The sequence below is a fragment of the Desmonostoc vinosum genome, from assembly GCF_059505385.1.
Genome location: NZ_JCACKM010000044.1, coordinates 1 through 48,917 on the forward strand (window position 1 = coordinate 1; position 48,917 = coordinate 48,917).

The window sequence follows — 48,917 nt, forward strand, 5'->3', positions numbered from 1 at the left end:
GCAATGCTGAGTTTACTGTGTTGCAACAGATATTTTGCTTTATCGATTCGACATTACAAAATGTATCTGTTTTTACTATAATAACTTCGCAACAACATACCCTACACTCACCCCTTCAAATGTAGTGTATGATACTGTTGGCGAATTCATGACTGCGTGTGCATTCTAGCCGCATAAGCTGCATTTCTTTCTTGCTCCTGGTGCCGTTTCCGTTCCCTGTGTTCTTACTGTTGTTGGCGATATTCCAAACTAAAAAACTAGAAAAAACCGGAATGATTCTTAATATCTAATTGAGTGTGGTAATCATCATTTTATTCGGTGAAGAAAACCGAATCAAGAGTCATTACTTTCCAAAATATTATGAATACATAAGTACAAGCTCCCAACCGCATTTCACTTAGGGCGCATTAGTAGCCAGTATAATCCCTCTAGTTTTCGCCTTGTTGGGCGATTGAACCAACGATGAACCAACCGATTGAATTATCTTTAGAACAAGAATTTAGCCTGAGAATCTTTGCTGACCAAGTGCAACAGCTGTCTGGCGAACAAGCTAAAGAGTTTTTGCTCATGCTCTACCAGCAGACGATGATGAGAGAAAAGACTTACCAGGAATTGCTAAAGCAGGAGTGGAAACGTAATTCTGATGCTGTATCCGGGTAGAGCAAGTATGTAAATCCAGCACGTTTTGTAGATACGTGCAAAGCCCTAGAGGAATGGCACACGATTTATTGGCAAATCCACTATTCATAAGGTTTTTGGGTGTGGGGTGTAATTAGTCGGGAGAGGACATGACCTACACCCCTACTAACCAATTACACACCACAGACTTGCACCCGTTCTCGAAGTTAACTAAAACTTGCCACTGCCTCAAGTAGGAGTTCCAAAACGGCTCGCCATCAGCCACGCCAACAGCCTCGCCCAATGAAGAAACGAGGAGAGTATAGAAACGACTAGCACCTTCTAACCCTTGCCGCAGATTCAATTTCAATCCCTTCCAGCCTCCAACCGCTTCATCTAATATTTGGGGAATATCGTGTGGTTTAATATCTTTCATTTTATTGATAGCGTTAGCGAAGCGGCTCCCTTCGGAGCTTCGCCTACACTTGTGCCACCATCTCTGGACAACAAATTAAACGTAAAGGTGTCCAAAAATATGTTGGTCGTGTTAAAGAATCTGGACGTACAGCTAGGCGGCATAGCAGTTTTTATATTGGCTTATATGGTCAAACTTGGGTCAATTTTGTAGAACCATGTCAAGATTTATTCACGGATTTAATGAGATTAAGTCGCAATAGTGGCGCAGGGGTTCCCAAGCTTTTACTACCCAGCGCGATGGGCAAGAGAGTATCCGCTTCCGCATTTATCAAGGTGAACGACCGATTGCCGGGGACAATGAATTTATCGGTGAGGTAGTTCTCAACCTAGCTACTGCCCGTCTGGCTGGGGAAGTTAGGGTTAATTGTAAGTTTACAGTTGACCACGATGGCATTCTTCATGTGTTAGCAGAAGATATTACCACCGATGGGCAACCTGTTGAGAAAACATTTGACCGATTCTACCGCTTAACTCAGCAAGAGGTAAACAAGAAACTTGAAGAAGCGAAAGTGCATGAAAATGAAGATGCTGTGACTAATCGGATTTTTCAATTAGAAGAAGAAATAATCCGACTGCAACGTGTGATTAATCAAGACAAGACATCTGATAATCTCCTACTGAAAAATTTAGGAAACTTGCAAGCAGCTATTAATAAACGCGATGTCAACCAAGCAGAGGAACTACTTGCCGAACTCAAAAGCAAAATAATCAACTAACAGTTTGTGTAATTTTCGGTAATCGCAGCAATAGATTTGTATAAAAAGAAGAAACCTTAAACGCAGAATGATTCAACATGACCCACAATAATCGTTGCTGGACTATGATGGTCTACATGGCTGGAGACAACGGTAAGGTTTTCGAGCAACTGCAAGGTAAACGCCTGATGGCCCCAATGGAAGCACAAGGCTATCAAGATATTGCAGAAATGGAAGCAGTTGGCTCTACACCAGAGGTAGCTGTGCTAGTGCAGTTGGATACTCTTTCTGATAGAGAACACACATACCGCATATATATTCGCCCTTCAGCAGAACCCAGGCAAATTGAAAATATCCCAGAGCAGAATACAGGCGATCCTCGCACATTGCGAGATTTTATTGTTTGGGGAATTGAGAATTATCCAGCAGAAAACTACGCAGTAATCCTGTGGAATCATGGTACTGGCTGGAAGGAAGACGATATCTATGCTTTTGCGCGATCGCGTGGTGTTGAAATTAAGGCAAGTGAAGATGAAGTGCGTTCCCTTACCCGAAATCATCGGCGGTTGTCCCGTGCTTTTTTCCTTTCCTCAATTACGGAAGTGCTGCAACTAGATGATGAAGAGTCACGAGCGATCTGTTTTGATGATTCTTCTTTGGACTTTCTTGACAATGCTAAACTCCAACAGGTTTTTCTGGAAGTGGAGGAACTGACGGGGCAGAAGGTGAACCTAATTGGCATGGATGCGTGTCTCATGAGCATGATAGAAGTAGCATACCAACTGCGGGCCAATGGAGATTACATGGTGAGTTCGCAAGAAGTAGAACCGATGTATGGTTGGCCTTACACGTCTATTTTGCAGCATTTAACAAGCCATCCAGAGATAACTGCTGAAACTCTGGCAAAGTTAATCGTACAGGAGTATGGGCGCTACTATGAGGAAGAGTTATGGCAGACGAGAGGATCTGCGCGTCAAGTAACTCAATCTGCGACCAATCTTAAAGCGGTCGAACGACTGGCAGAAGCTATCGGTCGTTTTGCTTCAGTTTTGAGTCAATTGCTGATTGAAACAGCAATCAACGGTGCGGCTAATACCCACAATGGACTGCATATAAGAGTAGTCTATTATCAATAAACTCTTAAATAATCGCATTAAGTATAGCTTATTGACTTATTACTAAGTCTCGATTATTACTATTTTTTACTTAGATGAGAAAGAAGCGATCGCTATAAATTCGATTCTTGGATTGGAATCATGAGTTTAGTTTTTTATCAATATATTTTTGTAAAATTTAGATGCGTTCACCCTGAGTATAATAGCGATCGCAGTTTCACATGCTAATATCAATTCTCTCAAATTCGATCAGCGTTTTTGTGCCATTCATCAATGGAAGCGATCGCTACTTTATTGCTAAATTACAAGTGCGATCGCATTTTAGTAGAATAGCGTTACAAATTGGTATAAACTACTCTCGATGGTGTTAACTCCAAATGCGACCTCGACGGAAGGGTTTGCGTTCTTTGTCTGAAGTTGCTTGTGCTTTGAGCATTTCTTGCCACCAAAAACCGTAGTCTTCTAAACCAGTTGCCAACAGGTGAGATTCAACTTTTTTGGAAATTGCTTCTGACTGTTTTGTTGGAGTTGATTCTGAGTTTTCTGGGGTTTGCTTCTTAGCCATGATTGTGATTCTCCTGATTTAATTTTTTAGATTGTTTGGACAAATTAGGTTTTTATTTATAATTAAATATATTATTTCATAAAATAATATAATTTTACTTTTTCAATTGCAGGAGCATAAAAGTCTTTTTCTGGAACGCCAACTAACAGATGTCTGACAGGTTGATGTCGGTAATAAGCATGAACTTTTTTAGCCATCTCATTGCCAAGATTATCAATAAAGCTATTGGGATCTAAAACATCGCTAAAATAAAGAATATTACTTTCATTGGCTGCACTAATGCCCACTTGCAACATTTCACATTGATCGAGTAGTGGCAAAGCACAGGGGGGTAAAAGAGAGATTATTCGACTGCGGATATCAACTCTTTGTAACTCATCTCGCGTGATGGTCGGATAAAGCTCAATTTCGCTGCGACCATCTAAAAATAAGTCAAAACCTACTAACAGTATATCGTTGACTAAAAATGCTCGCATTTTTGTTTGCTCGCCACACAAAGCAATGGCTGTTTCCACCTTTTCGGGGGAATTTTTTAGCCAAATAAACAACTTGAGGCGCGAGTCACCAATATTTGTTTGTGCATCTACACCAACCCCGATACCAAAAATACCCCGAAAGTCAGAATGAGTACTAAAAAACTTTTGAATTAGATGATAACCAAGCTTTACTTCTGCTCGACTTTCTACTTGACGAAAGAAGTTAAAGGCTACCTGAAGGTGTTGTTGGGGATTATAAAGTAGTTGAAGTTCTTCTTGCAAAGGAAACATCAAGGCAAAGCGAGCTGGAGACAAACTATCTCGATCTACATTACAGGCGCAACGAAACAGACCTCCTTGCTTGCCCTGCACTTGTACAAAATCTTCAAAAAGTTTTAGGGGATAGAGATCTTCGTAAATATCAAAAGCACGTTTATGTTTACCAATATATTCTAAATACCGCTCGCTATTATTTTGGATTGTGTTAAAAGTCACCATAGTTTATTTTATTAACCTGCAATATTTGGGAATTTTTAGTGGGCATTAAATACACTAAAAAATATTTTTTTAGAGTCATGTTTAAGATATGACTTTAGAGACTTTCAACAAGTCAATTGGGTAGCCCGCCTTACACTCGAAGTGCAAGGCAATAACTCAAGTTCGCTCAAGTGGACTAAATAATTGTTATTAGATTCTCCAGCCACCACAGCCATAGGGAGATTGAGAACAAGCACTGTAATTAAAAGCTGGAGGATCGTTATAGTTAGCTCCGTGTAATAAATCCATGCGAATGCCAACTAAATCTTCAACTGTGCCATTAATTACGTCTACACAACGGTGGGGATAAATGATATCCGGTCTTTTCACAGGAGGAGCAAGCTTTGGTAATCTCATAGTTCTCCTAAAGTTAATATCTGATAAATAATCACCTTAACTCGGTACAGTCCAAGACCGCACCTCGCCCAAGGTTACGGGCATTATATCGCGCACATCAATGGTGAAACGGAAAACTTTTCTAGCCCGACGGTTATTTTCTGGATCGAAAAACTTTAACTTTACATCCCAACAGTTGCTATCGTAGCGACAGTAAGCACTTTTGTAGACTTCGATGCTGTCGAGTTCCATCCCTGCCGCCACTGCTTCGCCGAAGGTAGAAGCTGCTTGAAAAACATTGGTTGCTGTAAAATTCAGCGCCCGGTCTCTATCAGTTTGCCCCCAGTTTCGTAGGTCGTAGTAAATGCGGTTGAGGAAGCTACTCAAAGTCCGTTGCACTCTTTGTTCGTCTACTGTTTCGACTTCGGACTGCAACGTTTCTAAGGCAGCACTAACAAGTCGATTTACTTTCCAACCATACATTCCCCTGATGTTTTCTGGCTCGATGACTGGGACAATTTGCCCAGAAAACAGCTTAACTGTTCTATCTGTTAGCCTTGCTGGAATGCTTGCCCGTTCGATGTAATTCTCGCTGTCTTCCGGTTCTATTTGTCCGGCTAACAGCAGTTGTAAGGTTTCATAAACATCACTGGCAAAAGCTTCAACGGGTTCAATGGCGTAAATCGGCGTTAATTCTAGATTCAGCGTCCAAATTAAGGATTTAGCTTCTGAAGGATTGTCTACTAGATAATCCACCATCTGACGGGCATCGTAGGGATTAGCTGGAACTACTGTGTTATCAATCGCAATCCCAGGCATCAGTTGCTTGAAAGAATCTCGCCGCGCTTCACTTCCAAAGTCATAGCCTAATGTACCCAGGGCATACACTAAACGACTGGTTTGACTTTGGATGGGAACTTCCAGGCTATGGCTGGGACTGACATAAGAAACTGAAACGGGTTTACGAGCCTTAATTTCTCCAGCAATCAGTGGCAGATTTTGAAACTTTTGATTTTTCGCTATGAAGGCGAGAAATCTATCAAAATTAACAGTTTCACTGATATCTTTCGCCTGAATTGCCTCAAAACCAGCTAAACGCACTTCCTCGGAAGCCTGACTCAGCCGAGGAGTGTTGTATAAGTGACGGGCTTGGAACTGGGGTAATTCCTGCTCTTCTATGGGAGATAACAACCCTTCTTTGCAGAAAAGATCCTTAATATAAAGAGATCCCCCTGGACGCAAGACCCGATAAGCTTCCAATAGAGCCTGTTGTCTTGTTTTAGAGTAACCGAGACTCTCAAGCATCAACACCACATCAAAAACACCATCGGAGAAGGGTATATTGTGTAAGTCAGCTTCTGTAACCCGAATTTGATCGCTCAGTCCGGCTTTAGCAACTTGTACTCTAGCTTGCTGAACCTGCTCTGAGGATAGGTTAATAGCTTCAATTTTGACATGGGGAATGGTGCTAGCAATATCAATTGCTGGCCCCCCAATGCCACAACCGACATCTAGGACATAATCTCCTGACTTAATTCCAGCTTGTTGAGCGTAGTAGAGATTGTGAGATTTAGCGGTGTCTCTATCGCCGTAATCTGCCCAAGTTGTACTTTGAAGAGTAGCCCGATCGCAGGGAACAGGACTAGCATCGTATAAGGTTTTTACGATCTGTAAATGGGGGTCAGGCGGTGCATTTGTCTGAATACTGTTATTTAAATATTGCATTGCCAAACCTTAATATGCACTCGACCAAGTGCGGACTTCGCCCAAGGTAACAGGAATTATGTCACTGACATCAATAGTAAAGCGGAATATCTTTTTGGCGCGACGGTTGTTTTCTGGGTCGAAGAACTTCAATTTCACATCCCAACAATCGCTATCCAATCGACAGAAGGGACTCTTCTCAACGGTAATTGTATCGAGTTCCATGCCTTCTGCCACTGCTTGAGCAAAGGTTGTCGCCGCTTGGAAAGCATTAGTTGTGGCAAAATTCAAGGCACGGTCTTGAGAAGTCGTTCCTAAATTGCGGAAATCATAATAGATGCGGTTGAGGAATCCGCCCAAGGTTCTGCGGACATTGCTTTCTTCTGTTCCTCCCACCTGAGTACCAATTGTATCTAAGGCAGCACCAATTAAGGTGTTGACCTTCCAACCATATAACCCCCGTGTATTCTGCGGCTCAATCACCGGCACATATTGCCCAGAAAATAATTTAACGGTACGTCCAGTTATAATTCCGGGGATGCTAACGCGCTCTACATAATCTTCGTTGTCTTCTGGTTGAATTTGTCCAGAGAGTAGTTCTTGCAAAACCCCGTAGACATCTCTAGCAAAAGCTCCTTTGGGTTCGATGGCATAAATTGGAGTTAGCTCTAGGTTCAGCGTCCAAATTAAAGATTTACCTTCAGAGGGGTTGTCTGCCAAATAATCGACCATCTGGCGAGCATCGTAGGGATTAGCTGGCACTACTGTATTATCAATGGTAACTCCAGGCATCAATTGTTTAAACGAGTCTCGTCTGGCATCAGTGCCAAAGTCATAGCCTAATGTACCGAGAGCATAGACTAAGGTTTCTTGATTGATATCGCTGGGAGCTTGACTAGCTGTAACTGAGGAAGCAACAGGATAAGACATAGGTGGATTTTGTGTTGTTATGTAGGATTGAAGAAGGTTTTGAAAAGCTGCAAGATCGGTAGTATTGGGCAAAGAAGGGTTAGAAGCAACGTTCGGATTAGACATTGCTACTTCAGAGGGAATTGCATTTGAGGCCGCACTACCAACAGAGGCTGTAGCTGGTGTTGCTGTATTTGCAGATTCCATTACACTGGCATCAGAACTGGTGAGTTGTGAAGGCAATGTTTCGCCATCTGCTGCTGACTCTTTAATGTATAAAGAATCGCCTTTGTTAAAACTCTCGCATCCACAACCCGATGCGCTCAAGGCTTCTTTTTCTTGTGACATGTTTCCTCCTCTGAGTTTTTCTATTGCACCAAGAATATTTAATTTGCCAACTAAACAGCGGGGGCGATCGCTTTCCTCTTTTAGTTCGCAAGGCACGGCACTTTGTAAAATAGCCTCTCTAACTTTTTGGGGGTCGGGTTTTTCTCCTTGTTGTTGTTGCCAGCTCAACAGCAGGGCGGCGACTCCCGTGACAATGGGAGTCGCAAAGCTTGTCCCAGTCAATTGGATAGTTCCCCCACCTGGTTTAGCCCCCAAAATTTTCTCACCTGGGGCAAGAATGCCTTGAGTTTGATAGGCATCGCCCCAGTTACTAAAATCAATCGGTTGGCCGCGATCGTCCATCGCTCCCACTGCCAACACCGCAGGCAGAGCCGCAGGAACGTGCAAACATTCACAACTATTATTTCCGGCTGCTGCCACAATTAAAATATTCTTCTGTTGGCACAAAGCGACGGCTTTTTGTAACCAGCCATCTGCCTCGCCATAGTCAGCAAGTTGCCCGCCACTAATATTAATAATGTCTGCCCCTAACTGGACTGCCTGTTCAATTGCTCGTGCTAAATCGAGTTGGGAGAGTTTACGCTTTTTGTCGCAAAAAACTGGAATAATCAAACCCTTACACTTCGGTGCTATTCCCTCAACGGATGAGCCATGCTGTCCAAAAATCACACTGGCGATATGAGTACCGTGTTGGTACATCAGCCCATCTGCAATCGGTGTCGGGTTTACTAAGGTGGGAAGTTGGGTGAAATCGGCTCCTTCAAAGCAAGGATGAGAGCGATCGACTAACCCATCCAGCACTGCTATGCAGATTTCCGAGTTGCCCAGTGTTTGCTCCCACAGATGTGTTAGTCCAGTAATTATCTTGACTTTAGACATGAGGCAGTCGCAAATTTTAGAGTCTAGAGAATTTAGTTTTAGAGTCTAGAGAATTTTAAACAATATTAGTTTGAGCATTTTTTTATTACTTAGAAGTCATCATTTTTTTATTACTTAGAAGTCATTTTAAAGATAAAATTCCACAATTCATGATTGATTACAAGCAAAAATTACGCTCAAGCTATTTCCCTAGACTGAAAAATTATATAAAACTTTTGTCACCACAATGCAATAGCAAAATTGTTACAAAATCAAATAAATACTTTTTATTAATAATCATTAAGACAGTTAAGACAGTTAAGACAGTTAAAAAACTTAAGCAAAGACAGTTAAGACAGTTAAGCAATTTATCCTCAACAATAATTAACAATAGATGATTCTTTCTTAAAAACCATCTATTGTTAAGCATGACGCGATCGTGATATAAGAAATTTCAAGTTTCTCTGAAGATTAATTTTAAAGAAAAATTTATTGAGGAGAAGCTTTTTAGTCGATTTACTTCATAGGAGAAATCTCTGATGAGACCAGAAAATCACGACGAAAACCAAAAACAAACTCGTTTGCAGCCCAAACTTTCTGAGCCTGCAATACGTTCTCACGCTGGTATGCCTGTTGATTTGTCAGAAGAAGAGTTGACGGCTGAAGGTGTCAATGGCGGTGTATTCGCTTCAGCCTATGGTGGTTCTGAGGGAGGCGTAGCCCCATCTATGACAATAACATGGTAGTGTGGCGTGGGGTTTGTGGCATTCGCACAGCCTAATCATACCACTTGCCCCCAAAAAAGCTCAAAAGCTTTTTTTGTCCTCATTCTGCGCTCTATTAGCCTCGATAAATTGACGAACAACCTGTGCTACTAATTCGTTTTCTGATACCTGGCACAGGTGGGTGGGAGGTCGGCAACTCGATTGCTGCTTCTTTCTACTGAGTGTGTTAAGTGAAGTCGAGCTATCTTTTGAGAGAAAACCCCCAAATAGTTTGCTTCCCCAATGGCAGCGGTTTGGGGTTTTCTGTTTTAGTTTGTACTTCTGGCAAAATCCTCTATACCTCTTAGCGCATTCTTCTAAACTCTTTCCTAGGCGTTTTCTTGGCATTTATTTTTATATCTAATAGAGTGCTGGGTTTAGATAATAGTAGGTTGGGTTGAGCAACGCAAAACCCAACAAAGCCGTGTAAATGTTGAGTTTAGGATGCTGTTAGCGAATTATTTCTTAACATTAAAATATGCGATAAACCCTTGATATTAAGAAATATTGGGTTTCGTGAATCAACCCAACCTACCAATTGTTTGGCTTGTACCAGTTTAATAACAGTCAATTCATAAAAATATGAAAACACTTCAAATTAAACCCCATTTTCGCGTTGAAATTGTCGAACCCAAGCACGTCTATCTATTAAGCGAAACTTCCACCCATGCCCTCAACGGAGAACTTTATTGCCAACTTATCCCTCTCCTTGATGGCAACCATACCCTCGATGAAATTATTCATAAACTGCAAGTAGACCCCAGCCATATAGACTATGCCTTAGAACGCTTGCAAGCTAAAGGCTACCTCACCGAAACTTTCGCGCAACTGCCAAAAGAAGCTGCTGTTTTCTGGGGCTTACTCAAAGTAGAACCCCAAGTTGCTTATCAGTGTTTGCAGCAAACCCAAGTTTATGTCTCTTGTATTAGTAATCTTGCCACCCAACCGTTAATCACTGCCCTAGAAGCAGTGGGGATAAAAACTAGCAAATGGGATGGAGAATTGCAGGAATTTCCACCTCATTCTCTGCTAGTAGTCTTAACCGACGACTATCTCCAACCCGAACTCAGTAAAATCAACCAAATTGTCTTAAAAACCAATCAACCTTGGCTGCTGATTAAACCCGTTGGTACTATCTTTTGGTTAGGGCCAATCTTTCATCCTGAAAAAACAGGTTGTTGGGAATGCCTAGCCCACCGTCTTAGAGGCAATCGAGAAGTTGAAGCCTCTGTATTACGGCAAAAAAATCACCAAAACTCCTCTAACCTCCAAGAATGTCTCCCTCCTCCAGCAGCAGCAATTCCCTCTACCCTGCAAACCGCCCTCAACTTAGCAACTACAGAAATCGCCAAATGGATAATTAAACAAGGTGCAGGAGAAACAACACCCTTTCCCACTTTAGAAGGGAAAGCACTCACCTTTGACCAAACAAAACTAGAACTGCAAACCCATATCCTGAGTCTGCGTCCCCAATGTCCTAGCTGCGGCGACTCCAACTTAGTCAGCAAACAGGTTTCTCAACCCATAACTCTCAGCAGTCGCAAAAAGCACTTCACCAGCGATGGCGGACATCGTGCCGTCTCCCCCGACCAAACAGTTAACCGCTACAAACATCTTATCAGTCCCATTACCGGAGTAGTTACAGCCTTAGTCCGAGCATCTGACCCCAACGATAGCTTAATCCATACCTACAATGCTGTTCACAGCATGACGACTGCTGGCGATTTAGAAAAGTTGCGTCGCACCCTGATTCACAAAAGTGCAGGCAAAGGGAAAACTGACCGTCAATCAAAAGCCAGTGGATTTTGTGAAGCCATCGAACGCTATTCAGGTATCTACCAAGGCGACGAACCCCGCATCAGTGCCACTTTCGCCGAATTAGCAGCAAAAGCCATTCATCCAGGGCAATGTCTACATTTTAGTCTTCATCAATATCAAAATCGGGAGGAATTAAACCAGAAAAACGCATCCCACAATTGGATTTACCAACCTTTTGACGAAACGAAAGTTATTGAATGGACTCCTGTTTGGTCTTTAACCGAACAAACCCAGAAATATTTTCCCACTGCTTTATGTTACTACGGCTATTCTCTCCCCGAAGACCATAATTTCGGTCGCGCCGACTCCAATGGCAATGCAGCCGGAAATACCCTCGAAGAAGCTGTTTTTCAAGGATTTTTTGAATTGGTCGAACGGGATGGTGTGGGGATTTGGTGGTACAACCGTCTGAAGTGTCCAGGTGTGGATTTGGCTTCTTTTAACGAACCCTACTTGTTGGAATTGCAAGAGTTATATCGAACTAAAAACCGGGATTTGTGGGTGTTAGATATTACCACCGATTTAAACATTCCTGTTTTTGTTGCTCTCTCTCGTCGCACTGATGGCAAAGACGAGAAAATTATTATGGGTTTTGGCGCACATTTAGACCCCAAAATTGGAATTTTGCGAGCAGTTACCGAAATGAATCAACTGGGGTTAGGTTTCGATTTTGATGTAAATATTCAAATGTGGAAAATGAAGGAGTGGATGAGCCAAGCAACTCTTGAAAACCAACCTTACCTGGCTCCTGATTCTCAAATGCCCCCATTAAGATATGACGACTATCAACTACGTTGGAGTGATGACATTTATCAAGATGTCATCACTTGTGTAGAAATTGCTAAAAATGCTGGATTAGAAACTTTGTTACTCGATCAAACTCGTCCAGATATCGGCTTAAATGTTGTCAAAGTAATTGTACCAGGATTACGACATTTTTGGTGGAGACTTGCGCCAGGAAGACTTTATGATGTGCCTGTAAAAATAGGTAAGTTTCCCGCACCATTAACGGAAGAACAGCTAAATCCGATTCCCATGCCATTTGTGTAAATTAAAACAGCGAATAGTTATCAGTGAACAGCGAACAGTGAATATAAATTCCTGGGCGAATAGAATTCGCTACTACACAAACAAAGTCCACCTCCGTGGACTTCATAAAATAATCCGCGCAGGCAGTTTTTGTCTATATAGCCGCGATTTATAATCGCCCAGAATGAATAAAATTTCACTTTTAGTTTTGATGTTAAGTCTACGTACTTTATCACAATTCAATTTTGATTGCTATAGGAGACTTAAACTTAAAAACAAACATCACTCTTTACTGATAACTGATAATTGTTAACTGTTAACTGTTAACTGTTTTTGACATTTTTACCAGTACCATGAATTCATTTTTTACGCTTTCTTTAGGAAAAGGAATTGACCTAATTTCAGAAGATGAGCGAATCATCCTGAAATCTAATTTTTATAACTTGACCTTTTCTCATCCTAAGCTGGGATTACAAACTGCCTTAAATCATCTTAAGCATTCTCCGATTACTCTTTCTCAACTCGGACAGATAATTGTAGAAACTGATGGCATTGAGGAAAGAGAAAAATTTGATACCTACTTGCAAAAATTTACTTATTTTGGCTGGATTTGCTCTTCAGTCTTACCCCTTGTTACTGCTATTCCTATGACAGGAGATTATCAATTTAACTGTCTGGAAATAGAGGATTGGCAACAACAATCATTTACTCTATCTCGCTTTGCTTATTTACATCAAGTGGGCAAAGAAATGATTTTAGAGTTTCCCCAATCTCAAGCTAAAATAATTGCATTAGATTGGCGAGCAGCCGCTCTCATTGCTAAGTTATCTCAACCTCAAACTAGCGCCACGTTAGTAGAGGGAATTTCAGACATCACAGAAGAACTAGGACAACAATTTATTAGTCTACTCTTTGCCACAAAAATGTTATCCCCAGAGGCAGAAAATTCTCATATTATGAAATGGGAATTTCACGATCTTCTATTCCACAGTCGCAGTCGTAAAGGAAGACACAGTAATCCCGTAGGAGCAACATACCGCTTTTTGGACAAAATTGAACCTCTACCTGTAGTCAAACCGCCCATAAGTGACAAGGTAATTCAATTATATAAACCTGACCTAGAAGATTTAGCCAGAACTGATATTTCATTAACTCAAGCCTTAGAATCAAGGCGGTCAATTCGAGAGTACGGTGAAAACCCAATTACGATAGAACAATTAGGAGAGTTACTTTATCGTTGTGCAAGAGTAAAAGAAATAATTGACAAAGAAAAATTGGGACAACTGAGCTGTCGTCCCTATCCAGGGGGTGGTGCTATTTATGAATTAGAGATTTATCCGGCGATTAACTATTGTGAAGGACTAGAAGCCGCAATATATCATTATCAACCAGATATCCATCAACTAGAGTTTGTTTCTAATTGGAATCCAGAAATTGAAGTTTTATTTACAGATGCTTATCACGCTTGTGCCAAGCAAGTAATACCCCAAATTATGCTTATTATTACTGCTAGATTTGGGCGATTTTTTTGGAAGTATCAATCAATGGCTTATGCAGCAATTCTCAAACACGTTGGTGTTTTATATCAAACTTTTTATTTAGTGGCAACGGCAATGAACTTAGCTCCCTGTGCTTTGGGTACAGGTAATTCAGATTTATTTGCGAAAGCAACAGGAATTGATTACTACGAAGAATCTTCCGTCGGAGAGTTTATGCTAGGTACAGTCAAACATTAAGAGAGAACGGGGAACAGTTAGATTGCTTGTGTGTAAAACGAACAAAAGAGCGATCGCGCCAGTAATTTTTTAGTAAATTTAATTGATAAAAACCGAGTACATCATGGTGTAAAATATTCAAGTATAAAGCTAACCATCTTTTTATAAATTTATCTCCAGTTTTAGTATGACGGAGCAAACAAAATCTTTGCATTCAGTCCTTGTGTTTGATGGACAAGATGACTCGATCAACTTAGGCAAAAAACCTGAATTTAAAATTGAGAAAGAAATTGCTCTAGAAGCTTGGGTTTATTGTCAGACTCAACGGAGACGGACTGGTATCATTTCTAATGTTTTTGACACTACCACTAAAGAAAGTGGATATGGTCTGCTTCTCGATGGCAAGAGTGGTGTATTTTTTGCCTTGAAAACTGGATCTCAAGGAATTCATTATCTGAGCAGTAAGGTAGATAGTTTAAAGCTGAATCAATGGCATCATCTAGCAGGAACCTACGACGGTCAGCAGATAAAGGTGTATATTGACGGTGTAGAAAAAGCCACTAAAGCAACTTCAAATTCTCCAATTAATTACGAACCCGAAAATGATTTATTCATCGGAACGTACAAAGATAATAATGAAACCTATCCCTTTCAAGGAAAAATTGCCGAAGTTCGCATTTGGAAAGTAGCTCGTACTCAACAAGAAATTCAAAAGCATATCTACCAACGTCTGGGAGGAAAGGAGTCAGGATTAGTTGGTTATTGGCCTTTAAATGAAGGCAGTAATAATATAGCGCGCGATCGCACCACCAATGCCAATCATGGCACTATTACTGGCGCTACCTGGGAACAGTCATCAGTGCCATTTACTATTCCTCAATCTCAGGAATTAGCAGTTGCCAAAACCACAGCTAAAGAAAAAGAAACTACCTCAGAGTCAAACAAAACAGAACAGCAAACTCCTGAAAACGCAAAGAAAGTAGAAGAAATTGACAAACATCTCTTGGCGACTGGACTTGAAGACTATGGATTTTGGTGGCAAGAAATGCTCAAAGCCCAAGCTAACAAAACTGAGCTAGATAAACCTTTTCGTCGCGGTCGGATTTGGTCTTAGAAAGGAAATGGAAATGCGAAAGTATTTAGTGTTCAAGCAAAAACCGCAGCCTCATCTCCCCAATCGCCACCGCCTCGCCCAAGGAGCGTATACATCATTTCGCCAACATTACAAGGGGTAAAAGTAGCGAAGGGGGAGAGCTAATGTGCTGATAGTGTTGTAGCTGTGCAGGGATATTTGCGGGGTTTGATAGCGGTGTGAGTTTACTTGTCGCTTGTGTCGCTATAGGAATTTGGTTTGAGTGATGTGGATACAGGGCTACGTTGGCTAATGATAACAAGCAGTCGAGCGATCGCCTAACCCAAAATCCCAAAAACCTAAAATCAGGTTAAAAACATCATTTATTTTATAGTACAAATATTCACCTTGAAAGGGCTAATTTTAAGATTTACGCACTGTGCAAATAGATTATTATGTACATTGATGAAAACATGTTGTTTCAGGCTTTTATTAACTATATAAAGAATAAAGGTTTCAGGCGATGTTATTAGAGCTTTCCATCACGACCATAAGCAATCGCGCTAACGTGTCCATCCAGAATAAAACGTTGTGTGGCTTTTTCGGAAGCATCTTAATGATTTCTTCTACATATCGAGTACCTCGGAAAGTTCAAAGGGCAAATCTAACAATTGCTCACAGTCCACAGATTCAGCAGTGGGTGAAGCGTCCACCATTGATAATGAGCGCACTGCATCTTTAAATTGAGGGCGATCGCATCCAAGGTGGGTGTGTGGTCAAATCCAACATTTAGAAAAGCCGTGGGAATACCGTAGGCGCTACCGCCAGGGTTAATATAAAACAAACGCCACGTTTACTTGTCCCCTATGCACAGATTTGTCAAAGCTTTGCTGCTACCACTGCTGTTGATATCGAGTAATGGTGTCTTAGGCTGGCTGATTAATCAATTACCTAGCAAACAGGATTTACACATTCCAGATTCAACAATATTTTGGTTGACAGGCGGATGTATAGTAGCGCTTTTAATTGTGACTTTACTATCTAGTGACCCTCAGCAGAATTCAGCGACAACAAATCAAAACTGGATTGGTGGCTTTTTGCCCTTGGTAGGAGGCATGATACTAGTAATAGCGCTTTATCTCAAGCTAGTGCCAACAGAATTTTCTACAGTATTTTCTTATGCATCAATAGGAATGTTTGGCTTAGGAGTAATACTACCGCCTGTACTGATTTTACCTAAATCGTGGCGAAAGTTTCTGTTATGGCTGATTCCAAGTGCGACACTGTTTCTAACGGTTCATTTTATTCGTAAACAGCAATCAACAGCAGCAATTCTGTCTTTAATTTTCACAGTAATTATTACAGTTATACTTGCTAGCCAAGATTTTTGGAAGAAATTGATAGCTGAACTTTCAGTAATTTGGCAGGAATGGCAAAGACAAGGTGCAGCTAGTGTTGCAGCTTGGATTAAGAGCAAGCTTGAAGACTGGTGGATAGAATTAACCTCACCATTTCAGAAAGATTATTACGAGACTTTAATATACAAATGCCGGAGACTTGAGACACAAGGATTAGATGGGGATGGAAAACTAGATTTGGAAAAGGTATTTGTACAACTCAAAATCTCCGTCCAAGATGTTGATAATATTAGTCAGCGAATGATTGACCAGCACCCGAATCAAGTAAATAACCAGAAAGAATTTCCAATTTGGAAGTTTTTAGCACCAAAGCATGTCGCAGGGAATATCAGTTTTCCGCACATGGTTATTCTGGGTGCGCCTGGATCGGGGAAAACTACACTCCTCAGACATATAACCCTGATTTACGCCACCAAACAAGAAAGTAAAATCAATCCTCCAGCACCAAAATTAATTCCGGTGTTATTGTATCTGCGAGAAGTGCGTCAGGAAATAGTTAGCAATAATCCGTCTCTAGCAAATTTAATCACTCAGCAGGTAGCACAACAAAGATTAAAAGATAAACCGCCGAATCCACCACCCGGTTGGTTTGCTGACAAATTATACAAGAAGAAATGTTTAGTCATGTTGGATGGATTGGATGAAGTAGCCGATCAAAGCCAACGTCAATATATTAGTCGTTGGGTAAGTGAACAAATGCAGAACTATCCTGACACAGCTTTTATCTTAACTTCTCGACCCAATGGTTACAAAACAGCCAGATTACAGGGTGTAGAAGAGTTAGAAGTACAACCCTTCAATGAAAAGCAAAGAGAAGATTTTCTGCATCACTGGTATTTGCAAAAAACAGCCAATGATAACCATTGGGTAATCGATGAAGGAGTCAAACAAGATGCACAAACAGAAGCTAATGATTTAATTAAAAGAATTCAGAAGAATCGTCCTTTAAGGGCTATGGGGATAAATCCTTTATTACTCACAATGATTGCGACAGTTCACCGTCGTCGTAATGTTTTACCAGGAAAAAGAGTCAAACTTTACAAAGAAATTTGTGAGATTTTACTAGAAAAACGACAAACAGCTAAGAAGATATCCGATGTGACGACAAATCCCGAAGCTAAACAATCGGTTTTGCAAGTGTTAGCACTGCAACTGATGCAAAAAAAGACTCGTGAGTTTATTATCTCTGAAGTAACATCTTTGATTCCAGTAGATATGTTACAAACCTTTCCTCAAAATTTAGCTAATCCAGAAGATTTTATCAAGCATATTCGCGATGACTGTGGGTTGTTAGTAGAAAAAGAACTGGGGATTTATGAATTTGCTCACTTGAGTTTTCAAGAATATTTAGCAGCCGTTCAGATAGAAAAATCTCATCAAGAAAGTTTGTTAATTGCAAATATCAATGATACTTGGTGGGCTGAAACCATCCGTCTTTATGCGGCTCAGATTACGAATGCGCGCAATGTAGTACGTGCAGTTATAGATATGCCTACTCCATCTGTTAATGCTTTCTTACTTGTCTCTGATTACGAAGAAGAAGGTTGGAGTATTGATGCACAACTCAAGCAACAACTTATAGATAAACTTGATGCTGGGTTAGAGTCCAGCGATCCAGAAATTTTTAAATTAGCAGCACAGGTGAAATTAGCACGGCGATTGAACAACTTGCAACCAATTGATGAAAATTTAGAAATAGATACTGGCTACATCACTTGCGCTGAATATCAACTTTTTCTGGATTCTTCTCAACTAAGTCAACCTAGATTTACGCCTGGGAATGCAAAAAAATCCATTACTGGAATTAGTTGGGAAAATGCCCTTGGTTTTTGTAACTGGCTTAATCTCTATACTCTCTCCCAAAGTGGAAATAGTAATGAAAATAATCCTGTGTACTATTACAGACTGCCGACATTAGCAGAAGCTCAAAATTATTTAGCTCAAGCAAAATGCTGGACTATAAATGGAAGCAACACAGGAGAGAAGCGTATTTACTTCGTTAAAAACCGAGTTTCGCAAGAGTACATTAAACTTGCTAATTACCTCGCAGCTAGAGACTGGGAAAAAGCCGCTCAGTCAACGGTAAAAGTTATGCTGAAGGTAGCTAACTTCCAAAGCGAGGGTGAGTTTGATGTCGCGTCGATAAAAAAACTTCCCTACTCCTTTTTTAGTACTATCGATTTGCTTTGGATGCAATACTCCATCGGACGTTTTGGTTGGGGCGTGCGAGAAAGTACTCTTATCTCTCCAGCTCCAAGTAACCCAAGTTGTGGCTGGTGGTTAAACGCTGACAGAAACATCAAAGAAATTTTTGAAGCTCTTGTCCAAAAACATATTGCTTGTGGAATAGACCGCTTACCACCAGTGTTTGCATTCGATGTTGTCACCGTCAACGTCCAAGGACAGGAAATTCAATGGGAGTGCCAGCAATCCCAATACTTTACCGAAAACCTTGGTAACGGTGTCACCCTGGACATGGTTGCTATTAGAGACGGTACGTTCACGATGGGTTCACCGTCAACTGAACAGGGACATCATGAAACTGAAGAACCCCAACATGAAGTAACTGTACCACGCTTTTTCATGAGTAAGTACCCCGTTACCCAAGCGCAGTGGCGTGTGGTAGCAACACTTCCACAAATCAACCGCCAACTCAATTCTAGTCCATCTCACTTTAAAGGAGATGATTTACCAGTCGAGTCAATATCGTGGTATGATGCAGTAGAATTCTGTGATAGACTATCAAAACATGCTAGAAACCACTACCGACTTCCTAGTGAAGCTGAGTGGGAGTATGCTTGCCGGGGAGGCACGACAACAGAGTTTTACTTTGGTAAGACCATTACGCCTAAGTTAGCAAACTATAGCAATCAAAAAACTACGCCCGTAGGTAGCTTTAAAGTAGCTAATGCCTTTGGGTTGTACGATATGCATGGGAATGTTTGGGAATGGTGCGCTGACAAGTGGCACGAAAATTATAAAGGCGCTCCTAAAGATGGCAGCGCTTGGGGAGATCGTAGTGAGAATGATAATCAACGTCGGCTGCTGCGCGGTGGTTCTTGGGACTACAATCTGAGGTATTGCCGCTGTGCGGTTCGTTACTACTACGGGCCGGGCAATCGGTACTCCTACATCGGTTTTCGGGTTGTGGTTTCGGCTGCGAGGACTTAATTCTTTACACTTTTGCTCTTTAGCCCTCTGCGCTTTCTTTTCCCCTCCGCCGAAGGCGGTCAATATTTTTTTAGACATGCACGACTATGAACAGTATCCAAGAAATGGTAGATTTTGTCAAGAGAATTGTGCAAACTGAAAATTTGTTGAGCGAATGCAAGATTTACCAATCATCCAAAAAACCTATGACCTGATTAAATGGTACGTGCCGATAATCAATCGTCTACCCAGAAGACATAAATTTGGTTTGGGAGACAGGATGATAACGATACTTTACGACCTGTTAGAAGGTCTGATATTAGCACGATACGCACAAGAAAAACTAACTCAGTTAGAAATATTAAATGCTAAATTAGACATCCTACGGCATCAAACCAGACTCCTATTTGATTTTCAGGAATTTGATGAGCGACGCTATGAATATGCAGGTCAACTAATCAATGGAATTGGTAATGAATTGGGTGGTTGGATGAAACAGCAACGCCAAAAAGGTAATTATAAATGAAACGGTATGGTAATCTCTATCTACAAATTACAGACTTTGGTAATTTAGTGCTGGCTGCACGTCAAGCACAAAAAGGAAAGCGGTTTCGTGAAAATGTTTTGCAATTCAACTATAACTTGGAATCTGAACTAGCCAAAATCAAGTATGAATTAGAGTCAAAAACTTACCAACCAGGACGCTACAAAACTTTTGAAATTTGTGAACCCAAACGCCGTTTAATATCTGCTGCCCCTTACAGAGACAGAGTAGTACATCATGCTTTGTGCAATATTATAGTTCCAATTTTTGAGAAAACTTTTATCAGTGATTCCTATGCTAATCGGTTAGGCTTTGGGACTCACCGAGCCTTATACCGCTTTACTAATTTTGCGCGTTCCAACAGCTACATTTTGCAGTGCGATATTAAGAAATATTTCCCTAGTATTAATCACGAAATTCTGAAATTTCTACTGCGTCGCAAACTAAAATGTCAAGATACTCTGTGGTTACTAGACACAATTATTGATAGCAGCAATCCCCAAGAGTCTGTAATTGACTATTTTCCTGGTGATGATTTACTTTCCCCATTACAACCCAACAAAGGCTTACCTATTGGCAACCTTACCAGTCAATTTTTCGCTAATGTCTATCTCAACAGTTTAGACCATTTTGTGAAAGAGGAACTTCTAGCACTATCAAATATTAAGCGCGAAGATTTTAACGCTAAGATGATGCTATGAAATAGCGCATGGGAGAAATTTTCGTGTCACGAGTTGCAGAACTGCGTAAGCAGAAAGATTTGACTCAGCGCCAGCTTGCTGATTTAGTTGGTGTTGACCCTTCGACAATCCGTAATTGGGAGCGAGATAGAGGAGGTACAGAAACTTTTGTAAAGCTTGCCAAGCTTTGCGAAGTGCTTGGTTGTCAACCTGCCGATCTATTTAAGATTGAAAAGATTGGCGAAGATGACTAGAGTTTGTATTTATCGTGGTTATAGCAATCGACTACTCCTAGATCACTTGATTCCAAAATTAATTACAATCAAGCGATCGCTGTTACCTACTAAATCGTGTATCTACTTTTTGACACTCCCCGACCTGAAGGTGGGGGGATTCTTGAATCTAAGACATAACTTGCTCATGCAGGTTTTCACCAACAAAAGTAGAGGTTTCATCTCCCCAAGCGTTGCTTGCATCTAGTGCAAAGGTTCCGGTATGCCCTACCGTACCCAATCCTCGACTAAGGATATTTCTAGCAGCGTTTTCATCTCTATCCATGACACAACCACATTTACAAACGTGGGTGCGAGTGGATAGTGTTTTTTTAACAACTTCACCGCATCTAGAGCAATCTTGGCTCGTATATTGCGGATTAACCGCAACCGTAACTCGTTTAAATACCTTTCCAAAGTATTCAAGCCAAACACGGAACTGATACCAAGATGCGTCATTGACGGACTTAGCTAAACAATGATTTTTCGCCATGTTTTTAATCCTCAAATCTGTGCGCTAAGAGCGCCCCGCTTCGCTAACGTAGGCTATCAAGTCGTTAGACTGAACTACGCACCGTGCTAATTTCACAGCATGGTCTTGACGTTGCCTACTTATTTTGGGACGGGGCTTTAGACCCATTTTTTCGGTAATTTTTGATGGAATAACTTTACATGGGCAAATTAAGTACAGAGGGAATATCCGGGAAAATTCGAGATGAAATCCTTTGAACCAGGATTTATTGAATATCAGCAGATTACTCAAAATTTACTACGTACTATCCGCCTGATTGGTGAGTATAAAGGCAAACAGGAATTATTCAAAGAACAGTCACCCCAGGTATTGGAAACCTTGCGGCAAGCTGCGATTATTCAAAGTACCGAATCTTCTAACCGGATAGAAGGCATTACCGCTCCACTAGAACGCATTAAGGAACTGGTAGCCGAAAAAACCACTCCGCGCGATCGCTCCGAACAAGAAATTGCTGGTTATCGAGATGTGCTGACGACTATTCACACTAGCTACGCCTACATCCCTTTCACACCAAATGTAGTATTACAACTGCACCGTGACCTTTATCAGTTTGCTGTTGTTGAAGGTGGGCGCTGGAAGTCAGTAGACAACGAAATTAGTAAAACTCATCCAGATGGCACGAAAATAGTCAGATTTCGCCCAGTTCCAGCTTATGCTACACCAGCAGCAATGGAAAGCTTGCACGAACGGTTCAACACCCTTTGGCAATCCGATGAAATTGAGCCACTACTACTAATCCCGACCTATGTTCTGGATTTTTTATGCATTCACCCTTTTACTGATGGCAATGGACGCATGGCTCGTCTGCTGACGCTACTATTGCTATACAAAGCAGGTTACGAGGTAGGACGGTTTATTAGCTTAGAGCGGATTGTAGAACTAACTAAGGAAAGTTACTACGATACGCTTTACCAGTCATCGCAGAACTGGCATATTAGCCAACATAGCTTATTGTCCTGGTGGGAGTATTTTTTAGGAGTGATTGTGCTGTCGGCGTACCGGGACTTTGAGGAGCGGGTTGGGTCAGTTACCAAGTCCAAGGGTGCTAAAACTGCTATGGTGCTTGATGCAATTCGTAATATGCCCTTTGATTTCTCTATCAAAGATTTACAATCACAATGTCCTATAGTAGGGATTGATCTAATTCGCCGCATTTTACGCCAAGAACGTACTGAGGGACGGCTTGAATGTTTAGGGCGTGGCCCAGATGCACGCTGGCAAAAGAAATAGGTACTATACCCAATAAATAGGTACTGTTCAGGTATTGAGTACCTATTTATTAGTCAATTCTATTTTAACTCTCTCCTGGTAAGCTTTCATGATTCGCGGATGAGTCTATGTAAAATTTTTGTACGAGAGTGTAATTACATTCTCAAAGCTTGCAGTTAGGACAATTTTTGTAACTCTATTTTTAATTCTTTCCTTAATCCCAGCAGTGCTTGAACATTTTATACTTCAGTTCTCGCCTTATTTAGTGTTTTTGTCTGAATTAAAACTAAGTATTAAAGTTTAACTATTATCAAATTAACTGTTACCAATCTTTTTGAAATAACTCATCAAGATTAATTCTCGTGTTCTTCAGTATATTTAATGTTCATAAAATCACCTTCTGCTTAAATCTATGTTTTAGCGATCGCTTGTTTTTGTTCCGATCTCAGAAAATCGCGTTGCTCCCATCGTAGTTTTTGGGTTGTCGTTTGGGAAGACAATAACTCTACTACGACAGCCCTACCTCTTCATACTCTTTTTTTGGCAACGGTATTGAGAAGTCAATAAATTAAGTAATGGCACTTCTCACGTCACACGCCCCTGACGACAGTTTCCGTAACAGTCTCAGTAGCTAGCACATCCTTTTAAAGCTTTCTTTATGATTTTTATCAAGCTGATAAAAATCATATTACACAAAAAATATTTATTTAATTAAAGACTCAAAACGCTAATTTTATTGATTTTTTAAGATTTATATGCCAGACATATTTAACGCGATGTGCGACTTAATATTTCGCAAAATACTAAACCCTAGTCATAGTAACTATTCTGTCGATAAGTGTTTTGTCTTTATCTAAATAGCTTATCTACAGAATGCTTCTTAAATAAGAGTTTTCTAAAAGTTGCATACAACATTATTTATTGAGTTTGTGTAAATTAACTCTCTATATATATTATTGGGAAACTTGATTTTTAAGTTTTGGTAAAAAAATCGTTAAATCGCTTCAAATTACTATTTCAGGATAATTACGCTTATTTTTTTTGAGAGAGACAGTCAAGATATATGCATCTAGGAATCAGATTTTATTTCCGAAACTACTTGCCTAGGTAGGTAGTAAGGAAATTTTAACAGGGAGCAACTAAGAAGGAAATAAATAGATACTCGTCAATTCAGCTTTAACAATACTTTAACTAGTACGTGATATATAAAGCAGTTATGTCTTCCACTTTTGCGTCAAATTCTTCCTCCACAGGGGGGTAACCAGTAGCGACAAGGCGTGGGGTTTAAGTTCTGCTTCTTCAAGCAATCTTCCAATATGACGAACAGATATGCTTTCAACAATCCCTTGTTTGATGATTTCGTTCGCTTAGACGGATAGATTTTCTGTATAAATGGCGATTTATCCCATCTCTCTAACCGTCAAAATAAGTTTGACAGACTACTAGTTATATAAAAGAACAAGTAAATGCATATATTTACTTAAGTTTAATCGTGAGATTTTCAAGACGAGTGTCGAACCAACTAACATAAATGCCCAGAGGAAAACTTATGGCAGATAACAATCTCTCAATCTTCAACTCAATATTACCAACTACAGCAACAGAAATCATCACTGATTACGACACATCAACAACTACAGCATCTCTTTTACCCAGTTACATAAATGTCACCATCACTAATGGCGGACAACTGAATGGAGTCTATGACGCTTGGTGTGTTAATAGTACCGTTGCAGTTAGTAGAGGTACTTATAATCAAGCTAGTGTATATTCCAGCTACGGCAACATACCCGCTGGTATCCTTTATGCAGGTTCACAAACAACCAATTTGCCTGCTGAACAATACCTGAATCAACTTAAGCAAATCAACTGGTTGATAAATAACGTTACAGAAGCAACCAACCTAGTCAACGACAAATACCGCTACAATAACGTTGACTACACTTGGGGTGATGTACAGCTAGCTATCTGGAAACTGCTGGGAGAAACACCTGTATTAAATAACGCAGACTACGACTCATTGGAAGTTTATAGTCAGCAGAAAGCAGATGCGTTAGTGAGTTTTGCTGTAACCAATGGCACTAACTTTGTACCAGTAGCAGGGCAAGATTTTGGAGTAATTGTTAAAAGTGCCAACCTGCAACCGATTTTGATGGAAGTCAAGACAGCAGGTATTGGAGATTTCGTTTGGCATGACTTAAATGCCAATGGGGTTCAAGAGGCTAATGAAGAAGGAATAGATGGTGCAACAGTTACGTTACTTGATGGCAAGGGTAATGTTCTTGGCACCACTCTTACTGGAGACAATCCCCACACAACACAAATTGAGAAGGGCTGGTATCAGTTTGGACCGCTACTGCCCAGTACCTATCAGGTGAGATTTAGCTTACCAGCAGGCTTTAATACAGTCAGTCCTTACCTGCAAGGCAACACATCTCTAGATTCCAATGCTGACTTCCGCAATAATTTGACCTCCGCACCTATTACCTTAATTGGTGGAGAGGTTAACAGAACTATTGATGCAGGGTTCTACAAAACAGCATCCTTGGGAGACTTTGTATTCAATGATGGCAACAATAACGGCATTCAAGATGTAGGTGAAGTAGGGGTAGCAGGGGTAACAGTAGAATTAATCAGCCCCCTTGATGGTAGTGTCATCGCTACAACTAGCACAAATGCAAATGGTGGTTACAGCTTTAGCGGCTTAACCCCTGGAAATTATCAAGTTAAATTTACATCGCCAACAGGTTACAGCTTCAGCACAGCCAATGTGGGGGATGATAGCAAAGACAGCGATGCTAATTCCACAACTGGTTTAACCCAAACAGTCACCCTGACATCAGGCGAATTTAACGGCACATTAGATGCTGGGTTAGTACAACTAGCCAGCTTAGGGAACTTTGTCTTTGAAGACAAAAATGCCAACGGGATTCAAGATGCAGGGGAAGCAGGTATAGCCAATACCACAGTCAACCTGTTGGATACAGCAGGTAATATCATTACCACCACAACCACAGATGGTAATGGACTCTACTCCTTTACCAACCTGCAACCAGGAGATTACAAAGTTCAATTTGTACAACCCAATGGCTTTAATGGTGTTAGTCCCGTCAATATCGGTAGCAATGATGCGATTGACAGTAATGGACTGATTACCGATGTAGTTAACCTCTCTGCTGGGGAGAATGATACCACAATCGATTCCGGGTTCTACAAAACAGCATCCTTGGGAGACTTTGTATTCAATGATGGCAACAACAACGGCATTCAAGATGTAGGTGAAGCAGGGGTAGCAGGGGTAACAGTAGAATTAATTAACCCTGTCACTGGTAGTGTCATCGCTACAACCACCACAAATGCAAATGGTGGTTACAGCTTTAGCGGCTTAACCCCTGGAAATTATCAAGTTAAATTTACATCGCCAACAGGTTACAGCTTCAGCACAGCCAATGTGGGGGATGATAGCAAAGACAGCGATGCTAATTCCACAACTGGTTTAACCCAAACAGTCACCCTGACATCAGGCGAATTTAACGGCACATTAGATGCTGGGTTAGTACAACTAGCCAGCTTAGGGAACTTTGTCTTTGAAGACAAAAATGCCAACGGGATTCAAGATGCAGGGGAAGCAGGTATAGCCAATACCACAGTCAACCTGTTGGATACAGCAGGTAATATCATTACCACCACAACCACAGATGGTAATGGACTCTACTCCTTTACCAACCTGCAACCAGGAGATTACAAAGTTCAATTTGTACAACCTAATGGCTTTAATGGTGTTAGTCCCGTCAATATCGGTAGTAATGATGCGATTGACAGTAATGGACTGATTAGCGATGTAGTTAACCTCTCTGCTGGGGAGAATGATACCACAATCGATTCCGGGTTTTACAAAACAGCATCCTTGGGAGATTTTGTATTCAATGATGGCAACAACAACGGCATTCAAGATGTAGGTGAAACGGGAGTAAGTGGTGTAACTGTTACCCTAACTAGCGGCGGATCAGATGGCATCATCAACGGCATTGGCGATACCACCATCACCACAACTACCAATGCTAATGGCAACTACAACTTCGCTGGACTAACACCAGGTCAACAATATCAAGTCGGATTCTCTAATTTGCCTGGGGGATATCAATTTACTCAAGCTAACATAGGTGCTAATGATGCTGTAGATTCTGATGCTAATGCCAGTACTGGCAAAACTCAAATTGTTACCCTGGCTTCTGGGGAAAACAACCTGACTTTAGATGCAGGAATTTATCAAAATGCCGGCGACCTATCAATTACCAAAACCGATGGTTTGACAACTGTTACCCCCGGACAGCAGATTACCTACACCATCGTGGCTAAAAATAATGGTCTGATTACTGCTACCAATGCCTTGGTGAGCGATATCATGCCCAGCAATTTGACCAATATCGCTTGGACTAGCGTAGCTACCGGTGGTGCAACGGACAATCAAACCAGTGGAACAGGCAACATCAACGATTACGTCACCTTAGCAGCCGGTAGCAGCATCACCTATACGGTGAATGCAACTGTAGCCGCTAACCCGCTTCCTTCCTACACCATTCCCACCACCATTAGCTTGACAAGTAGCGGTTCGAGCAATGGTACTGTGGGTAACATTCGCACCTTCTCTGCTAATGGTGTTTCTGTCAACGCCAGTGCTTTCAGTAGCACCAGCACGGGAACCTGGAATACCGCTGCTCTGGGTATCTACGGCAGTTGGGGCTTAGGTGTAATTGATGGCACTGAAGATGGTAATAGTGGAAGCCATCGCATCGATAATTCCGGTCTTAACAACTACGTTTTGCTAGAATTCTCTGAGTCGGTGGTTATTAACAAAGCTGCATTAGCTTACGTTGACGGTGGGGATAGTGACATCTCTATCTGGGTTGGTAATTTCAACAATCCTTACACCAATCACCTTACCTTAAATAATTCGGTTCTCAATAGCTTCGGCTTTACCGAATTCAACAACGGTGGTAGCACTGACCGCACGGCAGATATCAATGCGAATAACATTGTAGGTAACGCTGTGGTAATTGCCGCTAAAATCGGCGATACCAACGATAGCTTTAAGCTCAAATCTCTTGATATCCTCAAAGCAACGACTCAAATCGGTGGCTCTGTCAACAACACTGCTACAATTACAGGCCCCACTGGGTTCACTGATACCAACACCAGCAACAACAGCGCCACCGACACAGACACGATTGTTGCTGCTTCTACTGTTAAGATAGGCGATCGCGTTTGGTACGATGTTGATGGAGATGGTGTTCAAGATGCAGGTGAATCAGGAGTTTCTGGTGTAGCTGTTAAGCTCTTTAACCAAGCAGGTACTCAAATTGGGACAACGACCACCGATACCAATGGTCTTTACCAATTCAACGTCAACGCCAACAGCAGCTACAGCGTTCAATTCGTTCAACCCACTGGCTTCGATGGATTTACCACCGCCAAAATGGGAAGCGATGCGGTTGATAGTGATGTTGTTAATGTCAACGGCACAACGGCTCAATTCTCTGTCGGTACAACTGATAACCTGACGATTGATGCAGGACTAATTAAAAACATCGGCGACCTGTCAATTACCAAAACCGATGGTTTGACAACTGTTACCCCCGGACAGAAGATTACCTACACCATTGTCGCTAAAAATAATGGTCTGATGACTGCTACCAATGCCTTGGTGAGCGATATCATGCCAACGAATCTTACCGATGTGACTTGGACTAGTGTCGCTACCGCAGGAGCTAAAGACAATCAAATCAGTGGAACAGGCAGCATCAACGATTACGTGACCTTGACAGCAGGTAGTAGTATCACTTATACGGTAAACGGTACGGTAGCTAATAACCCCGTCTCTACAGGTTCTACAGGTAGTCTGACCACATTTGACCTCGCTACCAATCCTGGTAGTGCGCTGGATGGAACGGATGGAAATACTCGGACGTTTACAAAGGATGGTATTACTGTTACAGCCCGTGCCTTTAGCCGCGTTGATGGGACAAATGGAGCTTGGAGTAATGCTTATCTGGGTAGCTATTCTGGCGGTGGTTTAGGTGTTACCGATAGCAGTGAAGGAAATGGAAACGGAACTCATCGCGTTGATAACGTTGGAGGGCGAGATAACTACGTCCTATTCCAATTCTCCGAATCTGTTATTTTAGACCGCGCCTATCTGCAATACGTCATCAATGACAGTGATATCTCAGTATGGATTGGTAACTTTAACAATAACAATACCCTCACGACTTTAAACGACTCAATTCTTAACGGCTTTGGATTCAACGAAGTTAACGAAACCAATCTCACAAGCGATCGCTGGGCAGATGTGAATGCAGGTAAATATGCGGGTAACACTATCATCATCGCAGCTTCGGCGGTAGACACAACTCCCGAAGATGAGTTCAAGATTCGCTATCTGGATATTCTCAAACCTACTCCCGCTTCTTTAGTCAACACTGCTACGATCGCAGGCCCAACTGGTTTCACTGACACCAATACCAGCAACAACAGTGCCACCGACACTGACACTATTCTCGCTGCTCCCATCCCATCAGCCCCTGGTGTACGTACTCCCGGCTTCTGGCAGAACACAACCTGGCAAACCTTCTGGGACGGTATTCAAGGCAACGAACCATCACAAAAAACAGAGTTCAATTTCGCTGACGGCGATCTTCTGTTCGCACCTTACACCAATTCTGCACAACCTGGAAAAGTTCTCGATCCAGTGACCGGGCAATATGAAACAGGTGTACTAATCGGCGACTACAACCGGAATGGTAAAAGTGATGCAGGTGAAGATACTCTCTTCTATTCTCGTAAACAGGCACTCCAGATTGTTGATGCTTCCCAACACCCGAACGGAGATAAGCGTTACGATCTTGGCCGCTCTTTGGTTGCTGGTTGGTTGAATTACCTCGCTGGCAACCCCATTGACACCGCCAATACAACTGATAAAGATGCTCGATACTACATTAACGAAGGCATCAATTGGTTGCAAGCTATAACTCCAGACGAAAATGGTGACAAGAAGGGCGATGGCGCATTAAACAGTATGACTGGTAGCAGTGTTAATAGTCCCCTTGCTGATACTTACTGGAATCAAGGCATTTCGAGTGCCTCCAGCTTGCCAAATCCCTACAGTTCCAACACCAATGTTCTCTATGGATTAGAGGCTGGTAGTGTAATTAATTCCAACCTGGATAAGTATAACAACGGTTTGGGTCTTGCGGATCATGTTTACTACGGAGGAAATGCATAACTCGCTAAAAATAACAATTTTATAACGGTGGTTCAGGATGCCCCGGAGTAGAGACGTTACATGTAACGTCTCTACAATGGTTTCAGGCAGATTAATTTCCTTAATTGAATGGCAGTTTTTGACCCCTATTTCTTCAAGCTTTGTGAGAAATCTGGGTTAGGCGGTTAGCATAATTTGTGACCACTCACAACTTTTCAAACATCCTCTAAGCTCGACTTTATCCATTTTTACGAAACCCAAAACCTGACGCCGAAACCATTGTGGGACAGTAGTTTTACTTTTTGGACTTAAGCGAAAATCAGTGAGATGGAAAAAGTATTTGCCAAAAAGCCAGGGTTTTTGCCAGATAAAGAAAACCAAGTTCTTAATTTTGGATAAAGTCGAGCTAAGGCTAACCTTAGTAATCTGGAACAACATGAAGTAACTATTGAAACATGACTTTTGTCCTATTTATAAACATGACTTTTGTCTCATTTATTTTTTTGAGATATAGCATAAATTGAGCTTACCCAAATTACAAAACTGTAATTTAGAAAATATCTAATCTGTAATTTTGAAATGGGTTAATCAAAATGCGAGTAACATTAATCATCGAGATTGATAGTCATGAATATTTCTGAAATAACAGTAGCACCACTACCTCCATTTCAAATAGCTTCTAATGAAATTAAAGCCAAATATAACCAATTAGGAGGAGAAACTGGTTTGTTAGGAAAAGCAACTACTGATTTGCAGAATTGTCCTGATGCAATTGGTTTCTTTATTCACTTTCAGGGAGGATCAATTTATTGGAGTCCTTCTACTGGAGCACACGAAGTTCATGGAGATATTTTAGGCAAATGGGCTTCGATTGGTTGGGAGCGTAGTTTGCTTGGTTATCCACTAACAGATGAAACACCAACACCAGATGGTATTGGACGGTTCAATCACTTTCAGGGAGGATCAATTTATTGGAGTCTTTCTACTGGAGCACACGAAGTTCATGGAGATATTTTAGGCAAATGGGCTTCGATTGGTTGGGAGCGTAGTTTGCTTGGTTATCCACTAACAGATGAAACACCAACACCAGATGGTATTGGACGGTTCAATCATTTTCAAGGAGGATCAGTTTATTGGAGTCCTTCTACTGGAGCGCATGAAGTTCATGGGGCAATTCGTGATAAATGGGCTTCGATAGGTTGGGAACGTTCGTTTTTGGGCTATCCTACAACAGACGAAATGGACTCTTCATTTTTCGGACAAGGACGAGTTAACAATTTCCAACATGGAGATATAAATTGGTCGCCAGCAACCGGAGCTATAGTATCACCAGAAATAGTTCATTTTAATAACCATGTAACGACTCAAGATTGGGCATCTATCGGAGGATGGCTTGATGTGGTTATAAGCTCCCAAGGAAATGTCACATTTTCAGGACATATGCATAACAGCGGTTTTCTCAATATTGATTATGCACTTGCTGTCGTGATTATGACACCGTTTGGAATTGGTTATACCTTGTCACACCAAGGAAGTGTTGATGGGACGATAACCGTTTTTGGACGTAATCGTGATAATGATTGGACTGATTCTACAGCTAATCAGCAAATTGTAGAGAACTGGGATCAGATTTCTCAAGCGCGTCTATTTTGGAGATTTGTCGCACAGGATACTCTTTCTCAAGGAATTCAAGGTTTAATCGAAGACTTAGCAGAAGCTGCTGTTCAGGAAGTTGCAGAAGCAGGAGTTAAAGCACTAATTGCTTTGATCTAACTCATGAAACAAAGACTGATGTATTGATTAATCTAATAATCTTGTAGCAACGGACTAGCAAAAGTTCTTAGTGTAGATATTGAACTTTTGCTGTCCGTTCCCTGATTTTGAGGTGGGAAAGGGAATAAAAAGCTGGAAGAGAAAGGTGAAATATTCAAAGATGGCTCTTATAAATCATGGATTGCACCAGATGGGGAGTCGAAAAAAAAGAGTGCCACACGAATTCCTGTCCGCATAATTGAATATGTTATTGAAGAGAATAATACAGAAATTCCTTTACCACAACACAGAAGTAATCCCAGAGTAGTCAAAAAAGCACGTTCAAAGTTTAAGAGTAAAAAGCGAAGTCACAGAAATAATCGTACTCGCCGACAACAACTATCTTTTAAAATTCTTAGAAAGGCAAGTTAAATATATCAATTTGTTCGATACACTAAATTGCTCATCGTAAATTTATAGTTCAATAGTTTAAAGATATTCTAATCAATTGACAATTAAGTTTTTTGAGAATTCCTTTAGGTATAAACAAACTTTTTCGCTATTTTATTCGCGTATGATTTACGCGAACTTATTTTTCTTGACTCCACCACCTATTTCACCCTTAACCGAACAGTATTGCGCTCCAATCGGGTTGTTATGCGGCGATCGCCACACCACCGATCTCAATTCTGTAGCACCTTGCCCGATCGCTCTCTTCGCTTGATCCCAAAATGATGATATAGTACACAAGAATTTCATGTATGCAATTTGACATGCACTATGACTACCCCTCCCGATCAAAGCGCAGAAACCATTAGCCATGACCAAAACTTCAAAGAGTTGATCTCCACTTTTTTCTTGGAATTCCTGGAACTCTTTGTGCCCGACCTTGCTAAAGACATTGATCCTAACTCGATTCGGTTCTTACCTCAGGAGTATTTTGCTGACTTGGTAGAAGGAGATGAAAAAATCATTGACCTGCTGGTGGAAGTCAGACTGGCTGGGCAAGACAAAACGTTCCTGTTCCATCTCGAAGCGCAGTCCTATAGCGAGTCCCAAATCGGTCGCCGAATGTTTTACTATCTGGCGCGGCTGCACCAGAACTATGTCAAAGACATCTACCCGATCGTCATCTTCTCCTACGACGAACCCTATCGAGCCGAGCAAGATACCTTCAAGATTGAGTTTCCTGACCTCAAGGTACTAGAGTTTCGCTTTCGCGCTATCCAACTGAATCGACTCAACTGGCGAGATTACATCAATAGCTCCAATCCAGTAGCAGCGGCGTTGATGAGCAAAATGAAGATTACTAAACACGATCGACCCAGGGTGAAAGCAGAGTGTTTGCGGTTGTTGGTGACCTTGAAACTTGATCCAGCCAAAACTCGGCTGATTTCCAAGTTTGTCGATACCTACCTGCGGCTGAGCGCCAAGGAAGAAGAGACTTTTCAGGCAGAAATTGATAAAATAGGGGCAACGCAAAAGGAGGCAATTATGCAAGTTACGACCAGTTGGGAAGCAAAAGGACAGCGATCGCTCATCTTGCGTCAGTTGAATCGTCGAGTAGGTTCATTACCCGATGGAGTTCAAACCCAAATCGAAGCACTTTCACTTAATCAGCTAGAAATACTGAGTGAAGCGCTACTAGATTTCAATTCGCTCAATGACTTGAGCAACTGGTTAGAACTGAATGGATAGGAACGATCGTACTTTTCATAGAATGATGCGCTACGCTGGCGCTAACACATCCTACGCGATCAGCAATTGCTGTCGGTCAAAATTCCAAACACAGCAAGTGCGGTTAGAAAGCAAAAAATAAAAGACACGATCAAGAGAAATCTCTTAATAAAGCTCATATTTGAACTCCTGTGCTTGTTATCTATCCATAACCAAACAGCGATGCTTTCAACCACTCTCTGAGCATGAAACTCTGACAAATAGCTTTTAAACGATCGCTTCACCCGTAACCGAAGCCAGCTAACGACCAAAGTGAGCGGCGGCGAGTAAACTAGAACGAAGCGCGAAGTCTCTCTACCGTCCGCTCCACTGCGTTGTTATGCCGTATCTTCACGATCAACTTCCCGGACATCGATCAACTTCAGCTTTGTGCGGAGCCGTTGATTTTTAGCCAGCATGAACATCTGCATGAATCGCATTCACAATCTCTTGGAAAGGAACAGATTCTAGAACCGACAGAAGGTTCACTGCTTTAGCCAGTAGATAAGGTCTGTCTTCATATTCATCTTGGCTCGGCAGAACAATCTGGATCGGTTTCCCTTGATCATCGACCCCCTTCTCGAACACGAGGAGCCGTGAATTAGGATAGTTGACTGGCATCCAGCGATTTTGCTGAAGATAATTAACCACTTCCGCAACGCAAAGCTCTTGAATTTGAGGATAGTGCGACAAAACTTCAGGGGTCATCACCAGTCTCCTATTTTGACATTCTGCATTAAGGTTAGCAAAGATTCTGGAGTCAGACGTTGCGATCGCGGAATCCGAATTCTGACAGAGGAGCGATTTCCACTAGGATTACCGCTCAGATACTCCCAATAGCAAGTTCCTTGTAATCGTAGTTCTGATTCTTCACAAATGAGCCATTGGCTTGAATCCACAGGTAACGCCAGCAAAATGAGAATACAGGATGTTGCGGTTTTGATGCTGCGTCTGAGAATCAAGTCATTGTAAGTCTTCACTTCTAAATCGTAGATGACGTGAGTGGGGTCGAGTTGGCACAAGGTTGAGGCTTTAAGTTGAAAACTGAGGGAGAAACCAGATTCAACCCGTCGATTTTGGCGTACAACGACTTCATCAAAGCTTCCATCCACGCCATAATCATATTCCCGAATCGCTAAGTTGAGTCCGGCACGTCCGGCGATCGCACGAACGTAAGCGCGGCTCAATGCTTCAGCAATATGTTGATCAGTTAGCACAATTGCTTACGATGAGTAAAATGGCTGGCTGCATCGTAGCATAAGTAGTTACCATGATGGCTTGATCAAGATCGAGAGTATTCAACGTTACTTGAACTTTTGGAGGACTAGTGAACTTTCCTGCGGGAAAATCAACGCGAATTTCATCAGAACGATCGCTTCACCCGTAACCGAAGCCAGCTAACGGCTCAAATCAGCGGCGGCAGATATCCTCGAACTCAGCACCAGCGGCTCTCAGCCGTCCGCTGCATTTGAATTGTTAGACCGTGTTGACTTTGCTAAGTTCGACTAGCCCTCTTTCAAACACCTGTACCATTAGCTGATAACCCTCCATTAGCGACATCCCAATGAGAGGTTCTAAGTCAGCTTCGTCAACCGGGATCACCAACAGCTCTCCATCCCAAACTACGGTCGCTTCATAGACATTGAAAACACACTCACTTCCGTCCCCAAGAATCGCTCGCCCTCGCCTTTTCCATCTTAAGTTCAACTGAGCAATGAATTCAGGAGGCAGCGAAAGCCAACCATTAAAACCTGTATCTACGATCGCATCTGGAATATAGATTCGTCCATCGGAGCCTTGCAGTGAGAGTGAGATAATTGGTTCAAAATCAGCATTAACGATTCCCGTAATCATGTCGCTGTTTTTGTACGTCCACCAAATCGACGCACATACCGGGAACCAATGCGAACCATCCAAATTTGAGCGTCTGGATGACGAGCTTCGAGGCGATCAGAAGCCGCAATTTCACTCGAATCAATCTCAAAGTCTCCAGTTTCGAGGTCGATCGCCACAATTTTGCCGTGGTTGCCTTCTTCGACTTGCGATCGCACCTGAGATTCGTAGATTTCGTCGCCACGTCGGGCAAATTCCTCTTTACTATATCGGGGTTGTCGCGCTGTCATAAGCTTGACCTCATTTCAACTGTGCCCCTTCATTTTAATCTGAGCGATCGGTTTCGCCCCATACTAACGCGCTCTTACTTCGCATGCTAACAGAGACAGAGCTTCACTCGACTCCGACCATCCTTGTAAAACCCAGAGTCAGCTAGCGGAGTTTATTGGCTTACTTTCACTGCAAAATGCTCTCTACAGAGTAACTTAATCCATACAATGCCACGTAAGGAACTCTGATCATTTGATCCCTGACTTTAACTTCAGCTTCTCCACTGCGCTGAGTTTGCCGCCAAATAATGCGATACAAGACTGACTTACCTGAATCAGCTTTCAGTCGAAGGGTGACTCGTCGAAATTCCTCTTGCTGCAAATCTATTCCCAAACTCTGAGCCAAGCCTGCACACACTTCTGCTTCTAAAACAGTCAAGATTTTAGCCTTGAATTGTCCACTAACATCGTTGCTACTGTTCAATCTTATCGTTCGAGTAGCTTTCTGAGAAAATTCATGCTCACTTTCAAGGATGCTACTACCGAACCTATTATCTAATGGTACTTCTTCTTTTCCGATAATCACACTCTGTTCGTTCGAGTTTACATCACGGATGAACAGAATACCTCCTGATTGGGGGGTCTCTTTGTTCGATTCTGTTTGTGGTGCTCGAGACCGTCTCAGGTTTTGGTATTTAGCGCTCACACTCGGATCATTGGGCTGAGTTTTTTTGACTTCTTTACCTAACCAATCAACCTCGTACTTGCAGTTCGAGCAAGTCCATCCACCAATTAGAAATTGTTGTAGTGTCGTAGGCTTACTAAATTTGGGAAGTCTTGTACCGCATCCAGGACAAACTTGCGTCATTAGTTTCGGCATAACTATTTATTATATGGAAACTTTCCGTATAATCTTTTTCTCAATCCTAATATATCAAGCATTACACCGAATTTTTGTCTAAATATACGGAAAACTTCTTTTTTACATCCTTAATTTGGGTATTATACCGAATTTGTCCGTATAACCACCCTTTACGAGAGGATTATAAAGAATTTTTCATTGATTTAAGGGGGATTTTTTATACTTTTCAAATATTTTTGCTATATATAGAATATAACAAAATATACTTAAAATTTGTAAGTATTAATACGTAATTAAAAATCTGAAAAAATATACTTATGAAAAAGATAGAAGATACTTTTCTAGAGTCTTATGCAAATCCTGAACAATTATGGTGTGGTTTCTTGCACGATTTTACAGCCCCTGTTACAGAACAGGAAAGGCATCAATTATTAATTGAATGGAATCAAACTCAGACAGATTATCCCCAAGATAAGTGCATTCATCAGTTGTTTGAGGAACAGGTAGAGAAAACACCAGATGCGATCGCGGTGGTGTTTGCAGACGCGCAAAGCGCGACTCGAAGAGTAAATCAACAACTTACTTATCAAGAACTCAATCAACGTGCAAATAAATTAGCTAATTATTTGCAATCATTAGGAGTACAATCAGAAGTTTTAGTGGGTATTTGTGTAGAACGTTCCCTAGAAATGGTTATAGGAATATTAGGGATTCTCAAAGCTGGTGGAGCTTATGTACCTTTAGATATTGCCTATCCTCAAAAGCGTTTAGCTTTCATGCTGTCAGATTCTCAAGTTTCAATCTTGTTAACACAACAGCATTTAGTTGAAAAACTTCCCGAACATCAAGCTAGGATAGTTTGTTTAGATGCTGATTGGGAAGATATCGTCAAAACACCAAGTCAACCAACAAAAATAGCCATTAAGCCTAATAACCTCGCCTATGTTATTTACACTTCTGGCTCAACAGGTCAACCTAAAGGTGTTCTTATTGCCCATTGTAACGTCGTTCGTTTATTTGCAGCCACGCAGCCTTGGTTTCAATTTAGCCAGAATGATGTTTGGAGTTTGTTCCATTCCTACGCATTTGACTTTTCCGTGTGGGAAATTTGGGGTGCGCTTTTCTATGGTGGTCGTCTCGTTATTGTCCCTTATTATGTAAGTCGTTCTCCTGAATTATTTTATAATTTATTATTGCAAGAAAAAATTACAGTTCTAAATCAAACACCTTCTGCTTTCCAACAACTGATACAATTTGAAGGGTCTTTAAGTAATAATAGTAATTCTAATAGTAATTTGAATTTACGCTTTGTTATTTTTGGTGGAGAAGCACTGAATATTCAAAGCTTAAAACCTTGGTTTGACAGACATGGAGACAAGTTTCCTCAATTAGTGAATATGTACGGTATTACGGAAACTACTGTTCATGTTACCTATCGCCCCATCAATATAGCCGATTTAAATTCTTCATCAAAAGTAATTGGTTGTACGATTCCAGATTTACAATTTTACATATTAGATTCTCATTTGCAACCTGTACCTGTTGGTGTAGCTGGTGAAATTTATGTCGGAGGTGCAGGTTTAGCGCGTGGTTATTTAAATCGACCAGAATTAACTGCCCAAAGGTTTATTTCCCATCCTTTTAATAATCAACCAGAAGCACGTCTTTATAAAACAGGTGATTTAGCTCGTTATTTACCTGATGGTGATATTGAGTATCTAGGAAGAATTGATAATCAAGTAAAAATTCGCGGTTTCAGAATCGAGTTAGGAGAAATCGAAACATTATTAAATCAACATCCAAATCTGAGAGAAGCTAAAGTTATCGCTAGGGAAGATATTCCTGGAGATAAGAGATTAGTCGCCTATATTATACCCAACTCTGTAAAAGAGGAATTTCACTCATTACAATCAGAAATCTCATATAAAACACGCGATTACCTAAAACAGCAGCTACCTGATTATATGATTCCCGCTGCTTTTGTAGTGTTAGAGTCTTTCCCTTTGACTAATAATGGTAAAGTTGACTATCGCGCTCTTCCTGCTCCCAATTACACATCTGCTCGAAGTAATTATGTTGCTCCTCAGAATCCTACAGAAAAATTTATCGCTGATATTTGGAGTCAAGTTCTGAAGGTAGATAATATTGGAATTGATGATAACTTTTTTGAATTAGGTGGACATTCATTACTAGCGACACAAGTTCTATCCCGGATTAGACAGGCATTTAACCAAGAAATCCCAATCCATTTATTATTTGAATTTCCTACTATTGTTCAATTTTCCAAGCATCTTGGTATTACAGAAACAACTAATAATAATTTATTAATACCAGTAGTAGAACCAAGACAACAGCTAGAGATTCTACCCCTATCTTTTGCTCAACAACGTCTCTGGTTTTTAGACCAATTACAACCTAATAGCACTGCTTATAATCTTGTTTACAGTTTTAAAATTCAGGGTTTACTTCACATCGCTGTTTTGGAAAAAAGCATCGCTGACATCATAGAGCGTCACGAATTATTACGCACAAATTTTGTTTTTATCGACGAACAAGCGATACAGATTATTAATGATAGCTGGAAAAATAGCTTTAGTTTACCTGTCATTAATTTACAATCACTATCCGATGATAAACTAGAAATAGAAGCTGCAAAAATAGCTAAACAAGAAGCAAAAAGGCCTTTTAATCTTGCGAAAGATGCTCTATTTCGCGTTCATCTGTTGCAATTGAGCGCAGAAAAATCTCTACTGATATTTAATATTCATCACATCATTTTTGATGGCTGGTCTTTTGGGATACTATTTGCAGAATTGAACGCAATTTATACAGCTTATTGTGAAGGTTTGACTTCTCCGTTAACGAAACTTCCTATTCAGTATGCAGACTTTAGTTTATGGCAAAGAAAGTGGTTTACTGATAGTAACTTAGAATCACAATTTTATTATTGGAAACAGCAACTAAGTGGAATTTTACCTATATTAGAATTACCTATAGACCGTCCCCGTCCCAGAGTCCAAACCTACAGAGGAACAACAAAAACCTTCGTTTTATCACCAGAGTTAACTGCAAGTATCACATCTTTTGCTCAAAAAGAGGGTGTGACTTTGTTCATGACTTTACTAACAGCGTTTAAAGTATTACTTTGTCGCTACAGCGGACAAGAAGATGTAATTGTAGGAACTCCCATTGCAGGACGTAACCGCAGAGAAATTGAGGGATTAATAGGATTTTTTGTTAATACTTTAGCATTACGGACTAATTTAGCTGAACATCCGAGTTTTAGAGAATTATTAAGTCGAGTCCGACGGGTATGTTTAGAAGCATACACCTATCAGGATGTACCATTTGAGCAGCTAGTTGAAGTTTTGCAACCAGAACGCGATCCCATTCATACTCCTATTTTTCAGGTGATGTTTGCTTTGCAAAATGCACTAATAGGAGAATTACAATTACCAAATTTGAATGTAGAAGTTTTAGAACCATTAGTAACAACGGCGAAATTTGACATCACTTTGTCAATGGAAGAACGGAATGGGCAGTTAATAGGTGAGTGGGAATATAATACGGATTTGTTTGATGATTTGACAATGGAGCGAATGCTCAAAAATTTCCAAGTTTTATTGTCTGAGATATTGACTGATTCTGAACAAAATATTTGGAAATTACCTTTACTAACTGAATCGGAAAAGCATCAATTATTAATTGCTTGGAATCAGAGTGAGGTAAATATTAATAATGATAAATATATTCATCAATTGTTTGAAGAACAGGTAGAAAAAACACCTGATGCGATTGCGGTAGTGTTTGAAAACGAAGAAATAACTTATCAAGAACTCAACAAAAAAGCTAATCAAGTAGCAAATTATCTGCGAAAACTAGGAATCAGTGCGAATAAATTAGTCGGATTGTGTTTAAAACCATCTTTAGCAAGAATTATTGGGTTGTTAGGAATTCTCAAAGCTGGAGGTGTCTATTTACCACTAGACCCAGTTTATCCTCAAGAACGTCTCAGGTTTATGATTGAGGACTCGCAAGTTACTATTCTTTTAACTCAAAAATCTTTAGCTGATAAGTTATTCATAAATTTGCTGCAAGTTGTGAATTTAGATGCAGATTGGCTACATATTGCAATCGAATCTACAAACAATCTGCAAAGTTGTATAAGTGCGGACAATCTGGCTTATATTATTTATACCTCTGGTTCAACAGGAACACCGAAAGGAGTTTTGATTTCACATCAAGCGATCGCTCATCACTGCCAGAATGTTATACAATACTACCAACTCAATTCGAGCGATCGCATTTTACAATTTGCCTCCGTCAGTTTCGATGTTTCCTTGGAGCAAATTTTAACAACTTTAGTAGTGGGAGCTACGCTGATCATTGCTGACGCAAAATTATTAACTCCCTCGGAATTCCACCAAAAATTGATTAATTATAGTTTGACTGTTGTTGACATTCCTCCTGTTTACTTAACTCAATGGTTGCAGTCTCTAGATGAAAAGATTTGTTTCGCTCCCATAAATCAACTCAGATTAGTCATTTGCGGTGGTGAAGCACTACCAGCAGAAACCCTAAAAATGTGGTACAATAGCCCGATAAAAGGAGTAAGCTTAATTAATGCTTACGGACCGACAGAAGCAACCATAACAGCGATCGCTTTTACAGTTCCTCAAGACATTACAGCAATCGAATCTTATACCAACATTCCCATTGGTCGTCCCTTACCAAACCGCAAAGTATATATTCTCGATCCTCAGAAAAATCTTGTTCCTATCGGTGCTGCTGGGGAGTTATATATTGGAGGAGATTTGGCACAAGGTTATTTAAATCGACCGGAATTAACGAATGAGAAGTTCATTTTTCATCCACTAGAAAATACCAAATTGTATAAAACGGGAGATTTAGCTCGTTATTTACCTGATGGTAATATCCAATTTCTGGGACGCATCGACAACCAAGTTAAAATACGCGGTTTTAGAATAGAATTAGGAGAAATTGAGACTTTATTAAATCAATATCCAGATTTGAAGGAAGCTAAAGTTATCGCTAGAGAAGATATACCTGGCGAACAAAGATTAATTGCCTATATTATCCTTTACTCTGCCAAAGAGGGAATAGGTAATAAAGAAATAACCTTATTACAATCAGAAATATCCCATAAATTACGTGATTATTTGAAACAGAAGCTACCTGATTATATGGTTCCTTCTGCTTTCGTGGCTTTAGAATCTTTCCCTTTGACTCCCAATGGTAAAATTGACTACCATGTTCTTCCTACTCCCGATTTTTCTGCTTATCGAATTAGATATACTGCTCCAATAACTCATACACAAAAAATTCTTGCTCATATCTGGAGTCAGGTTCTGAAAGTAGAAAATATTGGCATTGATGAAAATTTCTTTGAGTTAGGTGGACATTCATTGCTGGCAGCTCTTGTTGTCTCGCGTATCAGACAAACCTTTAATCAAGAAATACCATTAAGCTTACTCTTTGAATATCCTACTATTTCGCAACTTTCCCTAGCGATCGGTATTACCGAACAAACTAACAATTCTTTATTATTGCCACCAATTGAACCCAGACAGCAACAAGAAAATCTACCACTTTCCTTTGCTCAACAACGTCTTTGGTTTTTCGCACAAATAGAACCCAACAGCACTGCTTATAATATGCCCTTCAAGCTACGGCTTCAGGGTGTACTAAATATTACTGCCTTAGAAAGAAGTATAGGCGAAATTATACAACGTCATGAAATTCTGCGAACTAATTTTATTTCAAAAGACGGAGAACCAACTCAGGTAATTACTAAAAATATTGATTTCAAATTACCTATAATTGATTTAGAATCGTTGCCTAATAAGCAGCGAGAAATAGAAGCAGAAAACATAGCTCAACAAGAAGTAGAAACACCTGTTAACCTAGCAAATGATGTTCTCTTTCGTGTTAAACTGTTGCGGTTAAAGGCAGAATCGCATCTACTATTATTTAATATTCATCATATTATTTTTGATGGTTGGTCTGATGATATATTGCAACGGGAACTGGCGGCACTTTATCAAGCCTTTTCTACAGGAAATCCCTTACAATTACCATCCCTTTCCATCCAATATGCTGATTTTGCCTTGTATCAGCACCACTGGCTTACAGATGAATTTTTAGAATCTCAACTTGTTTACTGGAAACAACAATTAGGTGGAGCCTTACCTGTTTTAGAATTACCTATGGACTCTCCCCGTCCACAAGTCCAAACTTACCAAGGTGCTTCCCATACTCTGTTGTTATCTTCGGAATTAACTGCAAACATCAAAACCCTCTGTCAAAAAGAAGGGGTCACTTTATTTATGACTCTATTGGCAGCATTTAAAGTATTACTTTTTCGCTACAGTGGACAAGAAGATATAATTGTGGGAACTCCCATCGTAGGACGCAATCGCACAGAAATTGAAAATTTAATTGGGTTTTTTGTCAACACTTTGGCTTTGCGGAGCGATTTGAGCGGAAATCCTAGTTTCCGAGAATTACTAAATCGCGTTCGACAAGTTACTTTAGACGCTTATACTCATCAAGATTTACCTTTTCAAAAGCTAGTAGAAGAACTCAAACTTGCAAAAAGTATCAGCTATAATCCAGTATTTCAAGTTTGGTTTAACATGGTTACCTTGGCTCAAGATTCTCTCAAACTTAATGATTTAATGGTCGAACCCATTTCTATTATTGAAACCACTTCTAAGTTTGATTTGAATCTCTATGTAGGAGAAGAAAATAATCAAATTCATCTACGATTTGTTTACAATACACTTCTTTTCAATGCAGATACAATTCAATGGATGGCAACGCATTTCCAGAAATTGCTAGAAAGAATTTCTATTTATCCAGAAAAAACAATCTCTAGTTTCTCAATTTTAACTGAAACGGAGTGTTATGAATTATCACATCAGCGTCATCAAGTTAGTCCTACTAATTCATTTATAGAATTTCCCAAACAAGAGATTGAACAATCTATACCATCACGATTTGAGCAGCAAGTAACAAAATACCCTCATCATATTGCTGTCAAAACTCAAAATTATCAATGGACTTATAAAGAGTTAAACACTCAAGCTAATAGGATAGCTCAAGCACTTCTTGAGGAAAATAACGAGCAAGAGAGTAAGATTGCCCTGTTATTTGATCATGATGCACCAATGATAGCTGCAATTTTGGGAGTCCTGAAAGCAGGTAAAACTTATATTCCTCTTGACCCCAAATATCCCCAAGATAGGGTTTTATATATTCTCGAAGATTCGCTTGCTCAAGTGGTTTTAACTAATCACAAAAATTTGAGTTATGCTCAAGAATTAGTTGAGGGTAAATTGCCCGTTATTAATATTGATGATATTAAGATTAATGATTCGTTTTTAGAAATTAACCAAGAAATATCAGTAGATACTCTTGCCTATATTCTTTATACTTCTGGTTCAACAGGAAAACCCAAAGGAGTTCTCCAAAATCACCGCAATGTCCTACATTTCATTAGAAACTATACTAATAATCTTCATGTTTCATCAGAAGACAAGTTAAGTTTATTTGCATCTTATAGTTTTGATGCAGCAATTATTGATATTTTTTCGGCTCTTTTGAATGGTGCTACTCTGTACCCATTTGATATCAAGTCAGAAGGTTTAGCTCACTTAGTTGATTGGTTAGAAGTAGAGAAAATTACTATCTATCATTCGACTCCTACGGTTTATCGACATTTTATTGAGATATTAAATTCCCAAGAATCAATTGTCAAAAAGCAGCTTTCTCAGGTACGTTTAGTAGTATTGGGAGGAGAACAAGTTCTTAAAAATGATGTTGAATTATATCAAAAATTCTTTGCAGATGAATGTATTTTTGTTAATGGTTTAGGCTCAACAGAATCTTCTTTCAATCTTCAATATTTAATTGATAAAAACACCAAAGTTACTCAGAAGTATGTGCCGGCAGGTTATGCTTTTGAAGACACAGAAATTATTTTGCTTGATCGTGAATGTAAACAAACTGATATCTATGGAGAAATAGCGATTAGAAGTCCTTATATTTGCCTTGGATATTGGCAGAAACCAGAATTAACAAAAGCAGCATTTTTAGAAGACCCGCAGGGTGGGAATAAGAGAATTTACTGCACTGGAGACTTGGGACGCTTGCGAGCTAATGGTGTCATAGAATGTTTAGGTAGGAAAGATTTTCAAGTTAAAATTCGTGGTTTTCGGATTGAATTAGGAGAAATTGAAGCTTTATTAAACCAACATCCTCAAATTAAAGAAACTGTTGTCATTGCTAGAGAAGATATGATTGGAGAGAAGCGATTAGTAGCTTATATTATTCCTAGAGAAGGTGGGGCTATTATCAATGAAATAAAACAGTACTTGGAGCAGAAGTTACCTGATTATATGCTTCCTGCTGCTTTTGTTGTACTTGATGTTATGCCTTTAACTCCTAATGGTAAGATTAATCGTCTTGCGCTTCCCACTCCTGATTTTAACAAGTTGAAATCGGCAGAATATACTGCTCCATCTGATGATTTAGAACTAAAACTTACCAAAATTTGGGAAAATGTGTTGGGTGTTCATCCCCTTGGATTGAATGATAACTTTTTTGATTTAGGAGGACATTCTCTATTAGCTATAAGGCTAGTTACTCAAATTGAAAATATATTAGGTAACAATATTACTCCGAATACTTTTTTCCAAGCTCCAACAATTAAAAAACTAGCTAATATACTTCGTCAAGAAGAATTTTCTACTTCTAGTTCTTCATTAGTTACGATTCAACCTCATGGTTCAAAAAGACCTTTTTTCTATATACATACTATTTACGGAAGTTTGATATATAGCTTGAATTTGTTGTCTAAATTAGATGCAGACCAACCAGTTTATGGATTACAAGCAAAGGGTTTAGATGGTATAGAATCTCCCCATACCTGTGTTGAGAATATGGCATCTCATTATATTAAAGAAATAAAAACTGTTCAGCCACACGGGCCATATTTTCTGGGAGGATGGTGTGCAGGAGGTGTAATAGCTTATGAAATGGCACAACAACTTTATGCTCAAGGAGAGACTGTTGAATTACTAACTATTTTTGATGCCTATCCTCCGAAAATGATACCTCCAGCAAATAAAGGTGTAAATTCTGTATCTCCCATCAAAATAAAGTTGTCTCATATCCATCAATCTATATTGAGTTTAAAGGATATGATTAAGCGCAGCCGTAGCTCTTTTGCTAATTTGACACTTCAACAGCAGATAAAATCTATTTGGGAAAAGATTAATCGCCGAATTCAAAATCGAATTAAGGAAAATGTTTACCAATTTTATGTGAGGAGGAATCTGCCTTTACCTCGTGCATTTTTCAACTTAGCGGTGATAGATGCGATCTCGACTGCTTACAAAAATTATTATCCTACAGTTTATCCAGGGAAACTAATATTTTTTAGAGCGGTCGAACAAACTCAAGAATATACTCGTTATCTGGAAAGGTGGGAAGAATTAGCTGCTGGCGGTTTAGAAATCCATGATATTCCTGGTCATCATGATAGTATTATGTCTGAACCTCATGTACGGGTTTTAGCTGAAAAATTAAAAGTTTGTATTGAAAGATTAACTAGAATTTATTAAGTTTATAGTCTTCACGTCGATACATAGAGCAACAGATTGATTAATAACTGACTAATGACAAAAACTCCTCAAAAGATTGATACACACTTTCGTCTTTGCGTAAATTGGAAATCTTAAATTCTGACCGCATCAACCCAAATCGGAACATTACATTTGAGCGACAACCGCCAACCACAGTCAGTAGACCGAAAAATTCTGCGATCGCCTTGAACTTCTGCATCGCCTCATCAGAAGAAGCGATTTTTATTTTGTGCTATTTCTTTTTCATCCAGTAATTCAACATCGCCAGATAACCCTGTAAACCAGGATATTTCCCAAGAAGAAAACCCATCTACAGCAACAATCACGGTGACGGCTGTCGAAATTCCTGAGTTGACAGAGTTAGTTGTTGGCAGTCCGCAGTCAAAGAAGCTGGTGGTAAAGTGCCAACTGGTAGAATCGTCAAAGATGTTGTGCAGCGCATTATGGAGCGAACGCAAGTACCCAATACCTACCAGATCGGTGAAGTTTGCCAAATTCTGGCCAAGGACAACCCGGAACTTAGGGGTAAGGGTGGCTGTTGGGCTATCGTCACAAGAGTAAATAATTTCAGCTGTACTGTAAGGGTCTGGGATGGAGAGCTGACAGTTGGGTTGAAGCATCTCAAGTCATTCGATTACCTGCCCTAAGAGTGCCAGCAGATGCAGCTCCTTTGCGATCGCCTTACTCGAATATATTCCGACTCGCTCTTTGGAGACGGTCAAAAATCTATTGCAGTCATTGGGTAAGCTGAATCGGGCTTATCTTACTGCGGTGGAAGAGAAATTGTTGGGTGTGATTGAAAAAGAATACGGCATCATAGATGAGATACCACGTAATTCTCACTTCCCGCAAGGACTAGGAGAAAACAGTAATGCAAAGTATTAAGTTATGTTCTCATGTTGGGGCTGACGGAGTTTTGCATCTGGACATTCCAGCAGGGATAGTCAGTGGTGATATTGAAGTAGAAGTAATAATTAAACCCATAACTCCATCAAAAAGAGAGTGGATGCCTGGTTTTTTTGAAGAAGTGATTGGTGGTTGGGTAGGAGAACCTCTAGAAAGACCAGAGCAAGGAGAGTTTGAGACACGGGAGACGCTGTTTTGACCTATCTGCGGCATCAGTTAACTGGAGGGTTAAGACGAAGGTGGGCTAACAAACCTTTGAACACATTTACTGTTAGCGTAGCGGGCGCGCGTACTCGCGCGACAGCTTTAGAGGCTTTTAGAACAGCTATGACAAGAGCGATTTTTTGATTGGTTGACTCTCAATCGTGACCTGTTTGCTGCTTATAAAGCCACTTTGGGCTATATTTGGGCTTGATTTTTGTTTAAGTCCCGTTAAGCATCAGTACATATCAAAGTTATCTGTTTAGTCCAGGTGGGGGGTGTGGAGTTACCTGATGAAGCCTGTAATTTAGATGGCGTTTAATTAAAATCAACAAAAAGCAAATTTAATCCATTCATTATTACTGGAATTTTGTTTTCAGGTACATTCAACTGTTGAAAACATTTATCTCTATATTCTTCTCGTTCAATGAAATTGTTGATGGCTTTAACTAGGGGCTTTTTCACTTCGTAGGTTTCTTCAGCTTTAGCAATTGCCCGTAAAGTAATTTCATTATTTACGCGCAATATTGCTAAATCAATTAAATCTCTAGATTGTGTGCTTGAATCGTTCCATCTATCGGCGTTAGCCATAAGCTTTGATGTGAATCTATCACCTGTACTCAAGCAAGGAATATTAGCCCAATTCGGATAAACAGGAGGGTCTAAGATAAAACCTCCATTGGCTACAATTTCTACTTTAATATTCGTTTCGTTGACGGCAACGGGAAAACGGATGCCATATTGATTTATTGTACTTTCACCTAATCGAATATCTGTTGGGCTTTGAAATAATGCAGCAATTCCTTCATCGTACACCAAGTTTCTTAAATATCTGTAATTTTCAGTTCCGTAGGGGAAGAGAAAATCAATATCTTTACTCAGCCTATATTCATCATATTCTAACGCCAAGAGTGTACCACCTGCGAAGTGTGCATCAGCTTTTTGAAGAACTTCTCGATTAAAAGTATTAAGGATTTTCAGGATTTTATTATGATGTTCTAGGTGAAACATTTCTAAATCTGGCAAGATCCAAGAGTTGTATTTTTTGGCTAAATAATGAACAAAATCTTTTTCGGATTTCTGGAAATTATTGAAAGTAGTTTGATGATGCCAATTGCGTTGATACAATTGGAGCATTTCTTTCTCTGTCAATTGATAAACATTATTTAGTTGCCAACCAACAGACTCTAGGAACGGTAGGTTTTGCGGATTAGGCATAGTAGCTAATTAGGGAGCATTTGCGGCAGCTTTACCCATTATTATAGTTAAATTCTAATATGATTTTGCAACATATAAGTATTGCTGTGTAAGGATTTGAGCCATTTTATCCCAACAGTACAAACTGCTTGAAGATGAGGCGCGAACTTCAGTTGACTGGAACTATATGATACTGATGAATCCGTGGGGGCTTCAATGCGTGAATTAAGCGAAGGGGTTGACCACCTTTCGATGGGTGTATATAAGTTGCACTTATATACAACTTAAGTAAATTTTTTCGTCATATTTCTTTACAATCTATTACAAATCTTCTAATATAGAAATCATCATAAAATCATGACCGCAACCTTACAACAGCGCCAAAGCGCCAACGTATGGTCACAGTTCTGC

At 40.3% G+C, this 48,917-nt stretch carries 31 protein-coding genes and 5 pseudogenes; 20 read left to right on the forward strand and 16 right to left on the reverse strand.

Annotated features, from left to right (window positions below; all coding sequences use genetic code 11):
* The first annotated feature begins 462 nt into the window (after nucleotides 1–462).
* Nucleotides 463–660: an NblA/ycf18 family protein gene (locus AC5JMF_RS07545; protein WP_495795088.1), complete on the forward strand. Its 198-nt coding sequence runs from the start codon at nucleotides 463–465 to the stop codon at nucleotides 658–660.
* 133 nt (nucleotides 661–793) lie between these two features.
* Here the strand turns inward: AC5JMF_RS07545 and AC5JMF_RS07550 are convergent, their stop codons facing one another.
* Nucleotides 794–1,054, reverse strand: coding sequence for a hypothetical protein (locus AC5JMF_RS07550; protein WP_495795089.1), 261 nt, complete (start codon nucleotides 1,052–1,054; stop codon nucleotides 794–796).
* A 29-nt stretch (nucleotides 1,055–1,083) separates the two neighbouring features.
* On the opposite strand from AC5JMF_RS07550, the pseudogene AC5JMF_RS07555 reads away from it, so the two are divergent.
* The 3 genes and pseudogenes from AC5JMF_RS07555 to AC5JMF_RS07565 form a co-directional block, all read left to right on the forward strand.
* Nucleotides 1,084–1,413: pseudogene (locus AC5JMF_RS07555) on the forward strand (hypothetical protein); the annotation flags it as partial.
* Nucleotides 1,317–1,811 (forward strand): annotated as a pseudogene (locus AC5JMF_RS07560) (Hsp70 family protein); the annotation flags it as partial. The pseudogenes AC5JMF_RS07555 and AC5JMF_RS07560, both read left to right, overlap by 97 nt.
* Nucleotides 1,812–1,888: 77 nt before the next feature.
* Nucleotides 1,889–2,926, forward strand: coding sequence for a clostripain-related cysteine peptidase (locus AC5JMF_RS07565; RefSeq protein ID WP_495795090.1), 1,038 nt, complete (start codon nucleotides 1,889–1,891; stop codon nucleotides 2,924–2,926).
* Nucleotides 2,927–3,272: 346 nt separating this feature from the next.
* Here AC5JMF_RS07565 and AC5JMF_RS07570 read toward each other — a convergent pair whose 3' ends face one another.
* From AC5JMF_RS07570 to AC5JMF_RS07590, 5 genes are all read right to left on the reverse strand, one after another.
* Nucleotides 3,273–3,470 (reverse strand): cyanobactin biosynthesis PatC/TenC/TruC family protein, encoded by a 198-nt coding sequence (locus AC5JMF_RS07570; RefSeq protein ID WP_495795091.1) that lies wholly within the window; start codon nucleotides 3,468–3,470, stop codon nucleotides 3,273–3,275.
* A gap of 71 nt (nucleotides 3,471–3,541) precedes the next feature.
* Complete coding sequence (locus AC5JMF_RS07575; protein WP_495795092.1) at nucleotides 3,542–4,444, reverse strand: LynF/TruF/PatF family peptide O-prenyltransferase; 903 nt, start codon at nucleotides 4,442–4,444, stop codon at nucleotides 3,542–3,544.
* A gap of 189 nt (nucleotides 4,445–4,633) precedes the next feature.
* Nucleotides 4,634–4,840, reverse strand: coding sequence for a cyanobactin biosynthesis system PatB/AcyB/McaB family protein (locus AC5JMF_RS07580; RefSeq protein ID WP_495795093.1), 207 nt, complete (start codon nucleotides 4,838–4,840; stop codon nucleotides 4,634–4,636).
* Nucleotides 4,841–4,876: 36 nt separating this feature from the next.
* On the reverse strand, nucleotides 4,877–6,544 hold the full coding sequence (locus AC5JMF_RS07585) for a PatA/PatG family cyanobactin maturation protease (protein ID WP_495795094.1): 1,668 nt from the start codon (nucleotides 6,542–6,544) through the stop codon (nucleotides 4,877–4,879).
* Nucleotides 6,545–6,553: 9 nt separating this feature from the next.
* Nucleotides 6,554–8,659: a S8 family peptidase gene (locus AC5JMF_RS07590; protein WP_495795095.1), complete on the reverse strand. Its 2,106-nt coding sequence runs from the start codon at nucleotides 8,657–8,659 to the stop codon at nucleotides 6,554–6,556.
* A 518-nt stretch (nucleotides 8,660–9,177) separates the two neighbouring features.
* On the opposite strand from AC5JMF_RS07590, the gene AC5JMF_RS07595 reads away from it, so the two are divergent.
* The 4 genes from AC5JMF_RS07595 to AC5JMF_RS07610 all read left to right on the forward strand — a co-directional run bounded on the left by AC5JMF_RS07595 (nucleotide 9,178) and on the right by AC5JMF_RS07610 (nucleotide 15,078).
* Entirely contained in the window at nucleotides 9,178–9,384 is a 207-nt protein-coding gene (locus AC5JMF_RS07595) for a hypothetical protein (RefSeq protein ID WP_495795096.1), read from the forward strand.
* 600 nt (nucleotides 9,385–9,984) lie between these two features.
* Entirely contained in the window at nucleotides 9,985–12,270 is a 2,286-nt protein-coding gene (locus AC5JMF_RS07600) for a TOMM precursor leader peptide-binding protein (protein WP_495795097.1), read from the forward strand.
* A gap of 332 nt (nucleotides 12,271–12,602) precedes the next feature.
* Nucleotides 12,603–13,985 (forward strand): SagB family peptide dehydrogenase, encoded by a 1,383-nt coding sequence (locus tag AC5JMF_RS07605; RefSeq protein WP_495795098.1) that lies wholly within the window; start codon nucleotides 12,603–12,605, stop codon nucleotides 13,983–13,985.
* 166 nt (nucleotides 13,986–14,151) lie between these two features.
* Nucleotides 14,152–15,078 carry a LamG-like jellyroll fold domain-containing protein gene (locus tag AC5JMF_RS07610; RefSeq protein ID WP_495795099.1) on the forward strand — a complete coding sequence of 309 codons (927 nt, stop codon included), beginning with the start codon at nucleotides 14,152–14,154 and terminating at the stop codon, nucleotides 15,076–15,078.
* 622 nt (nucleotides 15,079–15,700) lie between these two features.
* Here the strand turns inward: AC5JMF_RS07610 and AC5JMF_RS07615 are convergent.
* Nucleotides 15,701–15,880, reverse strand: a complete 180-nt coding sequence (locus AC5JMF_RS07615; RefSeq protein ID WP_495795100.1) for a hypothetical protein — start codon at nucleotides 15,878–15,880, stop codon at nucleotides 15,701–15,703.
* A gap of 22 nt (nucleotides 15,881–15,902) precedes the next feature.
* On the opposite strand from AC5JMF_RS07615, the gene AC5JMF_RS07620 reads away from it, so the two are divergent.
* The 4 genes and pseudogenes from AC5JMF_RS07620 (at nucleotide 15,903) to AC5JMF_RS07635 (ending at nucleotide 21,082) form a co-directional block, all read left to right on the forward strand.
* On the forward strand, nucleotides 15,903–19,625 hold the full coding sequence (locus tag AC5JMF_RS07620; RefSeq protein ID WP_495795101.1) for an SUMF1/EgtB/PvdO family nonheme iron enzyme: 3,723 nt from the start codon (nucleotides 15,903–15,905) through the stop codon (nucleotides 19,623–19,625).
* Between the two features lie 154 nt (nucleotides 19,626–19,779).
* On the forward strand, nucleotides 19,780–20,130 hold the full coding sequence (avd, locus tag AC5JMF_RS07625) for a diversity-generating retroelement protein Avd (RefSeq protein WP_495795102.1): 351 nt from the start codon (nucleotides 19,780–19,782) through the stop codon (nucleotides 20,128–20,130).
* A pseudogene (locus AC5JMF_RS07630) lies at nucleotides 20,127–20,795 on the forward strand (RNA-dependent DNA polymerase); the annotation flags it as partial. The gene avd and the pseudogene AC5JMF_RS07630, both read left to right, overlap by 4 nt.
* A 77-nt stretch (nucleotides 20,796–20,872) precedes the next feature.
* Nucleotides 20,873–21,082 (forward strand): helix-turn-helix transcriptional regulator, encoded by a 210-nt coding sequence (locus AC5JMF_RS07635; RefSeq protein ID WP_495795103.1) that lies wholly within the window; start codon nucleotides 20,873–20,875, stop codon nucleotides 21,080–21,082.
* Nucleotides 21,083–21,230: 148 nt separating this feature from the next.
* Here AC5JMF_RS07635 and AC5JMF_RS07640 read toward each other — a convergent pair.
* A pseudogene (locus AC5JMF_RS07640) lies at nucleotides 21,231–21,719 on the reverse strand (RNA-guided endonuclease InsQ/TnpB family protein); the annotation flags it as partial.
* 96 nt (nucleotides 21,720–21,815) lie between these two features.
* Here AC5JMF_RS07640 and AC5JMF_RS07645 point away from each other — a divergent pair.
* From AC5JMF_RS07645 to AC5JMF_RS07660, 4 genes are all read left to right on the forward strand, one after another.
* Nucleotides 21,816–22,862 (forward strand): Fic family protein, encoded by a 1,047-nt coding sequence (locus tag AC5JMF_RS07645; protein WP_495795104.1) that lies wholly within the window; start codon nucleotides 21,816–21,818, stop codon nucleotides 22,860–22,862.
* A gap of 1,528 nt (nucleotides 22,863–24,390) precedes the next feature.
* Complete coding sequence (locus AC5JMF_RS07650; RefSeq protein WP_495795105.1) at nucleotides 24,391–30,123, forward strand: SdrD B-like domain-containing protein; 5,733 nt, start codon at nucleotides 24,391–24,393, stop codon at nucleotides 30,121–30,123.
* A 606-nt stretch (nucleotides 30,124–30,729) separates the two neighbouring features.
* On the forward strand, nucleotides 30,730–31,875 hold the full coding sequence (locus tag AC5JMF_RS07655; protein WP_495795106.1) for an LGFP repeat-containing protein: 1,146 nt from the start codon (nucleotides 30,730–30,732) through the stop codon (nucleotides 31,873–31,875).
* Between the two features lie 759 nt (nucleotides 31,876–32,634).
* Nucleotides 32,635–33,552, forward strand: a complete 918-nt coding sequence (locus tag AC5JMF_RS07660; protein ID WP_495795107.1) for an Rpn family recombination-promoting nuclease/putative transposase — start codon at nucleotides 32,635–32,637, stop codon at nucleotides 33,550–33,552.
* Between the two features lie 426 nt (nucleotides 33,553–33,978).
* Here AC5JMF_RS07660 and AC5JMF_RS07665 read toward each other — a convergent pair whose 3' ends face one another.
* The 5 genes from AC5JMF_RS07665 to AC5JMF_RS07685 all read right to left on the reverse strand — a co-directional run bounded on the left by AC5JMF_RS07665 (nucleotide 33,979) and on the right by AC5JMF_RS07685 (nucleotide 36,552).
* Entirely contained in the window at nucleotides 33,979–34,278 is a 300-nt protein-coding gene (locus tag AC5JMF_RS07665) for a hypothetical protein (RefSeq protein ID WP_495795108.1), read from the reverse strand.
* Entirely contained in the window at nucleotides 34,278–34,787 is a 510-nt protein-coding gene (locus AC5JMF_RS07670) for a DUF4365 domain-containing protein (RefSeq protein ID WP_495795109.1), read from the reverse strand. Before AC5JMF_RS07670 ends, AC5JMF_RS07665 begins: the two co-directional genes overlap by 1 nt.
* A 259-nt stretch (nucleotides 34,788–35,046) precedes the next feature.
* Nucleotides 35,047–35,424 (reverse strand): clan AA aspartic protease, encoded by a 378-nt coding sequence (locus tag AC5JMF_RS07675; RefSeq protein WP_495795110.1) that lies wholly within the window; start codon nucleotides 35,422–35,424, stop codon nucleotides 35,047–35,049.
* Nucleotides 35,421–35,693, reverse strand: a complete 273-nt coding sequence (locus tag AC5JMF_RS07680; RefSeq protein ID WP_495795111.1) for a hypothetical protein — start codon at nucleotides 35,691–35,693, stop codon at nucleotides 35,421–35,423. The genes AC5JMF_RS07675 and AC5JMF_RS07680 overlap by 4 nt, the downstream gene beginning before the upstream one ends.
* 166 nt (nucleotides 35,694–35,859) lie before the next feature.
* The gene (locus tag AC5JMF_RS07685) at nucleotides 35,860–36,552 is read right to left on the reverse strand and encodes a hypothetical protein (protein ID WP_495795112.1); all 693 of its coding nucleotides are present in this window, start codon (nucleotides 36,550–36,552) and stop codon (nucleotides 35,860–35,862) included.
* A 299-nt stretch (nucleotides 36,553–36,851) separates the two neighbouring features.
* On the opposite strand from AC5JMF_RS07685, the gene AC5JMF_RS07690 reads away from it, so the two are divergent.
* Complete coding sequence (locus AC5JMF_RS07690; protein WP_495795113.1) at nucleotides 36,852–46,181, forward strand: non-ribosomal peptide synthetase; 9,330 nt, start codon at nucleotides 36,852–36,854, stop codon at nucleotides 46,179–46,181.
* A gap of 40 nt (nucleotides 46,182–46,221) precedes the next feature.
* On the opposite strand, the gene AC5JMF_RS07695 is transcribed toward AC5JMF_RS07690, so the two are convergent.
* Together AC5JMF_RS07695 and AC5JMF_RS07700 are read right to left on the reverse strand one after the other, a co-directional pair.
* The gene (locus AC5JMF_RS07695) at nucleotides 46,222–46,401 is read right to left on the reverse strand and encodes a hypothetical protein (RefSeq protein WP_495795114.1); all 180 of its coding nucleotides are present in this window, start codon (nucleotides 46,399–46,401) and stop codon (nucleotides 46,222–46,224) included.
* Between the two features lie 7 nt (nucleotides 46,402–46,408).
* A complete protein-coding gene (locus AC5JMF_RS07700) occupies nucleotides 46,409–46,822 on the reverse strand; it encodes a hypothetical protein (RefSeq protein ID WP_495795115.1) in 414 nt (137 codons plus the stop codon).
* 88 nt (nucleotides 46,823–46,910) lie between these two features.
* Between AC5JMF_RS07700 and AC5JMF_RS07705 the strand changes: the two genes are divergently transcribed.
* The 3 genes and pseudogenes from AC5JMF_RS07705 to AC5JMF_RS07715 form a co-directional block, all read left to right on the forward strand.
* Nucleotides 46,911–47,087 carry a hypothetical protein gene (locus AC5JMF_RS07705; RefSeq protein ID WP_495795116.1) on the forward strand — a complete coding sequence of 59 codons (177 nt, stop codon included), beginning with the start codon at nucleotides 46,911–46,913 and terminating at the stop codon, nucleotides 47,085–47,087.
* On the forward strand, nucleotides 47,074–47,307 hold the full coding sequence (locus AC5JMF_RS07710) for a hypothetical protein (protein WP_495795117.1): 234 nt from the start codon (nucleotides 47,074–47,076) through the stop codon (nucleotides 47,305–47,307). Before AC5JMF_RS07705 ends, AC5JMF_RS07710 begins: the two co-directional genes overlap by 14 nt.
* A gap of 11 nt (nucleotides 47,308–47,318) precedes the next feature.
* A pseudogene (locus AC5JMF_RS07715) lies at nucleotides 47,319–47,523 on the forward strand (hypothetical protein); the annotation flags it as partial.
* 104 nt (nucleotides 47,524–47,627) lie between these two features.
* On the opposite strand, the gene AC5JMF_RS07720 reads toward AC5JMF_RS07715, so the two are convergent.
* Complete coding sequence (locus tag AC5JMF_RS07720; RefSeq protein WP_495795118.1) at nucleotides 47,628–48,527, reverse strand: nucleotidyl transferase AbiEii/AbiGii toxin family protein; 900 nt, start codon at nucleotides 48,525–48,527, stop codon at nucleotides 47,628–47,630.
* Nucleotides 48,528–48,917 lie beyond the last annotated feature (390 nt).

Bases quoted from the DNA above. Each gene is read 5' to 3' on its own strand.
- AC5JMF_RS07545 (WP_495795088.1), top strand. From the start codon at position 463: ATGAACCAACCGATTGAATTATCTTTAGAACAAGAATTTAGCCTGAGA.
- AC5JMF_RS07550 (WP_495795089.1), bottom strand. From the start codon at position 1,054: ATGAAAGATATTAAACCACACGATATTCCCCAAATATTAGATGAAGCG.
- AC5JMF_RS07565 (WP_495795090.1), top strand. From the start codon at position 1,889: ATGACCCACAATAATCGTTGCTGGACTATGATGGTCTACATGGCTGGA.
- AC5JMF_RS07570 (WP_495795091.1), bottom strand. From the start codon at position 3,470: ATGGCTAAGAAGCAAACCCCAGAAAACTCAGAATCAACTCCAACAAAA.
- AC5JMF_RS07575 (WP_495795092.1), bottom strand. From the start codon at position 4,444: ATGGTGACTTTTAACACAATCCAAAATAATAGCGAGCGGTATTTAGAA.
- AC5JMF_RS07580 (WP_495795093.1), bottom strand. From the start codon at position 4,840: ATGAGATTACCAAAGCTTGCTCCTCCTGTGAAAAGACCGGATATCATT.
- AC5JMF_RS07585 (WP_495795094.1), bottom strand. From the start codon at position 6,544: ATGCAATATTTAAATAACAGTATTCAGACAAATGCACCGCCTGACCCC.
- AC5JMF_RS07590 (WP_495795095.1), bottom strand. From the start codon at position 8,659: ATGTCTAAAGTCAAGATAATTACTGGACTAACACATCTGTGGGAGCAA.
- AC5JMF_RS07595 (WP_495795096.1), top strand. From the start codon at position 9,178: ATGAGACCAGAAAATCACGACGAAAACCAAAAACAAACTCGTTTGCAG.
- AC5JMF_RS07600 (WP_495795097.1), top strand. From the start codon at position 9,985: ATGAAAACACTTCAAATTAAACCCCATTTTCGCGTTGAAATTGTCGAA.
- AC5JMF_RS07605 (WP_495795098.1), top strand. From the start codon at position 12,603: ATGAATTCATTTTTTACGCTTTCTTTAGGAAAAGGAATTGACCTAATT.
- AC5JMF_RS07610 (WP_495795099.1), top strand. From the start codon at position 14,152: ATGACGGAGCAAACAAAATCTTTGCATTCAGTCCTTGTGTTTGATGGA.
- AC5JMF_RS07620 (WP_495795101.1), top strand. From the start codon at position 15,903: ATGCACAGATTTGTCAAAGCTTTGCTGCTACCACTGCTGTTGATATCG.
- avd (WP_495795102.1), top strand. From the start codon at position 19,780: ATGCAAGATTTACCAATCATCCAAAAAACCTATGACCTGATTAAATGG.
- AC5JMF_RS07645 (WP_495795104.1), top strand. From the start codon at position 21,816: ATGAAATCCTTTGAACCAGGATTTATTGAATATCAGCAGATTACTCAA.
- AC5JMF_RS07650 (WP_495795105.1), top strand. From the start codon at position 24,391: ATGGCAGATAACAATCTCTCAATCTTCAACTCAATATTACCAACTACA.
- AC5JMF_RS07655 (WP_495795106.1), top strand. From the start codon at position 30,730: ATGAATATTTCTGAAATAACAGTAGCACCACTACCTCCATTTCAAATA.
- AC5JMF_RS07660 (WP_495795107.1), top strand. From the start codon at position 32,635: ATGACTACCCCTCCCGATCAAAGCGCAGAAACCATTAGCCATGACCAA.
- AC5JMF_RS07665 (WP_495795108.1), bottom strand. From the start codon at position 34,278: ATGACCCCTGAAGTTTTGTCGCACTATCCTCAAATTCAAGAGCTTTGC.
- AC5JMF_RS07675 (WP_495795110.1), bottom strand. From the start codon at position 35,424: ATGATTACGGGAATCGTTAATGCTGATTTTGAACCAATTATCTCACTC.
- AC5JMF_RS07680 (WP_495795111.1), bottom strand. From the start codon at position 35,693: ATGACAGCGCGACAACCCCGATATAGTAAAGAGGAATTTGCCCGACGT.
- AC5JMF_RS07685 (WP_495795112.1), bottom strand. From the start codon at position 36,552: ATGCCGAAACTAATGACGCAAGTTTGTCCTGGATGCGGTACAAGACTT.
- AC5JMF_RS07690 (WP_495795113.1), top strand. From the start codon at position 36,852: ATGAAAAAGATAGAAGATACTTTTCTAGAGTCTTATGCAAATCCTGAA.
- AC5JMF_RS07695 (WP_495795114.1), bottom strand. From the start codon at position 46,401: ATGCAGAAGTTCAAGGCGATCGCAGAATTTTTCGGTCTACTGACTGTG.
- AC5JMF_RS07700 (WP_495795115.1), bottom strand. From the start codon at position 46,822: ATGCTTCAACCCAACTGTCAGCTCTCCATCCCAGACCCTTACAGTACA.
- AC5JMF_RS07710 (WP_495795117.1), top strand. From the start codon at position 47,074: ATGCAAAGTATTAAGTTATGTTCTCATGTTGGGGCTGACGGAGTTTTG.
- AC5JMF_RS07720 (WP_495795118.1), bottom strand. From the start codon at position 48,527: ATGCCTAATCCGCAAAACCTACCGTTCCTAGAGTCTGTTGGTTGGCAA.